The organism is Streptomyces reniochalinae, from assembly GCF_003323735.1.
GTDB lineage: Bacteria > Actinomycetota > Actinomycetes > Streptomycetales > Streptomycetaceae > Streptomyces > Streptomyces reniochalinae.
On sequence record NZ_QOIM01000026.1, the window covers coordinates 171,426 to 223,326 of the forward strand.

General features: G+C 69.0%; 77 protein-coding genes (1 of these 77 running past the window's edge). 9 read left to right on the top strand and 68 right to left on the bottom strand.

All coding sequences use genetic code 11. The features are described 5' to 3' along the window. Position 1: 1 nt before the first annotated feature. The 23 genes from DQ392_RS08520 to DQ392_RS08635 all read right to left on the bottom strand — a co-directional run bounded on the left by DQ392_RS08520 (position 2) and on the right by DQ392_RS08635 (position 20,462). Entirely contained in the window at positions 2-2,251 is a 2,250-nt protein-coding gene (locus tag DQ392_RS08520; protein ID WP_114014909.1) for a hypothetical protein, read from the bottom strand. Between the two features lie 3 nt (positions 2,252-2,254). Continuing rightward, on the bottom strand, positions 2,255-6,817 hold the full coding sequence (locus DQ392_RS35790; protein WP_114014910.1) for an aggregation-promoting factor C-terminal-like domain-containing protein: 4,563 nt from the start codon (positions 6,815-6,817) through the stop codon (positions 2,255-2,257). Positions 6,818-6,836: 19 nt separating this feature from the next. After that, a complete protein-coding gene (locus tag DQ392_RS08530; protein WP_245981267.1) occupies positions 6,837-7,190 on the bottom strand; it encodes a hypothetical protein in 354 nt (117 codons plus the stop codon). 65 nt (positions 7,191-7,255) lie between these two features. Then, on the bottom strand, positions 7,256-7,597 hold the full coding sequence (locus DQ392_RS08535; RefSeq protein WP_114014911.1) for a hypothetical protein: 342 nt from the start codon (positions 7,595-7,597) through the stop codon (positions 7,256-7,258). 93 nt (positions 7,598-7,690) lie between these two features. Beyond that, a complete protein-coding gene (locus DQ392_RS08540; protein ID WP_114014912.1) occupies positions 7,691-8,278 on the bottom strand; it encodes a phage tail tube protein in 588 nt (195 codons plus the stop codon). Between the two features lie 73 nt (positions 8,279-8,351). Further along, positions 8,352-8,753, bottom strand: coding sequence for a phage tail termination protein (locus tag DQ392_RS08545; RefSeq protein ID WP_114014913.1), 402 nt, complete (start codon positions 8,751-8,753; stop codon positions 8,352-8,354). Continuing rightward, positions 8,753-9,085: an HK97 gp10 family phage protein gene (locus DQ392_RS08550; RefSeq protein ID WP_114014914.1), complete on the bottom strand. Its 333-nt coding sequence runs from the start codon at positions 9,083-9,085 to the stop codon at positions 8,753-8,755. The genes DQ392_RS08545 and DQ392_RS08550 overlap by 1 nt, the downstream gene beginning before the upstream one ends. A 9-nt stretch (positions 9,086-9,094) precedes the next feature. Beyond that, positions 9,095-9,433, bottom strand: coding sequence for a hypothetical protein (locus DQ392_RS08555; protein ID WP_245981268.1), 339 nt, complete (start codon positions 9,431-9,433; stop codon positions 9,095-9,097). 38 nt (positions 9,434-9,471) lie between these two features. Next, positions 9,472-9,885, bottom strand: coding sequence for a hypothetical protein (locus DQ392_RS08560; RefSeq protein ID WP_114014916.1), 414 nt, complete (start codon positions 9,883-9,885; stop codon positions 9,472-9,474). Next, positions 9,860-10,855, bottom strand: coding sequence for a glycosyltransferase family 4 protein (locus DQ392_RS08565; RefSeq protein ID WP_114015015.1), 996 nt, complete (start codon positions 10,853-10,855; stop codon positions 9,860-9,862). The genes DQ392_RS08560 and DQ392_RS08565 overlap by 26 nt, the downstream gene beginning before the upstream one ends. Positions 10,856-10,925: 70 nt before the next feature. Continuing rightward, positions 10,926-11,879, bottom strand: coding sequence for a phage major capsid protein (locus tag DQ392_RS08570; protein WP_114014917.1), 954 nt, complete (start codon positions 11,877-11,879; stop codon positions 10,926-10,928). A 15-nt stretch (positions 11,880-11,894) separates the two neighbouring features. Further along, on the bottom strand, positions 11,895-12,497 hold the full coding sequence (locus DQ392_RS08575; protein ID WP_114014918.1) for a hypothetical protein: 603 nt from the start codon (positions 12,495-12,497) through the stop codon (positions 11,895-11,897). 58 nt (positions 12,498-12,555) lie between these two features. After that, entirely contained in the window at positions 12,556-13,323 is a 768-nt protein-coding gene (locus DQ392_RS08580) for a VG15 protein (protein ID WP_114014919.1), read from the bottom strand. Further along, a complete protein-coding gene (locus tag DQ392_RS08585) occupies positions 13,301-14,755 on the bottom strand; it encodes a phage portal protein (RefSeq protein ID WP_114014920.1) in 1,455 nt (484 codons plus the stop codon). The genes DQ392_RS08580 and DQ392_RS08585 overlap by 23 nt, the downstream gene beginning before the upstream one ends. Continuing rightward, positions 14,752-16,383: a terminase gene (locus DQ392_RS08590; RefSeq protein ID WP_245981269.1), complete on the bottom strand. Its 1,632-nt coding sequence runs from the start codon at positions 16,381-16,383 to the stop codon at positions 14,752-14,754. The genes DQ392_RS08585 and DQ392_RS08590 overlap by 4 nt, the downstream gene beginning before the upstream one ends. 37 nt (positions 16,384-16,420) lie before the next feature. Further along, entirely contained in the window at positions 16,421-16,906 is a 486-nt protein-coding gene (locus DQ392_RS08595) for a phage terminase small subunit (protein ID WP_114014922.1), read from the bottom strand. Positions 16,907-17,061: 155 nt separating this feature from the next. After that, positions 17,062-17,808, bottom strand: coding sequence for an HNH endonuclease (locus tag DQ392_RS36155; protein WP_114014923.1), 747 nt, complete (start codon positions 17,806-17,808; stop codon positions 17,062-17,064). Between the two features lie 381 nt (positions 17,809-18,189). After that, positions 18,190-18,483, bottom strand: a complete 294-nt coding sequence (locus DQ392_RS08610; RefSeq protein WP_114014925.1) for an HNH endonuclease signature motif containing protein — start codon at positions 18,481-18,483, stop codon at positions 18,190-18,192. Then, positions 18,480-18,722, bottom strand: a complete 243-nt coding sequence (locus DQ392_RS08615; RefSeq protein ID WP_114014926.1) for a hypothetical protein — start codon at positions 18,720-18,722, stop codon at positions 18,480-18,482. The genes DQ392_RS08610 and DQ392_RS08615 overlap by 4 nt, the downstream gene beginning before the upstream one ends. Next, a complete protein-coding gene (locus tag DQ392_RS08620) occupies positions 18,715-19,257 on the bottom strand; it encodes a class I SAM-dependent methyltransferase (RefSeq protein WP_114014927.1) in 543 nt (180 codons plus the stop codon). Before DQ392_RS08620 ends, DQ392_RS08615 begins: the two co-directional genes overlap by 8 nt. Continuing rightward, a complete protein-coding gene (locus tag DQ392_RS08625) occupies positions 19,244-19,621 on the bottom strand; it encodes a hypothetical protein (RefSeq protein ID WP_114014928.1) in 378 nt (125 codons plus the stop codon). Before DQ392_RS08625 ends, DQ392_RS08620 begins: the two co-directional genes overlap by 14 nt. Positions 19,622-19,772: 151 nt before the next feature. After that, the gene (locus DQ392_RS36380) at positions 19,773-20,003 is read right to left on the bottom strand and encodes a helix-turn-helix domain-containing protein (protein ID WP_114014929.1); all 231 of its coding nucleotides are present in this window, start codon (positions 20,001-20,003) and stop codon (positions 19,773-19,775) included. A 129-nt stretch (positions 20,004-20,132) separates the two neighbouring features. Beyond that, positions 20,133-20,462 (bottom strand): hypothetical protein, encoded by a 330-nt coding sequence (locus DQ392_RS08635; protein WP_114014930.1) that lies wholly within the window; start codon positions 20,460-20,462, stop codon positions 20,133-20,135. Between the two features lie 121 nt (positions 20,463-20,583). Between DQ392_RS08635 and DQ392_RS08640 the strand changes: the two genes are divergently transcribed. After that, positions 20,584-20,796 (top strand): hypothetical protein, encoded by a 213-nt coding sequence (locus tag DQ392_RS08640; protein ID WP_114014931.1) that lies wholly within the window; start codon positions 20,584-20,586, stop codon positions 20,794-20,796. 54 nt (positions 20,797-20,850) lie between these two features. Here the strand turns inward: DQ392_RS08640 and DQ392_RS08645 are convergent, their stop codons facing one another. The 13 genes from DQ392_RS08645 to DQ392_RS08705 form a co-directional block, all read right to left on the bottom strand. Further along, entirely contained in the window at positions 20,851-21,549 is a 699-nt protein-coding gene (locus DQ392_RS08645; protein WP_147266501.1) for a hypothetical protein, read from the bottom strand. 173 nt (positions 21,550-21,722) lie between these two features. Then, on the bottom strand, positions 21,723-22,055 hold the full coding sequence (locus DQ392_RS08650) for a hypothetical protein (RefSeq protein ID WP_114014933.1): 333 nt from the start codon (positions 22,053-22,055) through the stop codon (positions 21,723-21,725). Positions 22,056-22,064: 9 nt separating this feature from the next. Next, the gene (locus DQ392_RS08655; protein ID WP_114014934.1) at positions 22,065-22,529 is read right to left on the bottom strand and encodes a hypothetical protein; all 465 of its coding nucleotides are present in this window, start codon (positions 22,527-22,529) and stop codon (positions 22,065-22,067) included. Beyond that, entirely contained in the window at positions 22,526-24,664 is a 2,139-nt protein-coding gene (locus tag DQ392_RS08660; RefSeq protein ID WP_114014935.1) for a hypothetical protein, read from the bottom strand. The genes DQ392_RS08655 and DQ392_RS08660 overlap by 4 nt, the downstream gene beginning before the upstream one ends. 31 nt (positions 24,665-24,695) lie before the next feature. Further along, on the bottom strand, positions 24,696-26,567 hold the full coding sequence (locus tag DQ392_RS08665; RefSeq protein WP_114014936.1) for a hypothetical protein: 1,872 nt from the start codon (positions 26,565-26,567) through the stop codon (positions 24,696-24,698). 240 nt (positions 26,568-26,807) lie between these two features. Further along, positions 26,808-27,683 (bottom strand): DUF2637 domain-containing protein, encoded by an 876-nt coding sequence (locus tag DQ392_RS08670; RefSeq protein ID WP_114014937.1) that lies wholly within the window; start codon positions 27,681-27,683, stop codon positions 26,808-26,810. Positions 27,684-27,701: 18 nt separating this feature from the next. Next, positions 27,702-28,079, bottom strand: a complete 378-nt coding sequence (locus DQ392_RS08675; RefSeq protein ID WP_245981270.1) for a RapZ C-terminal domain-containing protein — start codon at positions 28,077-28,079, stop codon at positions 27,702-27,704. Further along, positions 28,076-28,282, bottom strand: a complete 207-nt coding sequence (locus DQ392_RS08680; RefSeq protein ID WP_147266502.1) for a hypothetical protein — start codon at positions 28,280-28,282, stop codon at positions 28,076-28,078. Before DQ392_RS08680 ends, DQ392_RS08675 begins: the two co-directional genes overlap by 4 nt. After that, the gene (locus DQ392_RS34370) at positions 28,282-28,449 is read right to left on the bottom strand and encodes a hypothetical protein (RefSeq protein ID WP_181856333.1); all 168 of its coding nucleotides are present in this window, start codon (positions 28,447-28,449) and stop codon (positions 28,282-28,284) included. The genes DQ392_RS08680 and DQ392_RS34370 overlap by 1 nt, the downstream gene beginning before the upstream one ends. After that, entirely contained in the window at positions 28,449-28,919 is a 471-nt protein-coding gene (locus DQ392_RS08685; protein WP_114014940.1) for an NUDIX domain-containing protein, read from the bottom strand. The genes DQ392_RS34370 and DQ392_RS08685 overlap by 1 nt, the downstream gene beginning before the upstream one ends. Further along, entirely contained in the window at positions 28,919-29,146 is a 228-nt protein-coding gene (locus DQ392_RS08690) for a hypothetical protein (RefSeq protein WP_114014941.1), read from the bottom strand. Before DQ392_RS08690 ends, DQ392_RS08685 begins: the two co-directional genes overlap by 1 nt. A gap of 175 nt (positions 29,147-29,321) precedes the next feature. Continuing rightward, positions 29,322-29,618, bottom strand: a complete 297-nt coding sequence (locus DQ392_RS08700) for a hypothetical protein (RefSeq protein ID WP_114014943.1) — start codon at positions 29,616-29,618, stop codon at positions 29,322-29,324. A gap of 87 nt (positions 29,619-29,705) precedes the next feature. Beyond that, positions 29,706-30,107 (bottom strand): DUF6907 domain-containing protein, encoded by a 402-nt coding sequence (locus DQ392_RS08705; RefSeq protein WP_114014944.1) that lies wholly within the window; start codon positions 30,105-30,107, stop codon positions 29,706-29,708. Positions 30,108-30,304: 197 nt separating this feature from the next. Here DQ392_RS08705 and DQ392_RS08710 point away from each other — a divergent pair, with 197 nt between their 5' ends. The 6 genes from DQ392_RS08710 (at position 30,305) to DQ392_RS08735 (ending at position 34,555) form a co-directional block, all read left to right on the top strand. After that, positions 30,305-30,577, top strand: coding sequence for a hypothetical protein (locus DQ392_RS08710; protein ID WP_147266503.1), 273 nt, complete (start codon positions 30,305-30,307; stop codon positions 30,575-30,577). A 114-nt stretch (positions 30,578-30,691) separates the two neighbouring features. Next, positions 30,692-32,188, top strand: a complete 1,497-nt coding sequence (locus DQ392_RS08715) for a peptide deformylase (protein ID WP_114014946.1) — start codon at positions 30,692-30,694, stop codon at positions 32,186-32,188. Next, a complete protein-coding gene (locus DQ392_RS08720) occupies positions 32,185-32,640 on the top strand; it encodes a GIY-YIG nuclease family protein (protein WP_181856334.1) in 456 nt (151 codons plus the stop codon). The genes DQ392_RS08715 and DQ392_RS08720 overlap by 4 nt, the downstream gene beginning before the upstream one ends. A 92-nt stretch (positions 32,641-32,732) precedes the next feature. Further along, the gene (locus DQ392_RS08725) at positions 32,733-33,050 is read left to right on the top strand and encodes a PadR family transcriptional regulator (RefSeq protein WP_114014948.1); all 318 of its coding nucleotides are present in this window, start codon (positions 32,733-32,735) and stop codon (positions 33,048-33,050) included. Continuing rightward, positions 33,047-33,727: a hypothetical protein gene (locus DQ392_RS08730; RefSeq protein ID WP_114014949.1), complete on the top strand. Its 681-nt coding sequence runs from the start codon at positions 33,047-33,049 to the stop codon at positions 33,725-33,727. Before DQ392_RS08725 ends, DQ392_RS08730 begins: the two co-directional genes overlap by 4 nt. Positions 33,728-34,339: 612 nt before the next feature. Then, the gene (locus tag DQ392_RS08735; RefSeq protein ID WP_245981271.1) at positions 34,340-34,555 is read left to right on the top strand and encodes a hypothetical protein; all 216 of its coding nucleotides are present in this window, start codon (positions 34,340-34,342) and stop codon (positions 34,553-34,555) included. A 194-nt stretch (positions 34,556-34,749) separates the two neighbouring features. On the opposite strand, the gene DQ392_RS08740 is transcribed toward DQ392_RS08735, so the two are convergent. From DQ392_RS08740 to DQ392_RS08885, 32 genes are all read right to left on the bottom strand, one after another. After that, positions 34,750-35,370: a hypothetical protein gene (locus DQ392_RS08740; RefSeq protein WP_114014951.1), complete on the bottom strand. Its 621-nt coding sequence runs from the start codon at positions 35,368-35,370 to the stop codon at positions 34,750-34,752. 61 nt (positions 35,371-35,431) lie between these two features. After that, positions 35,432-35,779 carry an HIT family protein gene (locus DQ392_RS08745; protein ID WP_114014952.1) on the bottom strand — a complete coding sequence of 116 codons (348 nt, stop codon included), beginning with the start codon at positions 35,777-35,779 and terminating at the stop codon, positions 35,432-35,434. Further along, positions 35,776-36,162, bottom strand: coding sequence for an SLOG family protein (locus DQ392_RS08750; RefSeq protein ID WP_114014953.1), 387 nt, complete (start codon positions 36,160-36,162; stop codon positions 35,776-35,778). Before DQ392_RS08750 ends, DQ392_RS08745 begins: the two co-directional genes overlap by 4 nt. Further along, positions 36,159-36,368, bottom strand: a complete 210-nt coding sequence (locus tag DQ392_RS08755; RefSeq protein ID WP_114014954.1) for a hypothetical protein — start codon at positions 36,366-36,368, stop codon at positions 36,159-36,161. The genes DQ392_RS08750 and DQ392_RS08755 overlap by 4 nt, the downstream gene beginning before the upstream one ends. Beyond that, positions 36,365-36,544, bottom strand: a complete 180-nt coding sequence (locus DQ392_RS08760; RefSeq protein ID WP_114014955.1) for a hypothetical protein — start codon at positions 36,542-36,544, stop codon at positions 36,365-36,367. The genes DQ392_RS08755 and DQ392_RS08760 overlap by 4 nt, the downstream gene beginning before the upstream one ends. Continuing rightward, positions 36,541-37,128: a hypothetical protein gene (locus DQ392_RS08765; RefSeq protein ID WP_147266504.1), complete on the bottom strand. Its 588-nt coding sequence runs from the start codon at positions 37,126-37,128 to the stop codon at positions 36,541-36,543. The genes DQ392_RS08760 and DQ392_RS08765 overlap by 4 nt, the downstream gene beginning before the upstream one ends. Next, positions 37,125-37,487, bottom strand: a complete 363-nt coding sequence (locus tag DQ392_RS08770; protein WP_114014957.1) for a response regulator transcription factor — start codon at positions 37,485-37,487, stop codon at positions 37,125-37,127. Before DQ392_RS08770 ends, DQ392_RS08765 begins: the two co-directional genes overlap by 4 nt. Then, the gene (locus DQ392_RS08775) at positions 37,487-37,690 is read right to left on the bottom strand and encodes a hypothetical protein (RefSeq protein ID WP_114014958.1); all 204 of its coding nucleotides are present in this window, start codon (positions 37,688-37,690) and stop codon (positions 37,487-37,489) included. Before DQ392_RS08775 ends, DQ392_RS08770 begins: the two co-directional genes overlap by 1 nt. After that, positions 37,687-39,087, bottom strand: coding sequence for a replicative DNA helicase (locus tag DQ392_RS08780; protein ID WP_114014959.1), 1,401 nt, complete (start codon positions 39,085-39,087; stop codon positions 37,687-37,689). Before DQ392_RS08780 ends, DQ392_RS08775 begins: the two co-directional genes overlap by 4 nt. Continuing rightward, positions 39,084-39,704, bottom strand: a complete 621-nt coding sequence (locus DQ392_RS08785) for a P-loop NTPase family protein (protein ID WP_114014960.1) — start codon at positions 39,702-39,704, stop codon at positions 39,084-39,086. Before DQ392_RS08785 ends, DQ392_RS08780 begins: the two co-directional genes overlap by 4 nt. Further along, a complete protein-coding gene (locus DQ392_RS34030; RefSeq protein WP_147266505.1) occupies positions 39,685-40,638 on the bottom strand; it encodes a hypothetical protein in 954 nt (317 codons plus the stop codon). The genes DQ392_RS08785 and DQ392_RS34030 overlap by 20 nt, the downstream gene beginning before the upstream one ends. Before the next feature lie 36 nt (positions 40,639-40,674). After that, a complete protein-coding gene (locus DQ392_RS34790) occupies positions 40,675-40,941 on the bottom strand; it encodes a WhiB family transcriptional regulator (protein ID WP_220182601.1) in 267 nt (88 codons plus the stop codon). Further along, positions 40,938-41,792, bottom strand: coding sequence for a hypothetical protein (locus tag DQ392_RS34795; RefSeq protein ID WP_220182602.1), 855 nt, complete (start codon positions 41,790-41,792; stop codon positions 40,938-40,940). The genes DQ392_RS34790 and DQ392_RS34795 overlap by 4 nt, the downstream gene beginning before the upstream one ends. 100 nt (positions 41,793-41,892) lie before the next feature. Further along, positions 41,893-42,711: a DNA adenine methylase gene (locus DQ392_RS08800; RefSeq protein ID WP_114014962.1), complete on the bottom strand. Its 819-nt coding sequence runs from the start codon at positions 42,709-42,711 to the stop codon at positions 41,893-41,895. Beyond that, positions 42,708-43,082 (bottom strand): hypothetical protein, encoded by a 375-nt coding sequence (locus tag DQ392_RS08805; RefSeq protein WP_114014963.1) that lies wholly within the window; start codon positions 43,080-43,082, stop codon positions 42,708-42,710. The genes DQ392_RS08800 and DQ392_RS08805 overlap by 4 nt, the downstream gene beginning before the upstream one ends. Continuing rightward, positions 43,079-43,486, bottom strand: a complete 408-nt coding sequence (locus DQ392_RS08810) for a hypothetical protein (RefSeq protein ID WP_114014964.1) — start codon at positions 43,484-43,486, stop codon at positions 43,079-43,081. The genes DQ392_RS08805 and DQ392_RS08810 overlap by 4 nt, the downstream gene beginning before the upstream one ends. A gap of 57 nt (positions 43,487-43,543) precedes the next feature. Continuing rightward, positions 43,544-44,335, bottom strand: a complete 792-nt coding sequence (locus DQ392_RS08815; protein WP_114014965.1) for a recombinase RecT — start codon at positions 44,333-44,335, stop codon at positions 43,544-43,546. Continuing rightward, positions 44,332-45,222 (bottom strand): YqaJ viral recombinase family nuclease, encoded by an 891-nt coding sequence (locus DQ392_RS08820; RefSeq protein WP_114014966.1) that lies wholly within the window; start codon positions 45,220-45,222, stop codon positions 44,332-44,334. Before DQ392_RS08820 ends, DQ392_RS08815 begins: the two co-directional genes overlap by 4 nt. Then, positions 45,222-45,461, bottom strand: coding sequence for a hypothetical protein (locus DQ392_RS08825; RefSeq protein ID WP_114014967.1), 240 nt, complete (start codon positions 45,459-45,461; stop codon positions 45,222-45,224). Before DQ392_RS08825 ends, DQ392_RS08820 begins: the two co-directional genes overlap by 1 nt. 111 nt (positions 45,462-45,572) lie before the next feature. Further along, the gene (locus DQ392_RS08830; protein ID WP_114014968.1) at positions 45,573-45,845 is read right to left on the bottom strand and encodes a hypothetical protein; all 273 of its coding nucleotides are present in this window, start codon (positions 45,843-45,845) and stop codon (positions 45,573-45,575) included. After that, complete coding sequence (locus tag DQ392_RS08835) at positions 45,842-46,063, bottom strand: phiSA1p31-related protein (RefSeq protein WP_114014969.1); 222 nt, start codon at positions 46,061-46,063, stop codon at positions 45,842-45,844. The genes DQ392_RS08830 and DQ392_RS08835 overlap by 4 nt, the downstream gene beginning before the upstream one ends. Then, positions 46,060-46,434, bottom strand: a complete 375-nt coding sequence (locus DQ392_RS08840; protein WP_114014970.1) for a hypothetical protein — start codon at positions 46,432-46,434, stop codon at positions 46,060-46,062. The genes DQ392_RS08835 and DQ392_RS08840 overlap by 4 nt, the downstream gene beginning before the upstream one ends. Continuing rightward, the gene (locus DQ392_RS08845; RefSeq protein WP_114014971.1) at positions 46,431-46,772 is read right to left on the bottom strand and encodes a hypothetical protein; all 342 of its coding nucleotides are present in this window, start codon (positions 46,770-46,772) and stop codon (positions 46,431-46,433) included. Before DQ392_RS08845 ends, DQ392_RS08840 begins: the two co-directional genes overlap by 4 nt. After that, positions 46,769-47,083 carry a hypothetical protein gene (locus DQ392_RS08850; RefSeq protein ID WP_114014972.1) on the bottom strand — a complete coding sequence of 105 codons (315 nt, stop codon included), beginning with the start codon at positions 47,081-47,083 and terminating at the stop codon, positions 46,769-46,771. Before DQ392_RS08850 ends, DQ392_RS08845 begins: the two co-directional genes overlap by 4 nt. Continuing rightward, positions 47,080-47,235, bottom strand: a complete 156-nt coding sequence (locus DQ392_RS34375) for a hypothetical protein (protein WP_181856335.1) — start codon at positions 47,233-47,235, stop codon at positions 47,080-47,082. The genes DQ392_RS08850 and DQ392_RS34375 overlap by 4 nt, the downstream gene beginning before the upstream one ends. Further along, positions 47,232-47,471 carry a hypothetical protein gene (locus DQ392_RS08855; RefSeq protein WP_114014973.1) on the bottom strand — a complete coding sequence of 80 codons (240 nt, stop codon included), beginning with the start codon at positions 47,469-47,471 and terminating at the stop codon, positions 47,232-47,234. The genes DQ392_RS34375 and DQ392_RS08855 overlap by 4 nt, the downstream gene beginning before the upstream one ends. Then, positions 47,468-47,890, bottom strand: coding sequence for a hypothetical protein (locus DQ392_RS08860; RefSeq protein WP_114014974.1), 423 nt, complete (start codon positions 47,888-47,890; stop codon positions 47,468-47,470). The genes DQ392_RS08855 and DQ392_RS08860 overlap by 4 nt, the downstream gene beginning before the upstream one ends. Beyond that, entirely contained in the window at positions 47,887-48,240 is a 354-nt protein-coding gene (locus DQ392_RS08865) for a hypothetical protein (RefSeq protein WP_114014975.1), read from the bottom strand. Before DQ392_RS08865 ends, DQ392_RS08860 begins: the two co-directional genes overlap by 4 nt. Next, entirely contained in the window at positions 48,237-48,533 is a 297-nt protein-coding gene (locus DQ392_RS08870; protein ID WP_114014976.1) for a hypothetical protein, read from the bottom strand. The genes DQ392_RS08865 and DQ392_RS08870 overlap by 4 nt, the downstream gene beginning before the upstream one ends. Then, the gene (locus tag DQ392_RS08875; RefSeq protein ID WP_114014977.1) at positions 48,530-49,018 is read right to left on the bottom strand and encodes a hypothetical protein; all 489 of its coding nucleotides are present in this window, start codon (positions 49,016-49,018) and stop codon (positions 48,530-48,532) included. Before DQ392_RS08875 ends, DQ392_RS08870 begins: the two co-directional genes overlap by 4 nt. Before the next feature lie 91 nt (positions 49,019-49,109). Then, positions 49,110-49,391: a hypothetical protein gene (locus tag DQ392_RS08880; protein WP_147266506.1), complete on the bottom strand. Its 282-nt coding sequence runs from the start codon at positions 49,389-49,391 to the stop codon at positions 49,110-49,112. Between the two features lie 6 nt (positions 49,392-49,397). Beyond that, entirely contained in the window at positions 49,398-49,622 is a 225-nt protein-coding gene (locus DQ392_RS08885; protein ID WP_114014979.1) for a helix-turn-helix domain-containing protein, read from the bottom strand. A 154-nt stretch (positions 49,623-49,776) separates the two neighbouring features. On the opposite strand from DQ392_RS08885, the gene DQ392_RS08890 reads away from it, so the two are divergent. Then, complete coding sequence (locus DQ392_RS08890; RefSeq protein ID WP_181856336.1) at positions 49,777-50,217, top strand: helix-turn-helix domain-containing protein; 441 nt, start codon at positions 49,777-49,779, stop codon at positions 50,215-50,217. 415 nt (positions 50,218-50,632) lie between these two features. Next, positions 50,633-51,901: the 5' portion of a site-specific integrase gene (locus DQ392_RS08895; RefSeq protein ID WP_114014981.1), read on the top strand. Its footprint extends 6 nt past the window's final position; only the first 1,269 of its 1,275 coding nucleotides appear in the window; the start codon lies at positions 50,633-50,635; the stop codon falls past the right edge of the window.

Sequence of the window (51,901 nt, forward strand, 5' to 3'; positions counted from 1 at the left end):
GTCACGTCCTCCTGTCGATGGCCAGGTCGAACACGGTCTCGTACCGGTCGAGGACGTCGTATCCGGTGGCGTATTCGAGGCGGACGTCGTACACGGTCCAGCCGGCGGTGCCGACCTGCCCGCCTGTGGGCATGTCCACCTCGGTGAACGGCAGTGTCCATTCGCGCCACTGCTCGCGGGCGTAGGTGACGATCCGCGGGTACTGGATCTCGCCGACGCTGACGTACACGTCGGGTTCGCCCATGCCCGGGGCGCACCGCCACAGGAGCACGTTCCCGGTGGCCAGGAGGAACCGGAGCGCCTCCCGCTGCTCGTCGCTGGTGGTCCAGCACACGAGGTCACCCTCGCGGCTCCCGCGGACGTCGCCGATGACGACGGGTGTGGCCCTGCCGCGAATCCGGTAGGCGGTCTGTTCGATGGCTTGCTGCCACTCGGGCGCCTGCTTAACCAGGACCCGGAGGCCGATACCGGGCCGGGCCGGGTCTGTGAGCCACGCGAGATTCGGATCGCCTGGGTCGAGGGTGATCGGCGGGTCAGTGATGCGGGTGCTCTTCTCGCTGCTGCCCGGCCATACCCTCTCGATGCGGTAGTAGACCGGCACGCCGAGCGGAGCCTCGTAGTCCTCGATGATGAGGCTGTCCGAAGGGATCACGTAGGTGCCGTCGTAGAGCTGGTCGGGGCCGCGCACGAGGGTGCGGCCCCCGTCGGGGGTGATCCGCCACACGGTGAGCAGCTGTCCGACTTCGAGCTCGCGCAGGATGAGCTGCACCGAGGCGGACTTGCTGTCGGCGCTGGTCGCCGTGAGTGGGAGTGTCTGCCACAGGGCGGGCCGGTCGATCTGAAGAACGGCGCCCGCTGCTGTTGCGGTCAGCTCCACTTCGATCTGCGCCTGGGTGGCGCCTGCCGGAGCCGGGTCGTCGGCACTGCGCCACCACCATCCGGGCGTGCCAGCAGGAAGCGACGGCACTGTGGAGGTGAAGACCAGGTTCCCCTCAGCGTCGAACCACCTCATGTACACGGACATGTCCCAGCCGCCGGAGACGACCTTCGTGTAGACCTCGGCCCGCCAGTTTTCGCCCGTTGTGTCGCCGATGGGGTAGATGCCGGAGCGGAGCACGCTGGTCGTGGCCGTGCTGCTGGTGACGGTGAGGCTGTAGAAGTCGAACGCCGCCTGCGCGCCCCACGGGCTGCTACGGGCGATCGTGGCCGCCCCCGAGGCGACCGTCCACGCGCCGACGCTCTCCTCGAAGTCCCAGTCGGCCATCGGCAGCACGCTGCCGGTGCGCAGCGACGGGTTCGGCGTGCTGTACAGGGGCGCGATCGACGAGCCCTCCGTGCGCAGTACCTGCCCCGCCGACGCCCCCGTGATCCCCACAGCCAGAGCCGCCGACACGGCGCCTGCCGGGGCGATCCCGGAGGTGATCTGCCGGTACACGCCCGTCCCAGGGGCCGCGAGCGGCGCCCGGTGCGCCTCCAACTGGGCGTCCGCCTCGTCGTAGAACCGCAGCTCAACCCACGTCACCGACCCGGTGGTGGGCGGGCCCAGGTAGGTAAACGCCAGGTATTCGACGCCCGGCACCACTGGCGGGCGCTCTACCGTGACCGCGCTCGCGTCCCCGGCTGCTGTGGCGGTGACCGTGATTTGGTGGCCTCCCGCGTAGTAGAAGTCGGCGGCCCAGGCGGCGACCGGCGCCATCCGGCCTACGCTCGTGTTGGCCTCCGCCTCCCACGCGGTGCTGTCGATCTCCCCGCCCGACTCGGCGTTGAAGCTGAGCACGTTGCCCGGGTAGCGGAGCGGCGGCCCCAGGTAGATGTTCTCCCAGTAGTGGAGCACCCCCGCCCCGGCGACCGTGGACGACAGCAGCACCTGCGCGTGCACCGCACCCACCGGGGCGTATCCCGCCACCGACACGCGATGCCACGACGACGACGCGGCCGCCGTCGTCAGCGACCACGTCACGCTGATCTCGGCGCCGGTCGAGTCCATCCAGCGGATACCGATCCGCTCCGGCTGGGCGCTGGCAGACGCGTCGGCGAACGTGAAATACAGATCCCCACTCGACACGGGCAGCCACGAGAACGTTCTCGCCTGCATCTCCCCCGCCGCCACGGAGGTCAACTTCAGGCAGCCGTCACCCACCCGGCCGCCCGACGCCCGCGCGAGCGTGCAGTTCATTCGCGACGTCCAGCCGCTGATGTTCGGCTCGATCGACGACGTCGTCACCGACAGCAGATTCCCAGGAATCGCCACAGGTCACCTCCCCGGCCGCGCGTTCAGCGACGTCACCAGACGCCCGTTCTCAGCCCGCACTTCAGCCCGAGCAATATCCGTGATCTCCCGATCGCCGACAAACACGGCCACCGACAGGTCTCCCAGCCCGGACTGATCCCGGCCCCGTACAGCAGCCCCCGTCAATGCGTTGATCTGCTGCGTTGTCATGACCGGCTCCGGTGCCCCGGTGCCGTTGTAGACCATCGACAGGCCCTCCGGCAGGTAGCCGCCGTTGTCGTACCAGTGCGGGTTACGGGCCTGCCAGCGGCCCCACGCCCGAGACGGCGACCCGTATCGGCTGCGGATGTAGCCGAGCCCCCATTTGATCTGGGTGGCCGGGTTCGTCCGCCAGTCCGCGCCCGCCGAGCGCATCTTCCGGCCGGGGAGGGCCTGGGGGATTCCGTAGGCGTCCGAGGTGGGGTTGTCGGCGTTCCAGCGCCAGCCGGACTCGCGCTGCCACAGCTTCTCCAGCGCCGGGAACTGCTTCTGGCTGAAGTGGAACTCGCCCATCATCTGCCGGGCGGTGGCCTTCGCCGCGGCGACGGACTTGCCGCCGCCCCCGCCGATGGCGGGTTTGAAGCCGTACCAGTTGTTGCCGAACAGAGACGACTTGTAGCCGCGGGCGCGGGACCCGACGACGACACCGTCACCGCCCCGCGACTCCACGTTCGTGCCTGCCAGGGTGCCCGCGGTGTGGCCCTTGCCGTTGTTCGTGATGCCGATCTGGAACGGGCTCTTCTTGTGATACTCCCAGCCGGACGGGGCCCGCTTCCCGGAGAACGAGAACGTCGACCACAGGCGGCCCTTGGGGTTCTTGCCTTGGATGACCTTCTGAATGCCGCTCATGAACCCCGAGCAGTCCCACGACGGATTACCCGCGCCGCCCCACTGGTAGGGCTTCCCCGCCTGGCTCTTCGCCCACTTCAGAGCCCGTGCGACGCCCTGCCCGCCCAGCTCGGAGGTCTCCGAGCCCTTGATGGAGGACAGCACCTCGTCGAGGATCCCCGTCGGCACGGCCTTCGCCAGAGATCCCCAGCCCTTGGTGCCGCCCGGAATCGTGTTGATCAGCGAGCGGATCGGCTTCGATGCGGCGCTCGCGGCCTTGTACACGCCGCCGAGGGCCGCGTCTTTGACCTTCGACAGGCCCTTGGACACCGAGCCGGCAACGGCCTTGGCCCCGCCGACGAGCTTGTCGCCCGCCCCCTTGAACCAATCGACCGCGCCACCCAGCGCGTACCCGGGCACGCCACCAGCCGCCGGGGCCGGGCCACCCTGACCCGCTCCCCCACGCGCTGCGGCCCGCAGCCCCTCGACGGCGCGATGCCCGCCAGCGCCCTGCACCTCACGCGCGGTCCACACGTGCTCACCACGGGACAGCCGCGCCGGGATGGAGTCCGATGTGGCCGTGCCGGGCCCGTGCACGGCGCCACCGGTGGCGAACTTGAACACCGGCAGCTTCTTGATCGGCAACACCTTGGCGGCTGTGTTCCACAGGCCGCGGACGCCCTTGTTGTAGACGATGTCGATGACCCACTGGATCGGCTTCCGCGTCAGGCTCTTGATCTTCGCCCACGCCTTGCCGATGCCGTCCTTCGCCTTACTGAAGGCGTCCGCCACCTTGTGCACTGCGGTCTTCAGCGCGTTGAACGCAGGCTTGATGCCCTTGTTCCACACCGTAGAGATCACGGACTTGATGCCGTTCCAAACGGGCTTGATGATGTTGTTGTACAGCCAGCGGAAAACGGACCCAAGCGTGCGGATCGCCGCCTTGACCAGGTTGAAGTACCTGACGACGACGTTCCGCCACCACCACAGGATGACACTCTTGATGCCGTTGAAGACGGGCCGGACGATGCTGCGGTACAGCCAGGTGAAGACGCTGCCGAGGAGGCGAATCGCGCCCCTCACCAGTGCGAAGTACCGCTTCACGATGTTGTTCCACCACCACGTGACGACGGTGGCGGCCCCGCGTAGGGCGGGTCCGATCGCATTGGTCCACAGCCAGGTGAAGAAGCTGCCCACGGCGCGAACCCCGACCATGATCGCGTCGAAAGTGGGCTTCAGCACGACGTTCCACGCCCACAGGGCGGCGGCCTGGATGCCGCGCCAGGCGGCCTGAACGGCGGTCCGGAACCAGCCCCATCGCTTGTACGCGTAGATCACGGCGGCGACGAGCGCGATGATCCCGATGACGATCAGCGTGATCGGGTTCGCGTTCATGACCGCGTTGAAGATCGCCAGGCCGATGGTCCACAGGCGTGTGACGATCAACGCCCCGTACATGAGCTGGATCAGCCACGGCAGCGTGCTCGCGATCGACGCGATCCCGCGCGCCAGGACACTGAGCACGTCAAGTACAGGCCCCGACAAGGGCGACAGGGCACGTGCGACCTCGAAGAATGCGCTGGCGATGTCCCCGATGGTGGATGCCAGCTTCGGCCCCATCCGCGCCGCGTAGTCCAAGAACCGCTCGAACTCGGGGCTGCCCTTCAGTCCGGTGCCCCAGTTGGCGAACCGGCCGGTGATCGCCTGCATCCTCGCCGAGATCGAATCCATGTGCGGCAGGAAGGCCTGGATCACACCCGCCATGCCCTTGAAGACCCGGCCGAACGACACGCCCAAGCCGACGATCGCAGGCTCGACCGACCCGGACAAGTCCTTCTTGAACGTCTTCCACCACGGCGACTTGAAGCCAGCCGAGACTCGGTCCTGCAGCGTCGTGATGCCGCGGGCCGCCGCCAGGACCAGCGGTGTCAGCCCAGGTAGGGCGGTCTTCATGCCGTTCAGCGCCCGCGTGAAGATGGGCATCACCGCGGGCTGCAAGCTGCGCGACCAGCCGGTGAACGCCTTCCGCAGCGACAGAAACGCGTTGAACGTGCCGCGCGCGGCCGGGGTCATGTCGGCCAGGGCCTGCCGGTACTTGGCCTGCGCGGTCGCCGCCTGGTTCGCCCCGCCGGCTGCGCTCAGCTCGGCCGACTGGATCTGCCTCTGCGCCGAGGCGACCGCGTCCGCCGCGGACTGCTGGGCAGTCGCGACGTTCCGGGTGGCCTCCCCGACCCGCTGCTGGGCGGCGGCGATCTCGCGGGCCGTCTGCGTCTGTACTCGGGCGGCCTCGGCCTGCGCGTCCCGCACCCCGCGGGCACGGTCCGCGACTTGCTGCTGCGCCTGCGCGAGCCGCTGCTGCGCCGAGCGCACCGTGTCCGAGCCGGACACCCCGGCCTTGTTCGCCGCGGCGGTCTCCGTCTTGAGCCGCTTCGTCTCCGTAGTCTGGTCTTTGAGGCGCTGCACCGCCTGGTCGTAGGCCAGTTGCGCCCGCGCCCGGTCGATTTCGCTGGAACCCGCGTCCTTCATGGTGCGGGTCAGCTCGGCCTGAGCCTCCCGCACCGACAGGGCGGCGTCCCGCTGCGACAGCTGTGCCCCAGCCAGCCGGGCGTTCAAATCCTCCAGCTCGCGGGCCGCCTCGCGGCGCGCTTCGGTCAGATCCTGCTGGGCCTGCCGGGCATCCCGCTGAGCGCTGGCCAGCCCCCGCTCGGCGTCCTGCACCGCACGGGTGGCGGCCTGCTGCCGCTGCGCCGCCTGCGCAGCCACATCCGCGGCGGCCTGCTTCGCCTGCCGAACCTGCTGCTGGGCCTGCGCAATCTGACGGGCACCGTTCCGCTCCGCCGCCACGAGGGCCTGCTGCGCGTTGGCCTGAGTGAGGGCCTGCCTGGCGGCCTGCGCCGCCACCTGACCACCGCGAGCCGTGGACGTCGTCGCGGCGTCCTGGGCGGCCTTCTGCGCCTGTAGCGCCTCCCCGATGCCCTTGATAGCCGGCGCGGCAACGAGGGCGAGAGCGCCCACACCAGCCCCGGCAGCAGTAGCCGCGGCGGCGAGCGAGCCGAGACCCGCAGCGGCCACCGGCACGACCGGGATAGCGGCGACACCGGCGATGGCCACGCCGAGCTGAAGCAGCGCCGCAGTGGCCTGGCCCGTCTCGACACGCGTGTCGATGTGGATGCGGCGCCGGTCCGTGGCGTCGATCTGCTGCCGCAGCGCAGCCAGCTCCGCCCTGGCCGTCCCCGTGTCGACGCGGACCTGCGGGTTGGGATGCCGGGCCCCCAGCTCCCGCAGCTGCCGCTCGATGTTTTCGATCTCGGCGCGGGCGGTGGCCACGTCGACATCGATGCCGATGCGCTGCCGTGACAGGGTCTCCAGGCGCACCCGCAGTGCCTGAATGTCGGAGTCCGCCTCCGACGTGTCCGCCCCGATCCGCACCTCCGGAATAGCCCGAAACGCTGCCTCGATGCGGGCCCGTGCTGCCCGGCCGAACGCCCCGCCCGCGCTTGATCCCTGTCGGGTCGCAGCAGGTGTGGCGGTGCGTCCGCCCTGGGTGACGCCGTCCCGCACCGCGTCCCGAATGCCAGCAGCGATCTGCCGGCCGAGGATCGCGCCGATGTCCCGCCCGGCTCGGTCCGCCGACGGCCCCAGGCCCTGCTGGAGCTGCCGGTAGATGCCGCGCGTGTTGGGTACGACATCGACCTCGACGGAGCCGACACTGATCGCCACAGGAGGTCTCCCTCCTGCGCTATACGGCGCCTCCGTTGATGAGCTGGAACAGCCGCTCGGCGGCGGCGTCCGACATGGGCGCCGTCTTTTTCTTGCGGGGCTGAGAGCCAGGCCGACGGATAGGTTCCGGCACGTCCGGCCGCTGGGACTTCTTCTCGGTGTTGACGCAGATCAGCGTGTACTGGAGCTGCGCCACGCGGTCTGCCAGGAGTGCCAGGAGCTGCTCGGTCTGCGACCAGCGGCCCTTCTCCGGCTCCCCGCGGTCCGCCTGCGCGTCCAGCTCAGCGTCGGACATGTTGTTGCGGATCGCGGTCATCGTGTGCGACTCGGGCGGCAGGTGATGGAGCAGCACGCCCAGGCGGCGGGGGGTCATCTCGTCACGCCAGTAGGCGCCGATCTGGTCGGCGTCCCGCGGATAGTAGTGCGCGAGGTCGGCTTCTATCGCCTCCGCGTGTTCCGCGACGACGGACGCCGCCCACTGGACTTTCCCAGGGTCTCCCCTGACCGGTCGCCGATCATCTCCATGAAGTCGTTGATCTCGTCGTTGGTCGGGTCGAGATCCAGGTACAGCTCGTAGGAGTCGGGGCTCATCACGGCCCCGAAGAAGGCGTCGAAGTCGCCCTCGCGGAGCATGCGCATGGCGGACTGGCGCCATGCGCCCGCAGGCACCACCTCGACCTCCTTGCCGCAGAGCTCGGCGGTGACGTAGTGCCCAGTGGCTTCGGCTTCCTGCGCCTCGGCGTTAGCGGAGGCGTCGAGTTCCTTCTTGGTGGTGGGCATGCGCGGGCCTTTCCGTTCGGGGCGCGGGCGGGTGGGTAGGTGGTGGGCCGGGCCCGCGCCAGAGATCGGCCCACCACCAGCTCAGGGGCTCCCTCAGGAGCCGGGGGTCGCAGGCGTCGCCGGGACCGAGTCGAGGTGGTAGACGGTGTTGCCGGCGTCGTCCGGGTAGGCGGTCACCGTGATCTCGTAGCCGCTCATTTCGTCCTGCTTGAACGTCACGTCGCTGCGGTCGCTGACCTCGCCCTGGGGGACGTAGAAGCCCTTCGCGGTGCTGCCGTCCATGACGAGGAACCACCAGGCGCGGCGGTCCGGGGCCGGGGACGCGGTCTCCGCGTAGCTGGTGATGCCCTCCCCGTCCGGCTCCAACTCGGACGGGTCCAGCCGGAACATCACCGACTGCACCGCGATCCTGCTCGTCTCCCACAGCGTCACGCCGAACGTGCGGACCGACGAGGTGACGACAGTGCGCCACGGCGACGTCTGCCCCCACGGGGTGAACGCCTCGTTGTCCTCGTCGAACCCGTAGACGAGGCCGTCGTCGCTGATTCCGCCCAGCGCCTCCCACGGGGAGGCGGGCTGCTCCAGCGGCGACGTGGGCGCGGCAGTGCCGGTCGGCGCGACCCAGCCGCCACCGTTTGCGCCGACGACCGCAAGGTCCGCGGCACGCTCGATCTGAACCATCAGGGGTCTCCCAACATGCGAAAACCCCAGCTCGGGCTGGGGTTAGTGACAGGTCCGGCGCGGGCCTGGCCGGTCAGGAGACCGGGTGAACGAACATCTGGTAGGTGGCCCCGCAACGACGCAGAGCCGTGTTTTCGTAGGGGCGGATCGCGGGCGGCGGATTCGAGGAAATCCGGCCCCACACGGCGCCCGCGGTGCGGCTGCCGCGAAGCTCGGCGAGCAGCAGCCCGCGGATCGCAGCAGCCAGGGCGATGGCGTCCCCGCGGGTGGCGGCGTATACGTCGACGTCGACCAGGGCGCGGTCGAGGCGTAGCCCGTCATCGGAGCCGGCGGGCACACGCTGCACCTGCACTGTGGGTAGTTGCTTGGCCAGCTCGTTGTCGAGTTCGTCGCGCACCACGACCTGGTCTCCGAGGCGCTGCTGGAGCCAGCCGATCAGCTCCAGCTCCACGTCGACGCTGCCGACGGCGGCCATCAGCCGCCCCCGGCCTGCGCTGCACGGAGCAGCACGTGGTGGGCATGGACGCGTTCGGTGCCGTACTCGACGAACCGGGCGTGCGGGGCCGTGTTGTAGACCGTGGCCGTGGCACGGTCCCGTCGGCGCCCACCGCGGCGGGTGCTGCTGGTGTGCCACGACGCCTTGTACTGGCCCGGGTGCGGGTCCCGTGCCGCCTCCCCCACCGGCGACATACCGACCGCGGTCGCCTTGATGGCGTTGGCGCGGCGCAGCATGTCCGCCTCCACCTGCGGAGACCGCAGCAGCTCACCCACGCCACGACGGTTCAACCTGACGCGTGCACGTGCCATAGCCGCCTCCTATCCGGTGACCCTGTCCGCGGCGAACTGCACCGGGCCGCGGGTGCCGGTGAACGGGCTGTGTCCCCAGTCGCCGGGCTCGCCCGTCACCTCGAACAGCACGTCCTCGTAGCGCTCGCCGTCGACCTGGATGCGGTCGGTGGTACGGACGTCGGTGCCCGGCGGGGCGTACACGGTGATCCCCACGATGACCGTGTCCCGCCCCGTCTGCTCCGGCCCGCCCACCGGGGGCGTCTCCGCCCGCGGCGCCACCACACAGCCCGGCACGTCGAACGACTCGTCCGGCCCCGGGAGCGGCTGGCCACGCGGGTCCCTGCCCGGCGACTCCCCGGTGCGCACAACCCGTACCGTCACACCGAACGGATACGGCGCTGGCATCAGATCCAGCCCCAACCGGGCTCGTACTCCAGCCCTGGCCCCACGTCGGAGTCGATCGGCCATGTCGGCGACGGGTCCGCCGTCTCCGGGGTCGGGTCCACGGTGAACGCGCCACCCCGGCCCGACAGGCTCTTGAGCGCGGCCTTGTCGGCCTTCGTCAGATACAGGCCGCCGCTACCGGTCGGACGCTGCACCGACATCGGGCCGATCGTCTCGTAAGAGACCTGCGTGGGGTTGATGTACGCCCTGCCCGCCACCGACAGCACCACAGCCGTGGCCTGCTCGGGCAGCGGACGCACCACCGTCTCGCAGAGAGCGACCGCCTGCCGGATCAGCAGCTCGACCCGCGCCTCCTCGATCTCACCCAGCCCCAGGTAGAGAGCCAGCTCAGTGGCGTCGGGAGCTTCGAACATTTCGTCGCCTCCCCAGGGTCTCGACCGTTTCGCACCAGGCGGCCAGGTCGGCAGTCGGGTCCAACGCCCGGGACCGAGCGGTGGCCCGCGTGCTGGCCCGCCGCCATTCCGACGGGCGGAGCAGTCGCTCCAGGGTGAGCAGCCATGCATCCAGGTCATCCCGATCCGCGAAGATCCCGGCCTCGCCCAAGCTTTCGCACAGGCCCGGCGTCGGATGCGCCACGACGGGGATACCGGACGCCATCGCCTCCACCGCGGTGCGGCCCCACGACTCGTAGCGGGACGGCATCAGCAGCACCCGCGTCCGCGAGTACACCCGCTCGGCCATCTCATCGCCCGGAACGTGGTCGATGATCTCAAGGTTCGGGACCGGTTCGGGTGGCCCCACCTGCACCCCGTAGGCGCCCTTCACCAGCAAAAACTTGGCGTGCGGCATCCGCTGGGCGATCCGCCAGAACAGGTCGCCACCCTTGTCGCTGTTGCCGTTGATCAGGGTGATGCAGTCGCCGGGCGTCGTCCGGTAGTCCGCGGCGAACACCGGCGGGCGGACGACGAGCGCCTGCTCCGGCCGCACCGCCTCGGGGTAGTCCGCGAAGTACAGATCCGCTTCCGCCCGCATCCACAGCGAGTTGTACACGGCGAGCGCCGTCTGCCCGGCCGCCATATGCCGGAAGCTGGGCCGGTGCGTGTTGTGCACGACCGACACGAACGGCCTGCCGAACCCTCTGGCCAACGCACTCGTTGCTGGCACGTTCTCCAGGTGACTCACCAACACATGCGCGCGGCGGGCGACTTCACCGAAGTCCAGGCGGGCAGCGAGCGGCACCACGCGCACGCCCTCGTAGTCGTACACCTGCCGGTCGGCCGTGTACCGGCTGAGCCACACCTGCACGTCATGCCCGCGCTCCACCAGCGGACGCAGCATGCTCACCAGCATGTGCTCAGCACCAGCGTTGTGCCGCGGCGGCATCGCATGCACGCGAGCCACGATACGCAGAGGCGCGGCCCCGCCCGGCGCGGAAGCCGGGACCGCCCCCACGTCAGGACCCTGCGCTCTCGGCCACGTACTTCACGAACGCTTCACTGTCGCCCAGCACGAAGCCGTAGTAGGCCTCGGCGAGGAGCAAGACGAGGTTGTTCTGGAACGCCGAAATGGCGTTGCCCTCATCGTCGATGTACGTCGCCTCACGGGAGATCCGCACAGAGATGTCCATGCCGACGCCATAAGCAGTCTGTGACCAATCCCCGCCAACAGCCCGAAGGCCGGTATCGACGCTAGTCGACTGACGGCGGAGCTTGCCGGAGACCGACTTGGAGTAGGCCAGCGGGTGGCCTACCAGGGACCCCGCCATCGCCATGTCCATACCCTGGTCCCGGGTCTCAATGAAGATGGCCCGCCCGGTGGTGTCGACTGCCCCCATCAGCTTCGGCTGCAGGCGGTAATCGGCGACCGTGCCGGTGTAGTCCCAGTCGTCGTCGATGATCTCCTCCATGCCATCGACGAAGTCCTTCCAGATACCGCCCGCAGCCTGGGCTGTCGATCCCAGCGTCACGGACTTACCGGTCGCTGCAAGGTAGTCAGGGAAGGGGCCAGTGGCGCCCTTCATGGTCTTGCCGTGGACCGCTGCCATGTCGAAAGCACGAGCGAACGCAGTCGGCAGGTCCCGCTGCAACTGGTTCCACAGCCCGGCAGCGTTGGAATCGACGACCTCCATCGCAACAGGGATGAGCACAGCGATCTTCTTGCCGGACATCGTCTTGACGCCGATGTTCCCGGAGCTCAGCGGCTTACGCCCTGCCTGCTCGACCCAGTCGGCCGTCGGCACGTCCAGGGGGATCGGAACGGCGGTCTGCGCGGACATGCTCAGCGGCACGCGTTTGGCCAGGGACATGACCGCAGAGGCCTCGACGGACTTCTCGAAGACAGGCCCGGTGAGGGTGGGAGGGAGGAACGTCGAGTTGATGTCACTCAGCTTGATCGGTTCGACAGCCATCGGAGGCTACCTTTCTCAGCGCCCCTTCAGGGCGGCAGACATGATTGCGGCGAACTCGCTCGCCGGATCGGATGGGGTTCTGTTGCCGTTGCCCGACGAGCCCTGGGAACGGTCCGGGGCAGGACGCCGCGGACCGGAATCGGTTGGCTTGGCGAGATGCGGCTTGCGCTTCAGCAGGTCCCTCAGGTCCTTGCTGATCGCCGCCGTATCCACGTCGCCGTCCTCATCGACGTAGCCACCGAGGTCGAGGAACGCGTGCGCGTCCTCCGGGTCCGCGAACTCGACCGCCGCGAGAGCCTTCACCTCGCTGCGCACCGCCCGCTGCTGGATCGCCGCGATGCGTTCCTGCGCGGCCGTGAGCTGGCCCGTGAGGCGCTCCGCCTCCGACTTCTGGGCCTCCTCCGCCTCCCGCGCCTTCTGCGCGAGCGGCTCCAACTCCTTCGCCTTCGTGCGGTGCTTCGCAGCCTCGCGGCGGAGCTTCTCGATCTCCTTGCGAGCTGTCTCCGGATCCCACTCCGTCGCGCCGCCCTCCGGGGGCTGCTGCTCGGCGGTCTCCTGCGGCTCCCGCTCGCCCTCCGGCTGCTGCTCCGGGGCAGGGGTCTCTTCGGTTTCGGGCATGGCTCGGTCGCCCTCCTGGGGCTGAGAAAGGGCCGCCACCAGGACGGCACAGGGTTGGTCAGCCGGGCAGGGACTGCCCGTGCTCAGCCAGCGCCCGCCGGAAGCGAGCAAGCTGGTCTCCGGAGTAAGGGGCGGCGTACTCCCGGTACAGCCGCTCCCACTCCTTGGCCTTCTCGGACAGCTCGAACCGCTGCCCACGAAAGATCGGGACCACGCCACAATGGCAGCCGTCATGAGCCCGAAAGCCCGCAGTGTCCTGCTCATACACCGCGCCGCGGACCGCGAGCATCTTGCAGAACGCGCACGCGCCGAGCGCCGCCGTGCGAGCCCACCCAGTCGCCTCACGATCCCGGCGGACCGCCTCCCGCACCGTCTCCCGCGCCTGGTCGACCACGAGCTTCTGCACGACCTGCTCGGCCTTCTTCTCGGCCTGCTCCAGCCGGACCGTGAGCGGCTCCAGCTGCGCCGGCGTCGCCTCGTCCGGCTCCCGCGGCCACAGGTCCTTCGTAGCCCACCGCAGACCGGCCTCGGTCTTCTCGGCCGGTGGCGCTGGCGCGAGCGGCACCGTGAATCGGCCCGTCGCCCGTGCCGCCACCCGCTCGGCGTCGTAGTAGTCCGCCGCCAGCGAAGCGGAGGCGTCCGCGTACTGGTCGACGACCGCTCGAACCGCCTCGATCCAGTCCGGCACCGAGGACTCCAGCCGCTGCGGCAGGATCAGCCGCCGCAGGCGACGCACATCGCGCGTCAGCAGCCTGGTGAGGCCGCGCTGGGCCCGCCGCTGCCGCTCCGACGCAGCGCTGCGGTCAGAGACCGTCCGGGCCGCCATCGGGCGCCTCCTGCGGCTCCTCGTCAGGCTGGTCCTCGGGGCCGAGCTGGCTCAGCCGGTCGAGGATCTGCAAGCCCTGGGCGCGGCGCCGCTCAGCGGCGACCCGCTGCCGCTGATCCTCCGACAGGCCCGCCATCTCCAGCACCACCTCGCCGTCCGCCGGCAAGATCCCGGCCTGGACGAGCTTCACTGCGGCGTCGGTCTGCTGCGCAACGGTCGGCGTCGCCGGATCCCGCCACACGCACTCGATCCGCCGCGACCGCTCCGGCGGCTCCCCATCACGCACCCACAGCGCCAGCCGCATCACATCCGACCACGCCCCGCCGAACCGGCGGCAACGGCGCTCGGCGCGCTTCACCAACTGCGCCTCGCTGGACCGGATCGCGTCCGCCGACGCGGGGTTGTCCGTGGTGTAGCCCAGGTAGTGCGGCGGCAGCCCGAGCTGCGTCGCCATAATCCGCGCGTACAGGTCGATGATCCGCGTGTACGTCTGCGGGTCGTGCGCCGTGAACTGGCCGACGGTCGGCACCTGCCCGTCCTCGTCGCGCTCCAGTGCGAGCACACGCCCGATGTACGTCTCCCACGCCGACTTGGTGTTGCCCTCGGCGTCCTGGAACGCCGACTCGGACGCGCCGAGGATGTACCGCTGGGGCGCCCCGTAGAACTCGCTCGCGACCTCCATGCCCATCAGCCGACGGCACGCGGCATCCGTGATGCTCATGACCTCCGGCGTGATCTCCGACTTGCCCACGCGATCGGCGGTCCTCTGCCGATTGGCCATGCGCACCACCGGCACCACGCCGAGGTTGTGCATGTCCCGGTCGAGCACTTCCCAGCCGCCGCCGTCAGCCTCGACCGCGTGCACCGTCTGATCCGGGAGATACAGCGTCACCAGCCGGTCATCCGGCGCCAGCCCGAACGCCTCGCAGTCCCGCGACTCCCGCAGCGCCGACGTCGCCACCCGCGCGCGAGCGTCCCAGAACAGCGTCATGTCCAGCGGCGATTCGGCGGTGATCAGCGGTGGGCAGTCGTCCGTCCCGCAGTCCCCCGAGCCGACCGCGATGTACTCCCGGCCGTAGGTCAGCGCATCCAGGTGCGCGAGGCTCGACTCGTCGAACAGGTCGTTGGCCTCGGCGACTTCGCGGAGGTCCTCCGCGTCCGCCCCGTCCGCCCAGCGGAAAGCCTCCAGCTCCAGCCGCTGCTCCAGCGCCTCCACGCCGATCCTCGGCCACCCGATCACCGTATGCAGCCCCTTGAGCTGCGGCGGGATACTGATACCGAGATCCCTGACGAGCTGCTCGCCGTTGAAGTAGCTGTCCAGCAGCTCCAGCCGGAACCGGTGCTGCATCAGATCGTTGCGGAGCGCCGTCACGAGCGACAGCTCATCCTGCGACAGAGACAGAAGAGGCAGCTCAGGGATCGTGGCAGTCATCGCAGCACCACCACCCGTCCACCGCGCTGCTTCTTCCCGAGGCCCTTAGCCAAAGCATCGACTCGACACTGCCACGCCAGAACAGCCGCGACCGCAGCATCGATCTTCCGCGGAGAGTCCGGATGCTCCTTAGCGATCTGGAGACCAGACCGCGACTCCCTGCGGCGGGCATTCAGCACGTGCCGCGTCAACACCGACGAGCCGTCGTGGGTGAGCTCGCTGTCAACGACAGCGCCGTGGAACTTCTCCAGCGCCCGCACGATCAGACTCGCCCGGCCACCCGTCATCCACCACTCGATAGGGTGCGCCCCACTCGACTTGACCCTCAGCTTCCGCCCGTACCGCGCCTCCCACGAGGCCACGTGGCCCTCCCAGCGGGCCGGGTCTGCGTACATGCCGACGACCTTGTAGTCGCGGAAAGCGTCATCGACAGCCGCCAGCACCTCCACCGTCGGGACCTCCCAGTCTTGCCCGAAGGGCCCGTCCGGCTGCTCCCAGCAGCCCAGCAGGAAGAGATGCCCGTCCGAGACCCGGCAGCCCACCAGGGCCGTCGCGTCCGTCACGCCACGGCTACGGCGCCGGCTGCCGTCGAACCCGAGCACCACAGCCTCACCCGACCGAACCAGCGTCTCCGGGGCAGCCACAGAAGCCCACTCCGGCTGGGAGATCCACGAATCCGTGGCGTGCGTGATCTGGTTCAGGAAGTCCGACCGCATCACCTGCGGGTCGTTGCTCGTGTCCCAGAAGTCCCCGACCAGACGGTCGATGGGCGACCAGCCAGGCGCGCACGGCGGGTCGTGCAGCACGCACCCGTCCTCGTGATCGGAACTGTCGCCATAGGCGTACCGGAGGCCAGCGACGAGCGACTCCCGGTCCGTTGGGTCGGTCTCCGGAGGGGCCTCGCGGTGGTCGTACAGCAGCCCGTCCTCACGCGTCCGGCCGTCAGCGATGGCCTTCGCGAACGCCGCCGTGTCTTCGGCCACCGACCCCATGCCCGGGATGTAAGCGTTCGGAGACTCCAGCGTCGTGCCACCGATCTTCGCCGCGTTCGACCGCATGACCTGCGCCAGCCGGACCCCGCCGTTCGACCGCGTCCACTCCTCAGTCTGATCGAAGACGGCGAAAACGCCCTTGTTCCCTTTACGGGACGTCGCCGACGACGTCACCTGGTCGATCTTGCCCCGTGGCAGGTTCACGAACGTGTCCAGCGGCTCCAGGCCCGGATACTCGTCGATCACCGGCCCGACACGGAGCATCTCCAACAGCGGCGCCCACGTGTTCTGCGTCTGATCCTCGGAAACCGCCGCCACCTGCACCAGCGGCGTCCGCACATCCGACCACGGGCGCCCGACAGGCTCTCCATCCGCATCCCAGCCAGCAGGCACCACCGGGCCAAGAGCTTCCGCGCAGGCAACGGCGGCCAGCAGCGGAGACTTACCCCAGCCACGCGGCCTCGACAGGACCCCGCGCCGTATCCGGCGCTTCCCCGTACCCGGATGCAGCTCGTAGTAGCGGACGATGAACTCCGCCTGCTCCTGAGTCGGAATGAACGGCTCATAGTCCGCCCGGTCCGGGGCCGCCAGATACTCGATGATCCAATCAAGGACCAGCCAGCCCAGCGTCGGCATCTCACCGGGCTCCTCCGGGCCCCTCCAGGGCATCGGATCACCCCCCGGGCTTGGCGTCCTCGCCCGCGGCCTTCAGCACCCGCAGCTTCCCGTAGCGGCTCTTCGCCGAGTCGCCCGACGACCCCTTGCCCTCGTCGGCTTCATCGGCCTGAGCGAACTGCATCCGCAGACGAGCCCGGTCCTCCGGGGTCGCACCGAACTTCGCGACCCGCAGCCGAAGCTCCGGCGCGGCGGACACCTCGCCCGACCACAGCCGCGCATGGATCAGCGCAGTGTCCAGCAGGAAGTCCCAGTCCGTCGAAGAGAAGTGCTCAGCTTGCGGCGACGCCTTCCACATCTCCCACCACGCCAGCGTCCGCTCAGGCCACGGCACCTCCACCAGCTCGCCCTCGACCCGCAGCCTCAGCGGCGGCAGTTCCGGAGGTTCGGCGTACTCGAACCGAAGGACGGTCTGGTCGACGGGGTCCTTGTTGCTGCGGGCCCGACGATTGGGGTTCTTCGGCTGGGGTCCACGACCGGCCACAAGATCACCCCCATTGCTGACGTGGCGTCAGGTTATCGTCGCTCGCAACTCAAGATCCATAGGCCCCAGACCTGTACGGACAGACAGCGCGTACACGTTCCCGATAGCCGAGACGGTGCCCCCGGGTTCCCGCCCCAGGCTTGAGGCAGGGGCGATCAGGCCGCAGCCGACCAGCCATGTTCGAGGTCGCGCTTGACGCTGTTGCAGTAGAAGTGCGCTGTCTTGATGTTCGCCTCGCTGTGCTCGCCGCCGCGAGCAAGCGGTATGACGTGGTCGAGAACTGGTGCGTTGAGCGCTGGCGCCTTAGCAATGCGATCAACTGGATCACCGCATATGTGACAGGTCCAACCGTCCCGTTCATGCACCCTCCAGCGGGACACGACGCCTACTGTGGCACCTGCCTCCAAGGCCCGCCGACGACTGGCCGCGTCCCTCCTGGTGCACCGCATAGAACAGTGCCGCACGCCTGCACCTGAGTTCCTTCGCGTGAACCATGCGCCGCAACGAACGCACTGGCCTGCTACCCAGGCAATCTCACCTGTTGTTCCGTGTGCGGCTCTCGCTGCTCGCTTCTGCGCTCGCAGAAGACGTGTGGGCTTGGGCGTCCTGTCTACTCCGAACCGAGCATCGTAGAAGCACGCGTGTGTGCAGTACTTCGAGGTCTCTTTCGTGACCGTAGCTTCTCGTCCACACTGCGTGCAGGTGATTTGGTAACGCTTGTTTCTGGGCCTGTCGTACTGCCTGCTGTGGTACCGACCGTTCTCGGCTCTGTACTGCCGCTGGAACTCACGCTGGCGTGCGTTGCGGTACAGCCGCTTGCACTCAAGGGCGCCGCATTGAACACGCCGCGGGTTGTCCATGGGGGCGTCGCAGTACAGGCAGGCATGGGTAGTCTGGGTCATGTCGGCCTGCTCTCTTCAGGTCGCCCACGCCCCGGGGGTGTTAGCGCACTCGCCGGGGTCCTTGGCTTCAGTTTCTCATCTGCCTGTGACAGATGGGTGGTTCAGCGTCGGCGGCCGATGTTTCGCTTGTCGCCGGGCCATACGCCGGTTCGTTCACGGTGGAGCCGGGCGCAGTACCCCTTGGCTCGGGCTCCGAGGTATTTCCGGAGGTGGCGTTCGCAGCGCCGGAAGTCGCCGGGCGTATACCATTTGATCTTGGCGGCTCCGCGCCCCTGCCCCCAATATCGCTTCAGCGTCTCGGCGTTGCCCCTGCTGGATCGTCCTCGGCTTCCCCTGCCTTTGCTGGCCACGTGGATCACTCCTCGGGCTGCTGGTGGTGGGCTACAGGAGTCCTGGGTGCTGCTCGCTCGGGCGTCGGCGTCCGGGCGGCGGGTTGGCAGCCTTGGCCTCGTTGCCCTCGGCGCTGCTCTTCCGTGCGTGGCATTCGGCGCACACGCCTTGGAGCCGGTCGATGGCGTGGTCATCGGTCTTGGCCTGGATGTGGTCGCAGTGCGAGCTGGGCCGCACCCCGCAGATTTTGCATACGGGGTCGCGTTCGAGCACGCGGGCCCGGATCTTCTTCCAGCCGGGGGGCAGCCGGCGTACACGATCCGAGCCGGCCCAGCCGCCGCTCACGGTTCGTCGTCCTCGTCGGCGAGGGCGTAGCCGGAGTTTTCGACGGCTTGTGCGGCGGTGGTCATGCCGAGTGCGGTGACCCAGTCGAGGGATTCGGAGCGGCCTTTGACGAGGGATACGCTGCCGTCGCCCTTCAGGATCTTGAGGATGACGATGGCGTCGACCGCCATGTCGCCTTCGTCGATGTCGGCGGTGACGCCGATCGCGTCGAGCATCTGTCCGACCTGTTGTTCAGCCACGGCGGTCCCACCACCAGACTCCGAGTGTCCGTCCGCGCATGGTCTCGACTCCCCCGCCGAGCTCGGCGAGGACGGCGTCCATGTCGTCCGGCTGCCACTGGTGGACGTGGCGTTCGTATTCATTGCCGCCGACAGCGCCTTGCGGGGATTCGACGATGGGCACGGACACGAGCAGGTGCCAGGCGCCGGCGGCCTCGGCCCGGTGGAGAAGCTCGACGGCGTCTTCGCGGGGCATGTGCTCCAGCACGTCACCGAAGACGACGAGATCCCGGTGGAACAGGTGATCCGGTGCTTCCCGCGCGTCCTGCACATGGATCTCGTCGTATCGGGCCCGGGTCTTCGTGCTCTTCAGCTTGTACTTCGCCACGTAGGGCTTGTGCGCCTCGATCGCCGTCCACCAGGCGCCGCGGTGCACCGGCCGGAACAGCCGTGCGTAGGTGCCCTCACCGGGGCCCACATCGGTCACCGTGTCCGGCAGGTGCCGCTCGTAGCGGGCGAGAGACCAGTCCTTGCCCTCAGCATCAGACGTCGGCATCCGGGACCTCCCGCTTCACCGGTCTCGCACTGTGGGGCCCGTAGCTCTTGGGTATGCCGACGGCGCTCTGGATCTTCGCCAAGGCTTCGTTCACCCCGTCGGTCCACGCGGTCATGCCCAGATGGAACTGGTCGCCGAGTCGGCTGCTCACGTCGTTCGAGGGAATTTCGACGGTCTCCTCGAAGACGAGGACCGCTCGGGCGCCGATCTTTTCAGCGACTCCTTCGAAGGGATCGTTCCGCTGGGGCTCCATGCCGGCTGCCGGTATGTACCGCTGGGGCTCGAACTCGTCGACGACCAGGACGAACGGGGGCCGCTTGTCGTCGGCACCTTCGGGCAATTCGAGGATCTGGATACGGGCCATGGCGCGGGCTCCTTCGGTGGGAGGGGCCTGCTGCCCGCGCCCTCCCAGTGGCGGGCAGCAGGGGAATGTGGGTGGTGGCCGCCCCGAGCCCTCCACGGGGCGGCCACCAAGAGCGCTCAACAGCCACAGGGGGAAGGGCCGGAGCACCCGGTCATGCGGCGCGCGGGGCGCTGTCGGGTAGGGGCGGGGGTTCGCCGGGAGTGACCTCACCAGTGAATGCGTCGACGGTCCGCGGCGTCATTTCCATCACGTCGTAGCGGGTTCCGCGGCCCGTGCCGTAGCGGCTGATGCGGCCTTCGGACGCCCACCGCCAAATGGTGCCGACGGGTCGCCCGGTGTAGTGAGCGGCGTCGGATGCGGTGACGAGAGCAGGCACGGCCACCCCCAGAAACGCGAAAGGGCCACCCGGCGTGGGAGGCCCTCAGAGCGCAGTATGTCTATCTGAGCAGATCATGACTTCGGTCATAACCCTCTGTCAAGTTCCGCCCATGCCGGGCGGTGGGTTGACGGGTCAGGCAACGGACCGCGCGTAGGCCGTGGCGGCGGCGAGCATGCCGTCCACCTCGTCAGCACCGTCGCCGGCCCACCCGGCGAGAACGCCCCACAGCTTCGGCGCCTGCCCCTCCTCGTAGAGGGGGTCGGTGGTGTCGGCGGTCGGGATACGGAATGTACCGACCGAATAGGCGGCCCAGCGGTTGGAGGGTTCCTCGGACGCGACGATGAAGATCTGCCCGACGCGGTAGACGTGGAGGATGCGGGCGTCGGCCGGGACGCCGATGGTGTCGAGGATGTGGCGGGCGATGGATTCGCGGAGCTGAGCGATTCGAGCGGTTCGGGTCACGGCGGTCTCCTTGGTCAGGCGGCAAGCGGGAGGTGGGTGCCTGTCACTCCCACCGTGGTGGCTTGCCACCATCATGACACCTCCGCTTGACCGGTGGCAAGCCACCCGAGAGGATTGCCCCATGACCAACGAAGAAGATCGCCGCAAACAACACCGCCACCGGCACAAGCAGCGCGTCCTCAGAGGCATCGACGACGAACTCGCCGCCGACTTCGACGCCGCCACGCGCCAGGCAGGCAGTGATCGCAGCACCGTCACGCGACAGCTTTGGGAGTGGTACGTCGGCCGACCCGCCGCCCACCTGCCCGAGCGCCCAGGGGCTGACGACCTCTAGACATGCGAGTGGCCCCGCCGTACTGGGGGTTTGGCGGGGCCACGGGGGGTGGCGTCAGTAGGCGAGGCCTTTCTTCAGCTTGACGACCTCGGGGCCGGTGTCGGTCTTCGGCATGGTCCACCGGTAGGTGGTGCCGGCACCGTCGGTGTACAGCAGGGTGCCGCCGCGCTGCGCCTCGCTGATGTCGAACACGGCGGAGTCCCACGCCCACGTCCCGGCAGCGATGTCCCCGCCCCCGTTGAATCCTTCCGGGACAACGTTGAACGCGGCGTTGCCATCTCCGTCGCCGATGGCCTGCCCGTTCGGTGCTGCCCACTTCCAGCCGCCCCCACCCGCGGGGGCTTCCTCGGAGGCATCGACAGCGTTGCTGGCCTTGTCCTTGACGGTGACGACAGCGAACAGATCGTTGTCGGGGGTTTCACCGGTGGCCTTGTCGACGTACACGACGCTGGTGGGCGTGATCTCCAGTTCGCCGGTGCCGTCGCCGCCGATGGTGGCCTGCTTCTGCCCGAGCTTGTTCTCCTTCGCCTCCTGCGGCTTGCGTGGCTTGCCTCCGTTGCCGACAGCGTCCGGGCCGCACAGCTCCGCCCAGTCGGCCTGCGACAGGTCGGAGTCCTTGCCGCAGCCGTCATCCGCCGGCTTGGCGGCGGCGGCCTTGGACGGCTTGTGGCTGGGCTCGTCACCGCTGCTGCATGCGACGGCGAACGGCAGCACAGCGAGCGTCGCTATGGTCAGGCTTGTACGAATCTTCATGAGATCCCCCCTGAATGGTGAGAAGCGGAATGTATCCAGCAGAGTGTCGGGCCGGTAGTGGTACCGGCGGTACGTGACCGATCTGTGCCCACAAGGCCCCCGCCGCGTCTCCACGGCGGGGGCCTACAGTGGGCGGCACCGCCCCTCCCGCTAACCCCGGGAGGGGCGGGCTGCTACGCGAACACTTCCTCGTAGTGGCCTTCGCAGGTGATCCGCTCGATTCGCAGCCGGTCCGGCGACAGAACCTGCTGGCCGCTGAAGTCCATCTGCCCGACGCAGTGCTGCCCTTCCTGGGCTTCACGAACGGCGGCTGCGTGCGCCGCATCCTCGGCCGGGCACAGCAGCAGCCCCACGACCAACCGCCACGAACCCCACGCCCCACCGCTGGCGAACTCCTGGACGGCCTCCTCCACCTCAGCCCTCGACGACAGATGAAGCGCCCCCGTGTCCTCCGCGTCGTACACCAGGCCGCACACGCTGCACGCCACCACGAAACACTGATCCATCACGCCTCCTCAGTTGTTGGTCTTGGCCCACACGCCGCGGGTGCTGCTGGCCCGCTGGTCCTGGTGGACGGGGCCCGTGTAGTGGTGGTGGTGCTCGGTGTACGCATCGCGCCGGGCCCGGCCCGCCGACCGCAGCAGCCAGCTCACGGCCAGCACGAGGGCGACCGGGGCCCCGCCAGCGATCGCGAGACTCACCGGGTCCGCCTGACCGACCGCATACAGCACCAGGGCGAGGGAACCGCCCACCGGCAGAGAGGCGACACCGCCCGCGAGCATCAGCCCGGACAGGTCCGTGGCCTTCTGCGACATCGGCGGCCGGCCCGGCTGCGGCACAGGCGGCGTGTCCCCGTAACGGGGCAGCGGGCTACCGTCCCGGTGTGACGTCGGCGACTGCTGCGCCTCCGCCAGCGCCTCCTCCACCGCAGCCACAAGGCCCCGCGCGGTAGTTCGCTCCTGCTCGGTCGACGTGCTCACGAGTCCTCCTTCTCGGCCCACACGTACAGGCCACGCTTCGGTTTGGTGATGTGCTCGTGCTCGGCGAACCACTTCTGGACCGCCGTGTCCGACGGCGGCGTATCGCCCGGGTACAGGGCCTGCAACCGCTCCCGCACCTGGGCGACGGTGATGCCGTCGTCGCCGGAGTCGCGCACCCACTGGGTGACCTCGTCCCGACGGGGGTGTCGGCGGGTCTGCGGCGGGACCGCGGCCTCGGCGATTCGCTCGGCTTCGCGGACTGCGGCAGCTATGGCCTCCTGCAGCGCCGGATCGGTCTCTTCCTCCTGCTCCGGCTGCTGCTCGACAGCCTGCGGCTGGCCGGGCTTCCAGTCCTTGTGCCGGTTGATGTAGTCGTCCAGGTCGGGCAGCGCGGGCGGCCGGCTGGTTGCGGTGGCTGCGGTGCGCGGCTGGCCTGCCGTCTTGTCGCCCGTCGCTGAAACATGGGCTGCGGTCTCCAGGCCGAGAGCTTCGGCGAGCCAGGCAGTGCGTTCCGCGGACCAGCGGTCGGCGTAGCCGTACTCGTCCGCGTCACGCTGGGACTCCGGGTCGAGGTCGGGGCGGATCGCCCACCGGTCGACGGCCAGTTGCTCGATGTCGTCGAGCTGCTTGCCGTCGTCGTCTTCGTCGTCGTCGTTGACGAAGTGGCCCTTGGCGCGCTCGGGTCCGATGCCGCCTTCCTTGAGGCGGGCCTCGTCGAGGATGTACATGGAGCCGTTGCCGGGCAGCTTGGACAGGTCGACCTGGTTGTAGAAGCCGGAGAACACGAACTGGCCCTCGGCCTTCTCTCGGAACTTCATGCCGATGACGGTGTCGTACTGGGAGTTGATCTCGCCGCCGCCGGTGTTGGGTCCGGTGCCGCGCTGGCCGGTGTCGACGAAGTCGACGGCGGCCTTGCGGCCCTTTTTCACGCTGCGGGTTTTGGTCTGTACGGCGCCCGGGTTGACGGCCATGAGGTCGGGGTTCTCGTCGGAGATGACGATGAGCGCGGGCACCTTGGCGCTGGGCCGGATCTTTCCGCCCTTCATGCGGCGTGCCCGGCCGTCGCCCACTGCGAGCGACGCGTTCAGGAGACGCACGGCCTCTTCGTGGTCGGTGGCGACCCAGTCGAGGATCGGCCGGTCGATGAGATCCCCGTGCCGGTCCTTCCAGCCCTCGGCCCACGGCCGCAGCCACCGCTTCGCGGTGTTGCCCTGCGCCAGGTCGATCATCCAGATCACCGCATCTGTGCAGCGGGTGATCGCAGCGATGATGACGTGCAGGAATACCGACTTGCCGGAGCCCTTCTTGCCGGCGATGAAGATGCTGTTCTGCCGAAAGAGGATCTCCAGCGGCTCCCCGGACTCCAGCAGACCCAGGGTCAGCGGCTCGCGGATCGACAGCGGATGCACATCCTCCGGCAGTGGCGCCGTCTCCGACAGCACATCCCGGGTCGCCACGAACAGCACCGCCTCCGAAGCCTTACCCGACGGCGACCTACGCAGTTGCAGAGCGCCAGTCCGTAGATCGCCGTGACGGGTCTCCAGCAGGGGCAGCAGACCCAGCAGGCCCTCGAACGTCGTCTGTGTCAGGAGCAGGGGAAGGGCGTAGCCGCTGCGTGTGTCCCGCGGCCGACCAACCTCTACGCCTTGGGCGCCGACATCGAGGAGCAGCTGGTGCCATTGGCCGCTCACACCGCGCGGCACCTGGCTGACCTCGTCGGCCCACTGGGCGGCGATGATGTCCTGCCGCAGCCACCGGTCCACCGCGTACAGGGGGGTAAAGGTGGCGGCTGCACCGGCGACGATGGAGGCGGCGGCGAAGGTCCAGGGGGATCCGTGGGCGGTCCAGTTGAGCCACGTGTAGGTGGCGCTGGTCCACACGGCGGTGAACCCGGTGTGGTACCAGCGGCGCCAGCCGTTCTGCCCCTTGGCGCGGACGAATCGGGATGCCGAGGCGGTGATGACGCCGGCGGCAGAGCCGAGACCCATCCAGCCGAGGGGCAGGGTGGCGCCGAGGTCCTCCATGACGCCGAGTGCGAGACCGCCCGTGTACACGGTCGCCGCGGTGTACAGCGGCGTCGAGATGACGCTGTGCCGCCACGGGATCGGCTCGTGGTTACGCGGGCGGTCAAGCATGCGTCTCTCCTTCCTGATCAGTCGGGTGGGGTTACTGCTGGTTGGCGCCGATGTCCCACTTGGCGGCTGCCACGGTCGGGTTCTCGATGTTGTCGATCTGCTCGGCGTGAATGACACGGAACAGGTACGGGATGGAGCCGAGGCGGGCCGCGATTGAGTCCATGTAGGCGGCGGTGTCGTCGTAGGCCTCGGACACGGCCGGGTTGACCTTGAAGTCCTCGCGGGTGGAGGCGGCGGCTGCCCGGATGACGGAGGCGATCGCGGACTGGAGGTCGGCGAGCTGCCTGATGGTCATCTCGTAGCCGACCATGTTGTCGGCCGGGTTGATGATGAGCATGGCTCCGGCCATGCGGACCGCCTCGGCCGCGTTGACGAGCGGCATGGCGGGCTGGATGTTGGTCACTGGGACTCCTCCTATGGCTGGTCCGGCAGCGTCTGCGGGCCGGCTGATGGGGGTGTGGCTTCCTGCGGTACGGGCGAACGTCGGGCGTTCGGTGCTGGCAGTTCGACGGGCGGGCTGGTCGCTGGTGTGCTGGTACATCCACCGGTTGAGCCAGCCGATCCCGCCAGTCCAGGCGACGGCGCGGGCCGCGGGGGTGGTGATGGCGTGCAGCACCTTCGCGAGGGGGCGCAGCCAGTTCGGGCCGCGGTTGCTGTAGCGGATGCTGCCGAGCGCCATGTGGGCGGCGATGAAGCCGCGCGATCCGTGGCGCCAGGCGCGGGCCAGCAGCGGCGAGGCGACCCGGTTGATGCGACTGGCGCCGTGGCGGATCGGGCTGGTGACCTTCCTAATCCGCAGGCGGGTTTTCGGGCTGGTGTGCCGGCGGAGCTTCTGCCCTGCCCAGTAGCCAGCGGTGCGCAGCTTCCCGTCCGGCTTGGGGTACTCACGCTTCGGCAGGGCCTCCGCAGCGGTCGGGCGGGAAGTCGGCTTCAGCTTCTCCGCCCGCGCGTCACCGATCTTGGCGCCCGCGTTGCTCTTGGCGGCCTTCGCCAAGCGGCGAAGACTCGCCGCAGCGCCCAGGGGCTTGTTCTGCTTCGCTGCGGGCGACTTCTTGTCGGGCGACAGGCCCAGCCGGTTCCCGCCGCTTTTGCCGCTTCGGTTGGCGCGCTGCTTGGCCGCCTTCAGCGTGCCAGCGCCACCGCCAGAACCCCCCTTCTTCGGGGCCCGGTGGTTGCCGCCGAGGCCGCCGCTCTTGCCGCCTAGGAGTGATCCACTGCTCGGCTTCTTGGCGACGCCAGGAGCGGGCCCGGGGCCTTTCCTCGACAGCGAAGTGGAACCCGCCCCGCCCTTTCGTGCCGGGGTGTTCTTGCCGCCACCGAGCAGCCCGCCGCTCGGCTTCTTGGCGGCGCCAAGACCGATCGGCTTGGCGCCCGCCGACGGCTTCTTGGCGCTCGACTTGCCGCCGCCAAGACCAGCGACAGAACGGGACCCGGACGGCGTCTTGGCGCCGCCACCTCGAGGAGACTTGCCGCCGCCAGAAGCGCCCTTCTTGGCGCCGCCAAGAGTCGCCTTCTTGCCGCCCGAAGTGGCGCCGGACCCACCCTTGCGCCCGACGCCAGAACCGGCGCCACTTGTCGGCCCCCGGGGGCTCACTCGCCGCGGGGCTTTCAGGTTCCGCTTCTGCCTCTTACCGAGGACCGCGGTCGCGGCAACGGCGCACACGATGATGCCGCCGAGGACGAGAGACAGGCCGAACCGGTGGGTGAGCCAGCACAGGCCGATCAGCCCGGTGATGACCCCGCCGGGGATGAGGAGCCCGGCGAGAGTGCCGTCCGCCGGATCCCCCTGGGAGTGCTTGGTGGAGGCCGAGGACTGTCCGTTCGTCGGCTTGCTGGAGTCGGTGCGGGTCTGGCTGGGGGCGGTCGCCGTCCCGGTGTCCGGCTGCGTCTGTGTGGTCGTCACGGTCGGGCTCCCCTCCCTACGGGGACAGACTTTGAATACGGAGAGTGATCGGAGTGAATGCCAACCTCAAGACCAACCCCAACGCCAACGCCAACGCCAACCTCGCGAAGATCGCAGCTAAAGATGTTGGGTTCAGATCCCCGCCCCGGGGAACGGACGCGCTCCCCGGGGCGGAGAAGGTTGGTGTTGGCGTTGGCGATGGCCTCACGTGATCTACGGAAGGTCATCAGCGGCGGGCGGCTAGTCGAGCGCCGGAACGTCGGTCCGGTCGAGGATCTCGGTGCGGATGTTCTTCGCCGTCGAGTCCGACGGCCGCCCGTGCCCCGCCTCCTTAATCGCCTCGGCGAACTCACTCGCGGTCGGCTGCCGGCGAAGCTTCTGAAACTCGTCGTGGAAGACCGGCTCCGTGAGCTCGACCCACTCGGACATCGACCGGCGCGGCGCCTTCCCCGATGGCTTCGACGAGCCGCGGGACCGAGCCGTCTGCTTCCGAGCCGACCGAGCCGTAGCGGTTCCAGAGGTTCCACTTCCGGGCTTCGCAGGCGCCGCCGGACGCTCCTTCCGAAGCGACACGACAGGCTCCGACGACGCCAACTTCGGACCGCCAGAACCGGCGCCAAGAGCAGCGACAGAAACAGAAGCTGGCGACGCTTCCCTTGACGACAGTGTTGGCGACTTGGCGGGCATCTCGGCAACGCCAGAAGCGTGACCGTGCGCCGCCAGAAGACCGTGCAGCTGGCGCATCAGCGCACCGAACGCCAGGAGCGCAGCAACCGGCGGAACCGCCGCCACGACATACTCCATCGGCTCCGCGCCATCACCGACACCAGCCACGTTCAGAGCAATAGAACCCAGCGAACCGGAACCCGCCAGAGCCACCGCCCACCAGTCGATGCCACGTCCCCGCAGCGACGCCCGCAGCATCAGCACCTCGCCGACAAGAATGAACAAGTCAACGGTCGCCGGCCACGCCCACGCCCGCTCGGGCGAAGCGCCGAGCCCGTACTCACCGGCCACGTCGTGCAGATGCTCATACGACAACCAGAACGCGATCCCCGTCAGCACCACGCTCGCCACCCCAGCCACCAGCGTCAGCACACCAGTCGCAGTTTTCATCGGGGCCTCCCTTCAGATTCAGCGGGCGAGGACGGGTCGTTCGATGTCGCGGTGCCGGACACGGATGTCGACACCGCGGGCTTTCCGGACCCGCCGCGCCACCTCGACCGCCACGACCACCGACCTGTGCCGGCCCCCGGTGCAGCCGACCGCGACACGGGTGGGCAGGACGGTGGAGCCGACGAGGAATCCGTTGACGACCCCTGCCAAGGCGTCGATCAGCGGCGGAATGCCGGGGGTGCGGATCACCGTGTGCCGCACCTCGTCATCCAGACCGGTCAGCTCCCGCATCTCCCGACGCACATGCGGATCCCGAAAATGCGCTCGCAGGTCCACGACCAGCTCGGCACGCGGGGCCGGGGCGTGACCGAAACCGAACGAAACGACCTCGATCACCGCACCCACCCCCTCGGGGACGGTGCCGCCAGCAGACGAGCCACCGCCACCAGCAGGGCCACCGTCACCATCGCCGGGGAGTGCAGCGACCACACCGTGGCCGCCAACACCCCCGACGCCAAACCCGGCACCAACACCAGCAGCAGCAGCAGGCCCCACAACAGATCAACGAGGAACAGTGCGGCCTTCGCGACCAGACCCATCACCGGCCACCTCCCCGCCACGGAAGCCGCGGGTGGCACCAGAAACAGTCCAGGCCGTGGTCCGTCAGGCTGCGGCGCTCATGCATGAGCTGGGAGATCCCCGCGCCCATCACGACGATCGTCACCACGACCAGCAGCAGACCCGTGATGTACAGAGGCCAACCCATCACCGGCCACCTCCGCCCGGGCGGTTCGGCAGCCAGGCGAGCTGATCGCGGCTGGCGCGGTACACGACCTCGTTGTGGTCGAAGGCCAGCTCGCCCGGGTAGTGCAGCGGCACCCACGCCACAGCAGCGGCATCGTCGCCGGCCTGCGCGACCGTGTCCTCGTTGACGACGACCGCCCAAGCCGCGGAGATGTAGCGGCCCCGCGGATCACGGTCAGGCTGATCGAAGAGGCCCACGAAGATGAGCCGCTCCTGCCTGACCTTGACGCCGGTCTCCTCGAACAGCTCCCGCGCGGCGGCCTCGCGACCGGTCTCCCCCGGATCAACATGCCCGCCCGGCAGAGCCAGACGCCCCTGGTGCGGCGGCCAACCACGCCGGACCGTCAACAGCTCCGGCCCCCGAACGGACTCCCGGACACACACCACATCCGCCGTATAGCGGATGACCTCGAACTCCTCCAACTCGTTCATCACCGGCCACCCGCCTTCCGGATCGCGTCGAGCACGGTCTCTGTCAGCTCGGCAGGCAGGAGGCCCTTGTCGATCGCCGCCAAGGCGGCGAATTCGCGGGCGATCCGCTCACGGCCCTCGGTCTTGCGGTGCTCGTCCGTCCGTCCCGTCAGGGGGCAGCGGTAGTACTCGTTCGCGTCGGCCGACTTCCGCAGCAGGTCGGCGGCCTCCTCCAGGTAGCGCGACATCACCGGCCACCCGCCTCGGGTTTCGGCATCGCCCACATCCGTCCGCTCTGGATGTCCTCCACATCGCCGACCGTGATCGACGCCCGACGCTCCATCCCAGGCCCGCGCCGGGCATGATCCGCGTCGAACAGCGGATCATCCTCCGCAGACACCAGCGGCCTCGACTCCACCCCACTCACGCCGCCACCCCCGGCTGGGTGCCGAACAGCTCGATCGCATGCAGCTCATCGAACAGGGGGACGGTGTCGTCCGGATTCGCCACGTCATACCGGCGAGCCTCCGCCAGGACACGCAACTCATCCGACCAAACACCCGTCCGGCGAACCGCCAGGTAGTCGCCGATCAGATCCGCGCGGAACGCGGCATTCGCATCCGCCACCGACGTGGTCGCACGCCGGCGAGCCGACAGGTCCGACACCGAAGCGGCATCCGCATCCGACAGCGGGGAAGTGGGGTTGAAGGTACGGTTCATGACAGGTCCCTCCTAGGGGGATCCAGGCCCCGGCCAACGCGGTTGGGTCGCACGGCCGGGGCCGCCAATGGGTGGGTGAGAGAGGAGTCAGGCGTCGGGCATCGCGTCGACGACGCGGCGGAGACGCTCGACGTGGGCGGCGATCCGGTCCAGCTCGGCCCGCGCCTGCACCTTCGACAGCTCGGAGAATTCGCCGCTGCCGGTCGCGTCGAACGCGAAGACCGGGCGGGTCTCGCCCGTGTACGTCCACTGGGAGATGTGGCCAGCGAGGATGTCCTCGCGGCTGGTGACGCCGACCGGAGCGGACACGGCAGCCTGGTCGCCGACGTGGGCGACGTCCTCCAGGCACAGCTCATCGTGCTCGGCGTGCCGCTCGGTGCACCATGCCGGGCATTCCACGATCACGCGCTGCCCGCGGACGACAGCCACGGACTGGTGAGGGTGGTCGCCCGAGCTGGCGGGGGCGGGAATGGCTACACTGCTGCTCACAGGGTTGCTCCTTCTGCGACAAGGGGCTTCCTCGCCCCGTTCGGTGTTGGCGCACCGGGCGGGGCTTTTTTCGTGGCCTGTTCTTCTGCCGCGATGACTCCTATAGTTGCAACATGAGGCATCAGACGCAAGTCCTTCGAGGAGATTTCCCAAGACCGCACCGCGGCGGGTGCTGCCACGTGTGGCAACATGCCGTCATGACGAGCGAGGAGAGAGAGCGAGAGGCCGCCGCGCTGGCCAGAATGGACGAGCGCACTGCCGCCTACAGGGCGGCCGAGGAGTCGCTCGAACAAGCTCGTGAAGCTCTCCGTGAAGAGATCGTCAGGAACCTCTCGGAACGCAACGCTGCTCCCGGGAAGATCGCGGCGCACAGCCCCTACGACCGGAACCACATCCGGCGCATCGGCGTACAGGCCGGCGTTCCTCCCCTGCGCGACAAGACCGTGCGCAGCAACAAGACGTCCAACTGATCCGTAATCGCTCGTGTCGTCTTCTCTCATGCCTTGAGGAGATCGCAGAGCGTGCACGTGAGGGCACCGTGAGCGGCACTCATTCATAGATCACTCACAGGCACAGGGGGACCAATGCCTGACAGGCAGCACGGCGCGGACTTCGTGGGCGAGCTGAAGTACTGGCGGGACGTTCGGGGGTTCTCGCAGTCGAAGCTCGCCACCGCAGTCGGCTACACGCCTTCCTACGTCTCGAAGGTCGAGAGCGGCGCCCAGCGCCCGTCGGAGGCCTTTGCTCGCCAAGCCGACAGAGTCCTGCGTGCCGGCGGCGCGATCGTCCACGCCTTCCGTGAGCTGGAGGCGCACGGCCGCTCGATCCCCGCCCAGCATCCGGGCCCGGATCACGGAGCTCCGCACGAGGCGAGTCTGATCGTCGAGCACGAGGACACGAGCCTGATCTACGACGGGACGACGTACCGGGCTACGCAACGCCGCCGCCTCTACAACGACAGCCCGGATCCGATCACCCAGTACATGATCCGGATTTCAGTCGACCGCTACCCCGGCAACCCCGAGCGGTCCAATGCGCACTACCGGGAGAACCCGCTCACCTGGGACGAGATCGGCCTCAGCGCCAGCATCGACGGCGAGCCGCTGACCTGGACCGTCCGGCACGACCGGGACGCCTTCAAGGAACTGTGGCTGCTGCTGGAGAACGAGCACGGCCGGTACCCGCTGTACCCGGGCGAGTCGGCGTGGCTGGAGTACAGCTACACGGTCGGCGACGAGAAGTGGGGCACGTGGTTTCAGCGTGCGGTGCGGCTCCCGACTAGGCGGCTGAGCGTTCGGTTGGACTTCCCGGCCGAGCTGGGCCCGACGGTGTGGGGCACTGAGACGACGATGACCGCGACGGCGATGCCGTTCCGCACAGCGATCCGCCGCGGCGACGAGGACGGCCGGCGCGTCTTCTCCTGGTCGACCGAGGACCCGCCGCTGCACGCCCGCTACAGGCTCGAATGGAAGTTCAAAAACCCGCAATCCAAGGAGGAGATCAAGACGGACGTGACCGCCGCCAGGCCCAGTGACCGCATGCAGGAGATCGGGATCGTCCAGGAAGGCGACCCGGTCCTGACGAAGACCGCCCGCGAGTTCGCGCTGCCCGACGAAGCCGAGGACGCCCGCCGCGTCGTCGCCGAGCTCGTCTCGGCCACCGAACGGGCCGCCACCGTGCACAACTTCGGCAAGGGCATGGGCATCGCCGCCCCGCAGATCGGCATCGACCGGGCCGCTGCCATCGTCCGCACCCTGGACGGCGAGAACGTCACGCTGCTGAACCCGCGGTACGTGGAGGAGTCAGTCGAGACGGACGAGCAGTACGAGGGCTGTCTGAGCTTCTTCGACGTGCGCGGGATGGTGCCCCGTCCGCTGTCGATCAGCGTCGAGCACACCGACATCGACGGGCAGAAGCAGATCACGATCTTCGAGCGGGGCGTGGCACGGCTCGTCGCCCACGAGATCGACCACCTGTACGGGATGCTCTACCGAGAGCGCATGCGCCCCGGCGTCGAACCCATCCCCGTCTCCGAGTACAGGGGCACCGGCAGCCAGTGGAGCTACGGGGAGGGGCGGTGACGACCGTCTTCAAGGCCGGGCGCACCGCTTTGTATCGCTTCTACGACGGGAAGGGGCGTCTCCTGTACGTGGGGGTCTCCTCGCAGTTGGAGCGGCGCTGGGCGCAGCACGAGATGTCGAAGCCGTGGTGGCATCTCGTCGAGCGCCGGACCGTTGAGTGGCACGCCACCGGCCGCGAAGCGTTGGCCGCAGAGGAACAGGCGATCAACTCCGAGGCGCCCCTCTACCAGCTGACTAGTGACCAGTACGACTGCGAGACGGAGATCGACTACGCGACAACACGCCTGAGAGCGGATCTCGCGGCTGGCAGATTTCCTACGGGCTATCGATTCGTCTACAAAGAGCTCGCACCGGTATACGGGGTGGCGTCAGCGACGGTCGGGTTCGCGCTCGACGTCTTGTACCGGGAGGGACTCGTATCTCGCTCTTCCAACCGGTACGTCGCCGCCTGACGCCCTGCGCCCGTAGCCCTCGGCTGCCGCGGGCCTCCCTCCGACCATGTGTCGTTCTCGACATATGGTCGGAGGCGTGGCACCCTGTCGCCATGGCATCAATTCGCCTTACCCGCCCCACCCTTGAGGTGCTCAAGGTGTTGCTGGCGGCGACTGACGATGACCCCGCGTGGGGGCTGAAGATCTGCGAGGAGGCCGATCTGGGCTCGGGCACCGTGTATCCGGTTTTGGAGCGCCTGACGGAGCACGGCTGGGTCGAGGCGCGGAAGGAGGTCGCCCCTCATCCGGGGCGGCCTGCTCGCCGGTACTACGAGTTGACGGGCGCCGGCTGGGCGAGTGCACATCAGGCGGTGCAGGATCGGAAGGCCCGCCGTGCACGCCGGTTCGGGCTGGCGGGAGGCGCGGCGTGAGCAGTGAAGCCCAACGCAGCGAGGTGAAGGAGTATCTCCGGGACCTCTTGGCTGAGTCACAAGGTGAAGATGCGGCGGCCGAGCACCTGATTGCGCTCGACCGAGAGGACATCGAGAACGCTTTCGCCTACATTGTGCGACGCATGCAGTCGGAAGAGTCGTTCGCGATCGACTACAGCCCGACTGAGTTGTACGTGCACAGCGTCCAGGTTTCGCCGGATTTTCACGAGCGTCGGAGTCCTGTGGGGCTTTCGCATGCCCGGCGCGGCGCTTCGTTTGCTGCTCGTCTGGCTGGTCGGCGTCGTCTTCATCTGCGGGATGAGTGGGCGGATCTGTTGGCTGGGGCGGACGGCCGGGGGCTGCCTCGGGGCCGTCGGCTGGCGCTGGTGGTCGGGTTTCTTTTCGCAGCGCTGCGGATGCGGGCCCATGACCTTTTGGGGTTCGCGTGGTCTCCGATGGATTGGCTGTTGTCGGCGGAGTCGCGCACGAACGGGTTGATCACTGCTTCGGTGGGCTCTTTGGCGATCTACATTCAGGCGGTGGATGGTTTTCATTCGCTGGTGACGGATGGCTGGGGGTCGTGCGCAGTTCTGGGCGGTGCATTGTTTGCGCTGGCGCGGTGGCTACGTCGGGTGCGCGGCATTGAGTTGGCTGGCCGGGCCGGGGACGACGAGTAGTCGCGTGAGGCGACACCAATAAGCCCCCGTCCGTTTTTCGGGCGGGGGCTTTTTCGTTTCTCGGAGTGTACTGTCGCAACCTTTGCACTGTCCGAATGTCAACCTGCGACCCGTGTTTTCCTACTTGCAACACTGCTGGTCGCGTGGCCGTAGCTTACAACGGGCGGGCGCCGGTGGGGGTGTTTCTGGGGTGGATGCGGGGTCTTGTTGGATGGTTTTCGGCCATGTCTGCGAGGGCTGCGGCTCCTCGTGGTCGGCGTGCCGTGTATAGCGATAAGAGTCGTTTCTCTAGCGTTTTCGCAGGTCGAACTTGACTTCTTGGCAGGTCACCTTTTCGGGTTCTTCGGGTTTTGCTGGTCTTCTGGTAGTCCGATTTCCCGCTGACCTGTTTGGGCTGCCGCCTAGTGTCTTGGCAGCAAGACAGCGGCCGGGACGTTCGTGTGGCTGCACGAGTCCCGGCCGCTGCGAGTGCCAGCAGGTTGCCGCCTGCTGATCGAGAACCGCGACCCTTCAGAGAGAGGCAGTTCCCCCATGAGTCTAGCTACGCCTGCGCGTGAGCCGTCGTCTTCCGGCCGTCTTCCCTTGTCCCGGATCGTGTCGGATCCTCTGCCGGTGCTGTTGTCCGCGGTGGCCGGCGAGGTGGTGGTTCTGGACGAGGTGGATGACCCGCACCTGTTCGGCGGGGTGGTGGAGAGCGCCGGCGGGCTGCTGTTTGCGATGCCTGCGGGCCGCCCGGCGGGCGAGCGGGAGTTTTGGGTCCGGGTGTTGTTGGCGCACCGGGAGGGCTACGACGGGGGCGAAGTGGGGGCGGCTTTCGGGGCCCGATAGATGCGGCCAGCCTACTCACGTTGAGTAGGTACCTGCTGTCTGCTTGTCGCCGGTCGGGAACCTACTACCGGTAGCAGGTTCCCGACCGGCAGTAGCCGGCTGGCGGTCAGTCGGTTGGGCGGGCGTTTGATGGCGGGGCGCGGCCGTAGCCCTGACGTGCGTGAAGGCCCCCACCATCTCGGTGGGGGCCTTCGTCATGCCGCGGCCCTGTCAGCGAGGTTGAGCTGCCGGAGTTCGGCCCACCCGTACTGGGTTCCGCACTGGCAGCGTTGTCCGGGGGTGTCGAGGGTGATGCGCATGGTGGCGTCGCAGAGGGTGCAGACGACGGTGACGCGTTTGGCGGGGGGTTCGCCGGATATCTGGGCTCGGCATTGGCCGACGGCCTGCCTGACTTCGGCGAAGAGTTCGGCGATGGCGGGATGATTCTCGGCTGCCCAAGGGAGGAGGATGCGGAGCCGGCTGACGGCCTGGTCGAGTTGGCCTTGCAAGCCGCCTTGCCAGCGGGGGTGCCGGTAGCCGAGGTGGTCGTGGATGTCGACGAGCCAGGTTTGGAGGATGGTGACGACTCCCCCGCGGCTGGACAGGGACAGGGGTTCGAGTCGTATGGGGAGGGGTGCGGTGCGGCTGCCGGAGACGCGGGCGTTGTCGGCGAGGGTGCCGGGTTGGAGGACGGTGGCGAGCTGGGCGTAGAGCCCGTGGGGCCCGGCGAGGTCTTGGAGCATGCGGTCGAGGCGGCGGATGCAGGCGCCGCAGGCTTGGTGGCCTTGCTCGGTGTGCCACAGGTCGTGACCGCAGACGGTGCAGGTGGTGTTCATGGGTGGCTCCTGTCGCGCGGGGTGCGGGCTGGGGGCCCGGCCATGGGGCGGCCGGGCGGGGTCAGGCGGCTTGTCCGGTCCAGGGCAGTGCGAGGCCGTCGCCGGGGGCGCGGGGTACTAGATGTCGGTGCAGGTGGAAGACGGTCTGCGTGGCGGCGCCGCCTTTGCTGGTGATCTCGTTGGCGGCGGTGAGGCCCAGGTCGCGGGCGAGTTCGGCGGTGCGCTGGGCGGTGAGGCCGGTGACCACGGGGTCGTCGGTGAAGTCGGGGACATGGGTGCGGGGGATGACGAGGAGGTGGCCCAGCGTGACCGGGTTGAGCGGGACGACGGCGAGCGTGTCGGGCCACTCGCGGACGATGTCGGCGGGAGCGTGACCGGCGGCGATCTCGCAGAACGGGCACGGGCTCACGGCTGCTCCCGGATGGTGAAACGGCGGGTGGGGATTCCGGCGGCTTCGGCGAGTCCGGCGGTGTGGCTGGCGCCGCGGCTGCCGTTGTGGATGAAGGCGAGGCAGAGGTCGGCGCCGCGGCGCACCATGAGCTGGTTGCGGATAGGGCCTGCTGCGCGGCCGTGGGTGGCCCAGTCGGCGGGGTGTACCTCGGTGGCAACTGCGTGGCCTTGCGCCCAGTTGTGCGCCACCTGGTCGGCACCCTTGGGGCAGCCGCCGTGAACGATGACGAGGGTTCGGCCGGCTGGTGTGGTGTCCCTGGCCTGGTTGAGGGCGTGCCAGGTGACAAGTTCGGCGGTCCAACTGCGGCTGCCGGTGACAAGAACGCGGTAGGTGTCGTTCACGGCTGCTCCTTGGTCCAGGTGTTGCGGCGGATGCGTTCGGTCTTGAGGGCTGCGAGGTTCATCCGGGCGAGGAGGGCTGTGGCTTCGCGGTGCCGGGCGCGGGCCTGCCGGAGGGCGGCTTTGGTGCGGCGCTGGTTGCGCACGAAGGCGGTGGTGGCGGCAGCGATGGTGACCGCGTTGACCGCGAGGATGATCCAGCCGTTCACGGCTGCTCCTCCCCCGCGGGCTGCTGGTTGCGCCGCTCGCGTGCGCGTTCGGCGCGGGTGCTGGCTCGGTCGCAGGCGAATCGGTCGCCGCACTGCGGGCGGTTGTCCCACCAGGCGACGGGTTTGCGGGGCGGCTCACCGCACCACTGGCAGACGAGGTGCTTGGCACGGCTCACGGCTGCTCCTTGATGGCTCGGACGGTGTCGCAGGGCCAGGCGACGAGTTGGGCGGGCCAGGTGCCGTCGCCGCCCCAGCCAGAGCAGTGGCCGCAGATGTCGCTCGTCGTGAACCGCTGCGGCTGGTGCATGGCGCGGACGGCTGCGAGCTGGCTTTCCAGGGCGACGGCCAGGCGACGGGCACGGTCCCGCTCGTCGCGGAGGCGTGCGTTCTCCCGCTGCGCTGCGTCGAGCTGTGATGCCATGCTCGGGTAGCGGGCACGGTCACCAGCGGCACGCGTCAGGCGAGCGTTCTGCTCCGCCGTTTGATCTTCCCTGTACCGAGCCTCGGACAGGAGCCGGTACAGGGCGTGCTGCTCGGCATCCGCCACAACCATGGCTGCGTCGGCGGCACAGATCACCGCGTCGTCGTCGGGCCGTCCGAACGTGTCGCGCGCAATCGCTGCCGCGTACCGCTCGCGTCGCTGTGTGCCCGTCTGCGGGCCGTTCGCGCCGTTCGGTGGACACGGAGTCGCCGGGCCACCTGTACGTCCGTCCTGCGGGCGCGTGGGCCCCGTGCCGGGGGTGTTGGGGGTGTCGGTCATGCGGCTGTCTCCTTGGGTGTGGTCGCTTCGGGGCCCGTGCGGGGGGCTGTGCGCCCGCGTGACGCCGTTTCGGGTGCCGGGTGGACTCGGGGTGCGGGTGCCGCCTGCGGGGCGCTCTGGTGGCCGTGTGGCGGCTCGATGTCGGCGGGGGTGATCAAACCCTGGGTCATGGCGACCGCCACCAGATGCGCCCGAGACCGGGCCCCCAGCGCACGGGCCGCCGTGTTGAGCCGCAGATGGATACCGGTCTCCGTCGTGCCGAGCCGGCGGGCGATCTGCCCCGCCGTCAGCCCATTCGCCGCCAGACGCAGCGCCTGCAACTGGCCCGGGGTGAGGCGGCCGTCCAAGACGCGGGGCATCAGGCGGCCTCCTCGAGGGCGGGCGGGGGCGGGAGGACGCGGCCGGGGACAACAGCCCAAGTGCAGGTCCAGATGTGGCGGCAGGCCCGGCACCGGTAGGCGGCGGTGAGGCTGCCGCGGGCCGTGATGCCGTTCGTGGGAGCGGTCGGGCCTGCCAGGCAGCGAGGGCAGGCGTCGGCGTACAGCGGGTTCGGGTCGGTCATGCAGCCACCTCCGGGGTGGAGCCCGGTGTCCAGGCCATGTCGACGAAGCGGCTGTAGTGGGGCTGGGCGGCGGCTGTGATCGTGGTTCGGTGGCCGCCGCGGTGCTTGTCGAGGATCAGGTCGACCTCGCCAGCCCGCGGCGACTCGGGTTCGTGCATGTCCTGCCGGTGCAGCAGGATGACCATGTCGGCGTCCTGCTCGATGGCGCCGGACTCCCGCAGGTCGGAGATCTCGGGGCGCTTGTCGGCGCGCTGCATGGGACCGCGGTTGAGCTGGCACAGGACCACGACGACGATGCCGAACTCTTTGGCGATGAGCTTCAGCTCGCGGGACATGGTGGCGACGGCGACCTGCCGGGACTCGGCCTTGGGCGCCTGCATGAGCTGCAGGTAGTCGACGACGACCATGCGCAGGCCCTGGGTGCGGGCCATGGTGCGGATCTGGTTGCGCAGGGAGGGGATGGTGACGCCGACGCTGTCGTCGATCCACAGCGGGGCGGCGGCGATCTGTTCGCGGGCAGTGGCGAGCTTCTGCACTTCCCGGCTGGAGCACACACCGCCGGTCAGGTTGTGGTGGGCGACGCCCGATTCGGCGGCGACGACCAGGTCGGTGATCTCCTCTACGCCCATCTCGAGGGTCTTGAACAGAACCGGCAGGCCGCCCTTGATGGCTGCTGCCCGGGCGAGGCCGGTGCCGAAGAGGGTCTTGCCGACGCCGGGCCGTGCGCCGACGACGACCATGCGGCCGGGGCGGAGGCCGCCGTTGGTGCAGGAGTCGAGGTCGGCGAAGCCGGTGGGGATACGGTCGCCGGTCTTCGGTGGGGTGACGGCGCGTTCGAGGGCGTCGTCGACGAGGTCGCCGACCCGTTTGGCGCCGGTGTTGTCGCCGTGGGTGCGGAGGATGCCGTCGAAGGCGGCTTGGAGGTCGGCGAGGTCGGCGTTCTCGTCGAACGCGGCGTTCATGCCGGCCTGCTGGACTTTGAGGCCGAAGTCGACGAGGCGGGAGGCGGTGGCCTTCTGGGCGACCTGCTCGGCGAAGTAGCCGGCGGACGCGGGCATGGCCTCGCTGTACAGCATCTGCAATTCGCCGGCGTCGAAAGGCACGCCGGGGATGCGACCTTCGGCGCGCATCTTCAGCAGCCGCTTGTGCACGGCGTGCGGGGCGATCCGGTCCTGGATGTCCTGGCGGAGCTCGTCGACGGCGTACCAGATCTGGGCGTACCGGGGGTCGGAGAAGTCGACGGGGTCGACGGTGCCGTCGAGTTCGTCGATCAGCTCCGGCCGCTCCATGATCGAGGCGGCGACGGTGCGTTCGGCTTCCAGGTCTCGGGGGCGGGTCCACACGGTCTGCCCGTCGGTGGCCAGTTCGGTCAGCTCGTCGGTCCACAGGTCGGTCATGCGGCACCTGCCAGGCGTCGGTCGGCGCCGCGCATCAGGTGGATGCCGCCGCGGCACATCTCGGCGAGACGGGAAGCGACACGCTCGCCGACGACGTCAGCGAGCCTGCCCGGCAGCACGTCGCAGGTGATCAGCAACGGGCGCTGCTTGGTGTACCGCTCGTCGAAAATCTCGTACAGGCGTTCCTGGGTCCAACCGGACGGGGAGACGCGGGCGGCGGCGAGGTCGTCGAGGTACAGCAGCCCGCAGGCCTGTGCGGCCTGGGTGACGGCCCGCGGGTTGTCGCCCTCAGGGCGGAGGGCGTCGAACAGCTGCGTGGACCGCCAGGTCTGCACGGTGGGGCTGCCCGGACGCCCGTGGCGGTGCTGGTTGTCGAGCCAGCGGCGAGCAGTGTGCCAAGCGGCGTGGGTCTTACCGACACCGATGATGCCGGTGAGGAACAGGCTTGCGGGGGCGCCGTCGGCACCGTCAGCCCACTGGGCGGCCTCTGCGGGCAGGTCGATGGCCTGCCGGTAGAGGGCGGGGATGCGGTCGTCGAAGCGGGCCAGGGCGTGGCGGCGGCGCTCGTCGAGCCACTGCTGCTGGGGGGTGAGGTCGTCACCCGAAACGGAGTGCACGCTCGATCTCCTCTTCGCTCATGCTGTCGATGTCGTTCTGGGATGCGCCGTTGACGGCGCGCAGGGCGGGCTTGCCGTTGGGTTGGGGCGCGTAGTCGTCCTCGTAGCGGCGTTCGCGGAGCCAGTTCGCGGAGTGCTTGATGAAGCGCCACTCCTCGCCGGCCTTTTCGCGGGCGTATGCCTGCGCGGCGGCGGTGATCTGCTGGGGGTCGGCGCCATTGGTGATCGCGGTGCGCCACTCGGTGAGGGTCTTCTCGCGGTCGCGGCTCTTCGGGTAGACGAGCCAGAAGGCGCCGAAGGCTTCGAGGTCGACGGCTGTAGAAGAAGAAGTCTTCTTCCCCGTGTTCTCACCGTGTTCTGTATTTGACGTACCAGCGTGTGGTACGTCGGTGCGACCTGCGTAGATGCCTGTTTTTGCAGGTGGGGCCGACGTGCCACCGTCTGGCACGTCGGTGTGAGCAGGGCGAACGCTCGTTTCCCCTGGTCGCGCCGACGTACCACCGTGTGGCACGTCGGCGGGGGGCTCCGACGTACCAGCGTGTGGTACGTCGGTGTGACCTGCGGTTTTCTGCGTTTCTGCACTTCGGCCCGACGTACCAGCGTGTGGTACGTCGGTGTGACCTGCCGGAACGTCCCCGAGAGTAAGAACGGTGGTGTACTTGCCGCCCTTCAAGACCTCTCGGCTGGACGTCAGGTAGCCGCACTCCTTGAGCTCTGCGAAGGCTGCGCGGAAGGCTCGGCGGCCGGGGCTGTTCTTGCCGTGCTTTTCGACGGACGCGCGCCACAGGTCATCGGCCGTGGCGTCCCATCCGTCGGGCCGGCTGAGGAGGTCGACGAGGATCCCGCGGGCCATGTGGCTCAGCCGCTCGTCGCGCACGCTGGCGTTGGGGACCTGCAGGAAGTCCTTCGTCAGCCGGGAGTGCCGAATCCTCACGATGCCTCTTCTCAGCAATGCGTACTGCGGTCTGGACTACGCGGCGGTGGTGCGGGTGGGGTCGAGGGCGAGGCGTTCGCTGGGGCTGAGGCCGCCGGCGATGCCGTGGCGCCGGTCCATGGGCCATCCGGCTTCCGTTTGGAGCACGTCTTCGCGGCACTGGGCGCGGACGTAGCACCGCGCGTTGCAGATCCATTTGGCGAGGTCGGCGTCGGCTTTCGCCGGGCCGCTGTTGCCGACGGGGTACCAGAAGTCAGGCTCGTCGGCGCAGATCGCCTTGGCCTTCCAGTCGCTGGTGTTCACGCCGCCTCCTGCCGTGTGCGGGGCTGTCCGGGGACGCGGTAGCCGGCGAGCTGGGCGCGGACGTAGGCCTCGGTGACGCCGACCCGTGTGGCGATCTCCCGGTGGGGGATGCCGAACCGGCCGAGGTGCGCGATGTCGGCGGCGCGGGCGGCGGCGAGCTGGCTGGCCGTGAACTGGTCGGCGCCGGTCTCGCGGTCGGGCTGGGCGGCGGGGTCGTCGATGTTGTCGTCCCAGGCGAGGGGCCCGCACCAGCCGCGGGTGGCGGCCTTGCGGCGCGCTGCAGTTATCTGGTTGCCCGGTACGCCGTCGGTGGCGGGGTCCAGTCGGCATAGTTGCCGGTAGGTGGTTTCCACGCGCTGAGCTGTGCGGCGGGTGACGTGCTTGGCGCGGGCGAGTTCGGCGACGGGGCGCTGGTGGATCCCCGCATGGCGGGCGATGTGGCTGAATGGCCAGCCGATGGCGACGAGGGCCTGGAGGCGGCGTCGGGTTCCGGTGGCGTCGATGGTGCGGTGCTCGGAGGGCCGCATGTCGCTGGCCTTGGTGTCGAGCACGCGGTGGGCGGTGTCTGTGCGGAGGGTTTTGCTGGGGCCGTAGAGGATGCGTTGGAGAGTCGCGGTGTCGGTGTTGGCGGCTGCGGCGATGCTGGTGATGGTGTAGCCGGCGGCGACCAGGTTGGAGACGTGCTCGCGGGCGGCCTGGATGTTGGTGAGGGGCTGCCAGGTGCCGTAGCCGCGGAGTCGGTAGCGGGTGCGTTCGTAGTCGCGGTAGTTGCTGTGGCAGGGCTCGCAGTCGCACCCGTAGTGCTTGTGCCGGGACAGGGTGCCGTGCGGCGGGAGGGTCTTGATGGTCACGGCCGGGTCTCCTTCCTGGCGTGTCGGATGGCGGTGGCGAGTGCGAGGCCGGTGGGGATAGAAGTGGCGGTCCAGGCGGCGAGGAGAGTGAGGACGGTCGTCATGCCGAGACCTCCGCAAACAGGTCGTACTGGCCGGCCAGGGCCCGGTTGGACCACACAACCTCGGTGCGGTCCTTCGCGGTCTTCGCGTTGCCGGTCATGGTCTGCTGCGTGTACCGGTGCCACCCGGCGTACAACTCGTCGTAGAGCGGGCTGTCGTAGCCGGACAGCACCACTGCGGCTCGACAGTTGTGCAGTGCAGCCGCCAGCTCCCGGTGGTCGGTCTCGTTGCGCATCTCGTATCGGTAGTTGCTGAACGGCCGGGTAGTGCCGAGGTAGGGCGGGTCGACGTACAGCAGGACGTCCTTCGCGGTGCCGTACTTGCCGACGATGTCCAGCGCAGGCAGGCACTCCAGGGACACGGCGGACAGGCGCTCCGCAGCTGCGGCGAGCCGGTCGACGTAGGCAGCCATGTAGCCCGGCATGCCGATCGTGGATCCGGCGGGGTCGATGTAGTGGCGCCACCCGGTCTGCCGCAGAGTGCCGGACCTTCCCTGGGCGAGCCGGGACCAGGTCCGCCGAGCAGCCTCCACTTCGTCGGAGACGGGCTCGTGGCTGACTGCGAGCTCGGTGCGGGAGTGCGGCGTCAGCGCGCATGCCCGCACCAGTTCGGTGGGCCGGTCCCGCAAGACCCGCCACATCCTCATCAACTCGCCGTCGAGGTCGTTGACGGTCTCCATCGCGGCCGGAGGCTTCGCCAGCAGGACGGACAAACCCCCGCAGAACGGTTCGACGTAGTGCTGGTGCTTGGGCAGCAGCGACACGATCCATTTCGCGATACGGGCCTTGCCGCCGAAGTACGGCGTCGGCGGCTTCATGCGGCGGCCCTCCCCTGCTGTCGGGGCCGACGGAGGCCAGCTATCTGGCGGCCTTTGGTGGAGAGTTGCCAGACAGCGATGGGGTGTCCGTGGGTGGTGGGCTGGGTGGAGGGCACGTAGCGCCCGGTGTGCTGGATGAGGCCGCTGGCGCGCAACGCGTTGAAGGCGGCGCCGAGGTGCCCGTGGGCGAGTTCGGGCAGGAGGTCGCGCATGTCGTTGGCGGAGAACTCGTGCTGTTGGAGGCCGAGCATCCAGACGGCCTGTTCGACGAGGAACCGGTCCCAGTCGCTGGTGCGGGCGGCGATGGCGGCGAGGGTGGCGTCGCGGTCCGTGGCGGCCAGACGCTCAGCCGGAGAGAGGCGGCGGGTCATCGGGCCGTCCTCTCGTAGCCGAGGGCTGCGATGTGGACTCCGGGCACGGCGGGTTCGATGGCGTGGCGGCGACCGTCGGCGGTGGTGACGATGAACGTGAGCGTGGCGTCCGCTTCGCGTCCTTCGGAGTAGCAGCGGGAGACTTCGGTGACCTCGGCTTCGAGGGTCACCCGCACACGGCGCCCTCGACGGGCGAGGGATCGAAGCCGTGCGTCCTCGTCCGTGACCGGCCGCAGCCGGCTCGGGACGGCGGTCATCTGTGTGATGTGGGTGGGCCGCAGCGTGTAGATCGGACGAGGGCACTTGCAGGCGGGGGTGAACAGTTCGGGCTCGACCTTGTATGCGGCTCGGCAGCGCCCGCAGTACCAGGCATTGCAGGTGGCCTCGGTCGTGGGAGTGGTCATTCGTGGTTTCCTTTCGGTGGGGCCGCCCCTGTTTCGGGCAGGGGCGGCCCGAGGCGGTTACTGGGTGGGGGTGTCGTCGACGAGTTCGCCGTCGATGACTTCGCCGGTGTCGGGGTCGACCTGCTCGGGTGCGGGCGGTGCCGGGGTGGTGGGCGGCGTGGGCTCGTTGGCGACTTCGCGGGCGGCGCGGAGCTGTTCGCGGCGCCACTCGTTGGAGGTGGGCACCCAGGGTTCGAGGCGCTTGGCGACGGTCTTGAGGACCATCTGCTCTTCCCACTTCATCCATGGGGAGGTCGCCCTGTCGGAGCCCTTGGACTCCTTCTTGACCTTGTCGATGTAGGCGCGGTTGATGACGGCGACGCGGCTGGTGGAGCCGTCCTTGAAGATGGCGTAGGCGTAGGCGCCGACGATGGGCCCGCGGTCGCCGAACCAGTCGACTCGGTGGCGGGGCTTGTCCATGTCGGGCTGGTAGTCGAAGTCGTCGCCCTGGCAGACGACCTCGGCCTTGACAGAGGCGATGGCGCCGGCGCGGTACATGCGCTCGACGACGCCGCGGTAGCCCTCGATGCCTTGGACTTCGCCGCCGAACGGTACGAGGTAGAAGGATTCGGTTCCGGGTTCGTGGCCGAGGCGGGCGCAGTCGAGGAGGGCGGTCATCAGCGAGCCGGGGTTGCGTTCGGCGGCCTGGGCGAGGTTCTTGTCGCGGCGGAGGACGCCTTGGGCGAGGCGCACCCAGGTATCGGGCTTCACGTGGTCCGGGAGGACGGTGGAGAAGTCGGCCTTGTACTGCTGGACCATGGCGCCCGGCGAGTTGTCGCGCTTGGCAACGGCGTTGGAGATCTGGCTCATGCTGCATCCTTCTGCTGGTAGGGGGTGAGGGAGTGGGTGCGGCCGGCGCGGACGGTGCGGTAGGCGATGCGGGTTCCGTCGGGTGTGATGGCGCGGTAGCCGCCGCCGATGAGGTCGAGGACCTGTGCGGCGGCCTGCCGCTTGGCGGCGTCGGCGGTCTTGGCGTCGCGGACGGCGGCGAGGTAGCGGTCGGCGAGGTCGGTGGGGATCTCGACATCTAGGTCGTCGCGGCCCTCGGGCTGGGCTTTGACCGTCTGGTAGGTGGCGGTGGAGTCGTCGATCGCGGGGCGGACACCGCGGCGCACGTCGTCGAGGAACTGTTCGGCCGCCTCGCGCATGACCTTCGCGTCGGTCTCGTCGAACCAGACGGTGTACTCGCGGTAGTCGGAGCCGCCGATCAGCACGGCGAAGTCGGTGCGCTCGTAGCCGAGGACGTCCATCTGCTGGATGACCTGGCAGCGGTAGTAGACGGGCACCTCGCCCGTGCCGTGCGCGCCCCAGCCGTCCGCTGTGGCGGTCGTCTTGACCTCGACGAGCCGGTCGTCGGCGATGCGGTCGGGGGTGGCGCGCTGCCACTCCCGCTCGGCGTGCCGCCACGTGCCGGTCTCGGCGAGGGTCAGCTCGGGGTGCTCGTCGGCGTACTTGGCGGCGACGGCGGCTTCCAGGCGGATGCCCCACTCCATGGCCGGGTTCGTCTCGAACGGGGCCGTGGGCATGCCGGACTTCTTGTGCCAGAGGGAGAACCTGCTCTGCCACGGTGAGAGGCCGAGGACCGCGGCGATCTCGGTGGCGGTCACGGTGAGCCCTGCGCGGGCCTGCTCCCACTCCGGTGTGCCGGGCGTGTACGTGCCGAGGAGGATCCCGGCCGGCGCGGTCGCGGTGCCCATCAGAACGGCACCTCCAGCGTTTCGCGGCGCTTGCGGGGTGCGAGGGGGATGCGGAGGCCGTGGTCGGGGTTCCAGCAGTCGCACAGTTCGTAGGTGGGCTCGGGGACTGGGCCGGCTGTGACCGCTTCGTAGCCGCCGTCGCCGCGGCACTGGCGGCAGTTCGGGTGGGGTCCGCGGTGGATGCGGAGTACGCGGGCGTACAGGTCGACGGTCCAGCGGCCGAGGGTGATCGAGCGCATGTCGTCTCCTTTCTGGGTGTGCTGGGTGGGGGCCACCGCGGTGCGGTGTCCCTGCGGGGTGGTTGGTGGCCCGCGCCGACAGCCCTTGGTCATCCGCCGGCGCGGGACGAATCAGGCGGCGGCTGCGTGCTCGCAGTTGCCGGTGAAGCAGGGCCGGACTGTGGTCTGCCACTGCTCCTTGGTGACCAGCTCGTGCCGGTATCCCTGGCGGAGTTCGCGTTCCCGGTCGCGCTGGCGGCTGGTGAACTCCTTGTGGGCCTGCTCCGGGCTTGCGGCGTGCTCCCCCATCAGCGAACCGACTGCGCAGCCGCTCGGGGCGTAGCGGACCCAGAAGACGCGGTTCAGCGGGTGCGTCTGTCCTTCGATCTCGACGAGGAGCTTCATGCGTCCCCCTTGGGAAGTTCAAGGTTCACGGTCATGGGCAGCGCCCGACGGGGTCGGCTGCCGCCGTGGAGTCGCGTGTGCTGGTGCGCCTTCTGTTCGCGGACGACGGCTTCGCGGGCTCCGTTGTGGATGCCGGTCCAGGTCCAGTGGGTGCCGAACACGTCCGCGTGCGGTATGCCCAGGTCGAACACGGTGCCGTCGTGGAGGTAGGTGGTCATGGCTGGTCACCCGCCTCGGCGTCGTCGGTCATGCGGCGAATGAAAATGCCCGGCCCGGTGTCGACACCATCGGCGTGGCGCTCGATCAGCTCGTGCTGCTGGTCGTAGCCGTCCCACGGCCGGTCGGGCACCCACTCCAGGCGGCCGGTCACCTCGGCCTGCGACTGCATCCATGCTTCGCCCGCGCCCTTCGCGGCGGCCTCGCTGTTGGTGTAGCCGATCAGGTAGTCGGAGACGTTGCCGGGCTCGTACATCACCTCCCACGGAGGGATGACCTCCCGGGCCACCTCGGCGCGGTAGGCGTCGAGGAGGGTACTGACAGCCACCCCGCTCCTGTCCCACAGGTTCTCGATCGATTCGCGGGCGCTCATCGCGGCTCACCCCCGTCCATGGCGTCGTCCCACTCCGGCCAGTCGGTGGCCAGGTCAGGCCGTCGCCGGGCCCACGTCTCAGCCGCCTCCTGGTAGCCCTTGCGTAGCCAGTCGCTGTCCGGATGTTCGGCGGCTTCTTCGAGCCACCGGGTTCGCGACGAGTGGTAGGCGCGCTCGGAGACGTCGTAGCCGGATGCCGGGTCGATGTCGGCCAGTGCCACGCCCCGGGCGATGCAGATCGCGGTCCGGGCGTCGGCGATACTGGTGCGCCGGTCGGGTCCTGCCGGTGTGGTGAGCAGCCGGACGCAGGCGTGGCGGACGCCGGTGCGGGCGGTCACCGGCCCTCACCCCGCTCGGCGTCGTCGGCCCTCTGCGCCATGCGTTCTGCTGCGTACATCTGTCCGCGCTCGTGCTCCGAGCGTTCGCGGGTGATCGGCGTCGCGATCTCGCGCAGCCAGGCGGCTTCGGCGCGCAGCACCTCGGCGCGGGTGGGGCGGGCCGCCAGCTCGGCGCGCAGGCGCTCGACCTCAGCGACGAGGTCGCCCAACGCCCGGCCGATCACCGCAGCGGCGCGCTCCGGCATCAGCGCCAGCAGATCCAGCGACCGGACCTCGGCGAGCCGCTCGGGGGTCATCGGCGTCTCGTTCATGCGGCTCCTCCTGCGGTCCAGGCGAGGTCGCCGCGTGCTGTGGCCCGGTTGGGGGCGTGGTGGGTGCGGTTGTGGGTCCAGGCGCGGCGGGTGGTCCAGGTGCCGCCGCTGTCGCGGATCGCGGCGAGGAGGGCGGTGCGGCGGCGGTTCACTGCGCACCGCCCGTCTCGGCGGTCATGGCGCTCCAGCAGTGGGTGCAGTGACGGTCACCACACGGCTCGCCTGCCGCGTGAGCGTCGCTGATGCGGTGCAACTCGGCGCGGATCGCTGAGTCCTTGACGATCCCGCCAGCGATCCACCAGGCGAGCTTCCACCTGTCGACGCTGACGTTGATCTCCTGCGCGATCAGATGACGGAGACGGTCGTCGGATGGCGGATAGGTGCTCACTGGACTCCACCCCGCTCGGTGTCGTCGCAGGTGCAGTCCGGGGAGGCGGGGACGCGGCACGGTGCCGGGTGGGCGGGGTGCCCGGTCTCGGTGGCTGCCGTCTCGACGCGGGCCCGGTCGTCGGCTCGCTCGGCGGCGTCGGCCATGCGGCGGGCACGCTGCTCGGCGGAGTAGAGGCCAGCGGCGTGACGATGATCGGGTTCGACGCTCTGCATCAGCGCCAGTTCGTCGGCGACCTGTCGGTACGCCTCGGCGCGGGTGGGGCGGGCCGCCAGCTCGGCGCGCAGGCGCTCGACCTCAGCGACGAGGTCGCCCAACGCCCGGCCGATCACCGCAGCGGCGCGCTCCGGCATCAGCGCCAGCAGATCCAGCGACCGGACCTCGGCGAGCCGCTCGGGGGTCATCGGCGTCTCGTTCATGCGGCTCCTCCTGCGGTCCAGGCGAGGTAGTCGGCGGGGGTGTGGCACGCCTCGGGGTGGGTGATCGCGAGGCCTGCGAAGAGGAGATCGAATGCGGCGTCCTCGTCGCTGAGAAGGTGCTTCTGCTCGGCGAGTTGGCCGTCGTCCTCGGCGGGTGCGGCCCTGTCGTAGCACTGGGGGCAAAGTCCGCTGATCCGCCATTCGCGGGCGGCCACCTCGGTGGGCAGGTCGCCGTCGGTGAGGGACCGGCCGCAGCCGATCGGCGGCAGCAGGCAGCGGGCGCCGTCCACGGCGGCCTGCGGGGTGTCGCCACCGGACAGGTGGGCGAGGAGCGCGGGGATCGTCGTCACGACTGCTCACCCCTCTCGGTGGCGTACCGTGCGCGGGTGTCGCGGTCGGCGCGTGTGGCGGACCAGAACGTGTAGAACAGCTCGCCGAGGGCGGCGTCCTTCTCGTGGCCGGGCAGCGCGTCGAACGCGATGTGGCCGATCTCCTCGACGTCGAACCCGCCGGGCCGGGTCTCGTGAAGCAGGTCGGCGGCCTCTTCCCACGCCGCCTGAAACGCCGTGAGGACCGGCAGGTGCGCCGTGATGCGGTCGAACTCGTCCGGCTCGAACGGGGAGAACGGGGAGGGCATCGTCATCGCACACCGCCCGTCCGCAGCGCGTCGATCGCGGCGATGACGTCGGAGACGGCCCGGTTGTAGGCGCGGTCCTCTTCGGTACGCGTGTCGTCCGTCAGGTACTCGCCGCGGGCCGCCTCGATGGCCTTGGCTAGGGTTGTGCTGCGCGCCTGCTCCGGGCTCGTCGGGTCCGCATAGACGGAGTGAGGGGTACGGCTGGCAAGGCTCTGGTGAAGCTGGTACCGGGCTCCGAGCGCTTCCACGCCAGGGTCCGCAACCTCCGTGATGAGCATGTTGAGGCTGTCGAGCGCCCGGTTCGCGGCGATGTTCAACTTCGTGAGCTGCTCGCGGAGCTTGTCGTTCTCTTCGCTGAGCCGCCCACGCTCGTCGTCGCAGGCATTCCACACTGCGGTGACAACTTCCTCGGGGAGCCTGATGAGTGTGTCCTCGACGGCACTCTCCAGGGCTTCACGGAACCGATCGGTGTTCTGGGATGATGTGGACACGGTCCACTCCTGTTCTTGTAGAGGTTGCGGGGGTGGATCAGGCTCCTGCTGCCGGTGTGTCAGAGCCCGGCGGTGGGGGCCGCTTTGCCGCTCAGGCGGCGGCAGTCGCCGGACGAGCCACGGTCGGCTTGCGGGTACGCGGCTTGCTGCGGCGCCAGCGGGCGGGCTGACGGTGCATGGCGCGGATCTCGGCACGTTGCTGGCGGCTGAACCAGAGGGCCTTGCCGTACCGGTCGTGAGGGAAGCCGTAGTGGTTCGCTCCGTCGCGGAGCCACCGGACGCCGCAGCCGATGTCGGCGGCTGCGTCTTCGAGCTTCAGAAAGTCGTCGTGCTCCTCAGCGGTGGGGGTCGCCTTGGGGGTGGACATCGTCACCTCTCTTCACTCCTGCACAAGTAGTCGGTTGTCGGTCACGGTGAGTGACTTGCGTAGTGCGTGGTACGTGGCCGGTCTCATTCGTGTGCGGACCCCGGTCTCCAGGCGACTCAGGTAGCTGGCGGTTATTCCGGCGGCGTCGGCGACTTGCTGCAGGCCGAGGCCCTGGTCCATGCGTTCGGTGCGGAGAGCCGACCCGCTCACCTGGTAGGTGGCTGGGGGTCTTTCCATGAAGAGAATCTAGCCCCTTCTAGCCCCGTGTTCCAGCAGTACGCGGCAGTAACTTGCCTTTTCTTGCCTTTTCTTGCCCTGGAGTGCCTGGTCGGTTCTGGCCATAGCTCTCTGTTCCTAGCCGTACCTGGCACTTCCTGGGATGATGGCCGTCATGCCCTCCACCGCAGACCAGGCCGCCCTCACGCGGCTCGCCGACCTTGTGGCCAGGCGCCGCACCGAGCTCGGCCTGACACAGATCGCCACAGCCCGCGAAGCCGGGCTCACCAAGACCACTTACCGGCAGGTCGAAGCCGGTCACTCCGTGCGGGACAGCACCTACGGCAAGCTGGAACCCGCCCTCGGGTGGGCGGCCGGCTCGTGCTCGGAGGTCCTCCAAGGTGGCGACCCCGTCGTGATCTCCCCCAGCGTGAACGGCGCCGTCGTCACCTCCGTGGCCGTGGAGAACCTGGACGACAACGACGTCGGCCAAGCCGTGCAGAACGCCGCAATCGCCGTCACTGACCTGCCTGCGCCCGACATTCGCAAGCTGACGCAGCGCGTACTCGAAGAGCTACGCCGCGCAGGCAAACTGCCTGAAATTGATGAAGATTGACCGCTTCTGACGTACAACCATCCGCCATCATCGGATTGTTAGCGATTCAGCTACATCAACAGCCCCAAACCCGGTCACACGCATCGTTGAACGTGGCACTATCGAGTGTCTTGGGAGGTTCCCTCCACTCCGAGGAAGGGGAGCCGTATGCACGATGTGATCACCGCTGACCTTGGACCCGAGTTCTACGGGTTCCACGGCCAGGTAGATGGCAAGATCGTGTGTGTAGTGACGCCGACTGTCGAGACCGACGCCGATGCCCGTCGCATCGTCCGAGACCTCGTCAAGCGTCAAGGAGGAAACTGCGCCAGCTGCCGAGCCTGCGTCATAGGCCGACTGATGTAGCGCAGTTGTCGCGGAGCCCGCGCGGTAGGGGTGCCTGCCGGGCTCCCGCGCACCATCCAGAAGGACACACATGCCTTACGTGGAGTGGCGCGGCAACTCGATCCGCGTCAAGTGGTGGGCCGGCGAGTACCTGCCCAGCGGCAAAAAGAAGTACGAGTCCGCGAGCGGACCAGAACGCGGAGTCCGATTCAGGAGCGATACCGAGGCCTACGACTACGGCCTCGACCGCGAGCACGACGTGCGGCACGGCACCCACATCGGCCGCACCAACAGGTCCACTCCCACGGATACTTACGCGTGGACCTGGCTCGACGCTCAGGACCTGCGCCCGGAGTCGGTACGGATGTACACGGCCATCATCAAGAACTGGATCGCGCCCTATTGGAAGAGCCAGGGGGTCGGCGACGTCACATCGCTCGAGTACGACGCTTGGAAGAAGTCTCTGACGGGGCACGTGTCGGCCAGTTACGAGTCGAGTATCCTGTCCGTTTTCGGGATGATGATGGAGGATGCGGTCCTCGCCGGGTTCCGAGCCGACTCCCCTGTCGTCAAACGCCGGCGCCGCGGCCGGTACAAGAAGAAGCCGCGGGAAAAGAAGCGCCCCCTTGCTGTGGACACGGTGTACCAGCTCGCCGTCAACGCCCACACCGTCTGGGGCTACACGGGGTGGACGTACATCTGGACGATGGCCTTCACCGGTATGCGCACAGGGGAACTCTGGGGGCTGCGACGTGAGTTCGTCCCTCCGAACTGGCCCGCCTCAGATCCCGACCAGGAGCGTCGGGAGGAGTCCCTGCCGCGCTACGCGGTCATGCCTGCACTCCGGGTGCAGCACCAACACCAGTACGTCGACGGCTATCCCACGTTCACCGGCCCCAAGTACGAGTCGTATCGCACCTTGGTCGTGCCGCCGTTCCTGGCTGACATGCTCAGCGCCCTGACCGCCTCGCACGGTCACGACGTGGTTTTCCCATCACTGAGTGGCGGGTACTTGCTGTCCGCGTGCAACTTCGGCGCGACGTACTGGCATCCGATCAGCCGCGGTGCCCCTGCCCGCGTAGGGCGGAAAGACACCGCGAGGCCTGAGATTCCACCCGTTCCGGCGATGTCTGGCAAAAGGATCTACCTACTGCGTCACGGTCATAAAGAGTGGCTGGAGGAAGACGGCCACAGCGAAACCGCGTCGGAGGCGCGCATGGGGCACGAAGTCGCGGGCGTGAAGGGGCTGTACAGCAACGTCACGCCCGAGATGGAGAAGCGCATCGCCGACACGCTCCAGGAGCGGTGGGAGAAACTGACGGCCACTGGCGTGTGGCTGCCGCAGTTTCCCATCCGTCTC

Coding starts and splice junctions, on each gene's coding strand:
- DQ392_RS08530 (WP_245981267.1), bottom strand. CDS start 7,190: ATGACCCCCCGCCGCCTGGGCGTGCTGCTCCATCACCTGCCGCCCGAG.
- DQ392_RS08535 (WP_114014911.1), bottom strand. CDS start 7,597: ATGCCCACCACCAAGAAGGAACTCGACGCCTCCGCTAACGCCGAGGCG.
- DQ392_RS08540 (WP_114014912.1), bottom strand. CDS start 8,278: ATGGTTCAGATCGAGCGTGCCGCGGACCTTGCGGTCGTCGGCGCAAAC.
- DQ392_RS08545 (WP_114014913.1), bottom strand. CDS start 8,753: ATGGCCGCCGTCGGCAGCGTCGACGTGGAGCTGGAGCTGATCGGCTGG.
- DQ392_RS08550 (WP_114014914.1), bottom strand. CDS start 9,085: ATGGCACGTGCACGCGTCAGGTTGAACCGTCGTGGCGTGGGTGAGCTG.
- DQ392_RS08560 (WP_114014916.1), bottom strand. CDS start 9,885: ATGTTCGAAGCTCCCGACGCCACTGAGCTGGCTCTCTACCTGGGGCTG.
- DQ392_RS08565 (WP_114015015.1), bottom strand. CDS start 10,855: ATGCCGCCGCGGCACAACGCTGGTGCTGAGCACATGCTGGTGAGCATG.
- DQ392_RS08570 (WP_114014917.1), bottom strand. CDS start 11,879: ATGGCTGTCGAACCGATCAAGCTGAGTGACATCAACTCGACGTTCCTC.
- DQ392_RS08575 (WP_114014918.1), bottom strand. CDS start 12,497: ATGCCCGAAACCGAAGAGACCCCTGCCCCGGAGCAGCAGCCGGAGGGC.
- DQ392_RS08580 (WP_114014919.1), bottom strand. CDS start 13,323: ATGGCGGCCCGGACGGTCTCTGACCGCAGCGCTGCGTCGGAGCGGCAG.
- DQ392_RS08585 (WP_114014920.1), bottom strand. CDS start 14,755: ATGACTGCCACGATCCCTGAGCTGCCTCTTCTGTCTCTGTCGCAGGAT.
- DQ392_RS08590 (WP_245981269.1), bottom strand. CDS start 16,383: ATGCCGACGCTGGGCTGGCTGGTCCTTGATTGGATCATCGAGTATCTG.
- DQ392_RS36155 (WP_114014923.1), bottom strand. CDS start 17,808: ATGACCCAGACTACCCATGCCTGCCTGTACTGCGACGCCCCCATGGAC.
- DQ392_RS08620 (WP_114014927.1), bottom strand. CDS start 19,257: ATGCCGACGTCTGATGCTGAGGGCAAGGACTGGTCTCTCGCCCGCTAC.
- DQ392_RS08625 (WP_114014928.1), bottom strand. CDS start 19,621: ATGGCCCGTATCCAGATCCTCGAATTGCCCGAAGGTGCCGACGACAAG.
- DQ392_RS08640 (WP_114014931.1), top strand. CDS start 20,584: ATGACCAACGAAGAAGATCGCCGCAAACAACACCGCCACCGGCACAAG.
- DQ392_RS08645 (WP_147266501.1), bottom strand. CDS start 21,549: ATGAAGATTCGTACAAGCCTGACCATAGCGACGCTCGCTGTGCTGCCG.
- DQ392_RS08650 (WP_114014933.1), bottom strand. CDS start 22,055: ATGGATCAGTGTTTCGTGGTGGCGTGCAGCGTGTGCGGCCTGGTGTAC.
- DQ392_RS08660 (WP_114014935.1), bottom strand. CDS start 24,664: ATGCTTGACCGCCCGCGTAACCACGAGCCGATCCCGTGGCGGCACAGC.
- DQ392_RS08670 (WP_114014937.1), bottom strand. CDS start 27,683: ATGAAAACTGCGACTGGTGTGCTGACGCTGGTGGCTGGGGTGGCGAGC.
- DQ392_RS08680 (WP_147266502.1), bottom strand. CDS start 28,282: ATGGGTCTGGTCGCGAAGGCCGCACTGTTCCTCGTTGATCTGTTGTGG.
- DQ392_RS34370 (WP_181856333.1), bottom strand. CDS start 28,449: ATGGGTTGGCCTCTGTACATCACGGGTCTGCTGCTGGTCGTGGTGACG.
- DQ392_RS08685 (WP_114014940.1), bottom strand. CDS start 28,919: ATGAACGAGTTGGAGGAGTTCGAGGTCATCCGCTATACGGCGGATGTG.
- DQ392_RS08690 (WP_114014941.1), bottom strand. CDS start 29,146: ATGTCGCGCTACCTGGAGGAGGCCGCCGACCTGCTGCGGAAGTCGGCC.
- DQ392_RS08700 (WP_114014943.1), bottom strand. CDS start 29,618: ATGAACCGTACCTTCAACCCCACTTCCCCGCTGTCGGATGCGGATGCC.
- DQ392_RS08710 (WP_147266503.1), top strand. CDS start 30,305: ATGACGAGCGAGGAGAGAGAGCGAGAGGCCGCCGCGCTGGCCAGAATG.
- DQ392_RS08715 (WP_114014946.1), top strand. CDS start 30,692: ATGCCTGACAGGCAGCACGGCGCGGACTTCGTGGGCGAGCTGAAGTAC.
- DQ392_RS08725 (WP_114014948.1), top strand. CDS start 32,733: ATGGCATCAATTCGCCTTACCCGCCCCACCCTTGAGGTGCTCAAGGTG.
- DQ392_RS08740 (WP_114014951.1), bottom strand. CDS start 35,370: ATGAACACCACCTGCACCGTCTGCGGTCACGACCTGTGGCACACCGAG.
- DQ392_RS08765 (WP_147266504.1), bottom strand. CDS start 37,128: ATGACCGACACCCCCAACACCCCCGGCACGGGGCCCACGCGCCCGCAG.
- DQ392_RS08770 (WP_114014957.1), bottom strand. CDS start 37,487: ATGCCCCGCGTCTTGGACGGCCGCCTCACCCCGGGCCAGTTGCAGGCG.
- DQ392_RS08775 (WP_114014958.1), bottom strand. CDS start 37,690: ATGACCGACCCGAACCCGCTGTACGCCGACGCCTGCCCTCGCTGCCTG.
- DQ392_RS08780 (WP_114014959.1), bottom strand. CDS start 39,087: ATGACCGACCTGTGGACCGACGAGCTGACCGAACTGGCCACCGACGGG.
- DQ392_RS08800 (WP_114014962.1), bottom strand. CDS start 42,711: ATGAAGCCGCCGACGCCGTACTTCGGCGGCAAGGCCCGTATCGCGAAA.
- DQ392_RS08805 (WP_114014963.1), bottom strand. CDS start 43,082: ATGACCCGCCGCCTCTCTCCGGCTGAGCGTCTGGCCGCCACGGACCGC.
- DQ392_RS08810 (WP_114014964.1), bottom strand. CDS start 43,486: ATGACCACTCCCACGACCGAGGCCACCTGCAATGCCTGGTACTGCGGG.
- DQ392_RS08815 (WP_114014965.1), bottom strand. CDS start 44,335: ATGAGCCAGATCTCCAACGCCGTTGCCAAGCGCGACAACTCGCCGGGC.
- DQ392_RS08820 (WP_114014966.1), bottom strand. CDS start 45,222: ATGGGCACCGCGACCGCGCCGGCCGGGATCCTCCTCGGCACGTACACG.
- DQ392_RS08825 (WP_114014967.1), bottom strand. CDS start 45,461: ATGCGCTCGATCACCCTCGGCCGCTGGACCGTCGACCTGTACGCCCGC.
- DQ392_RS08830 (WP_114014968.1), bottom strand. CDS start 45,845: ATGAAGCTCCTCGTCGAGATCGAAGGACAGACGCACCCGCTGAACCGC.
- DQ392_RS08835 (WP_114014969.1), bottom strand. CDS start 46,063: ATGACCACCTACCTCCACGACGGCACCGTGTTCGACCTGGGCATACCG.
- DQ392_RS08840 (WP_114014970.1), bottom strand. CDS start 46,434: ATGAGCGCCCGCGAATCGATCGAGAACCTGTGGGACAGGAGCGGGGTG.
- DQ392_RS08850 (WP_114014972.1), bottom strand. CDS start 47,083: ATGAACGAGACGCCGATGACCCCCGAGCGGCTCGCCGAGGTCCGGTCG.
- DQ392_RS08860 (WP_114014974.1), bottom strand. CDS start 47,890: ATGAACGAGACGCCGATGACCCCCGAGCGGCTCGCCGAGGTCCGGTCG.
- DQ392_RS08870 (WP_114014976.1), bottom strand. CDS start 48,533: ATGACGATGCCCTCCCCGTTCTCCCCGTTCGAGCCGGACGAGTTCGAC.
- DQ392_RS08885 (WP_114014979.1), bottom strand. CDS start 49,622: ATGGAAAGACCCCCAGCCACCTACCAGGTGAGCGGGTCGGCTCTCCGC.
- DQ392_RS08890 (WP_181856336.1), top strand. CDS start 49,777: ATGCCCTCCACCGCAGACCAGGCCGCCCTCACGCGGCTCGCCGACCTT.